Source organism: Myxococcus sp. NMCA1, from assembly GCF_026810205.1.
Taxonomy (GTDB): Bacteria; Myxococcota; Myxococcia; order Myxococcales; family Myxococcaceae; genus Myxococcus; species Myxococcus xanthus_A.
Genome location: NZ_CP113950.1, coordinates 1881896 through 1937685 on the forward strand (window position 1 = coordinate 1881896; position 55790 = coordinate 1937685).

Below are 55790 nucleotides of genomic sequence, written 5' to 3' on the forward strand. Positions count from 1 at the left end.
CGACTTCCTCCTCGAGGAAATCGAAAGCAAGATCGCTCCGCTCGCCCTCGCGTGAGCCGGACCGACGTCCTCGTGCGTCATTACAACGAAGCATTCTCCGCGTACTGGCACCCGGTTGCGTTCTCGCAGGAGCTGGGCGAGCGCCCGCTCGCCGCGCGTCTGCTCGAAACCGACCTGGTGGTGTGGCGCACGGGCCAGGGCGTCGCGGCGTCACAGCGTTATTGCGCACACCGAGGCGCGGACCTCCGTGACGGTCAGCCCACGGCGGATGGCATCCGTTGTGCCTTTCATGGCTGGACCTACGGCGCGGACGGACGCTGTGTGAGAATTCCGTCGCAACCCGGAGTGGCGGTCCCGCCTCGCGCGGCGCTTGCGTCATTTCGTGCCACGGAGCGTTACGGTCTGGTGTGGGTATGTCTGGCCCCAGCGCCGGCCGCGCCGCTGCCCGAGTGGCCGGAACTGGAGGACAACAGCGTGGCCACGGTCGCGTTGCCCCTGCTCGACTGGGATGTGTCCGCCGGCCGCATGGTGGAGGTCATCCTCGACGTGGCCCACTTGTCGTGGGTGCACGACGGCACCTTCGGCAATCCGGCCCAGGAGGAGGTTCCTCCCTATGACGTGGAGGCGCGTCCCGACGGCGTGCGCGCACAGATTGTCTATCCCGCGCTGTCGCCGTCCATCGGTGGGGCGCCGCCCCGGGTGGACCGCACCACGCTCACGTATGAGGTGACGTGGCCCTTCGCCGTGAAGCTGGCCTTCAAGCCCACGCTCTTCTACGTCCACACGGTCTACGCCATCGCCTCGCCCGTGTCGGAAGAAAAGATGCGATGCTTCTACTTCTGCTCGTACCATCTTCGGCTGCGCGCTCACTTTCCGGACATGTTCCTGAAGAGCGAGCAGGCCATCCTCGAACAGGACCGGCGAGTCCTCGAGGGCGTGCGGCCCCGGGCCCACCCCACGAGCTTCGCGGGTGAAATCTTCACCAAGGCGGACCGGCTTCCCGCCGAGTACCGCCGGGGCGTGATTGCCATCCGGCAGGGCCGTGCGCCCGCGGATGGCGGCCCTCTTCCGGAATGAACGTGCCGGGCTCCATGCCCGGGGAGGCAAGACATCGTGAGACTCCTCGTCCTGGCCTTGGCGCTGGGGTTGTGTGCCTGCAAGCCGCGCGCGGAAGCCCCCCAGGAGGCCAGGCCTCCCGCCGCGCCGCGGCAAGACGCCGTGCGCACGCAGGGTGACGCGCCCAAGAGCCCGGAGGCACAGCGGCTGGAGCGAGGCCGCTACCTGGTGGAGAACGTGCTGGCGTGCGGCGCCTGTCACTCGGAGCGGGACTGGACGCGTTACGGGGGGCCGGTCCAGGGCGCCCCGCTGTCGGGCGCGTGCCAGGACGAGCAGTGGGGGCTGCCGGGGCGCGTCTGCTCGCCCAACATCACCTCCGACCCCGAGCACGGCATCGGCAAGTGGACGGACGCGGAGCTGCTGCGGGCCCTGCGCGAGGGCTTTGGCCGTGACGGCCGGGTACTGGTGCCGATGATGCCGTACCTCTTCTACCGCGAGCTGTCGGACGACGACGCGAAGGCGGTCGTCGCGTGGCTTCGTCAGGTGCCCGCGTCGTCCAAGGTCGTGGCTCGTTCGAGCCTGCCCGAGGAGATGATGAACGCGCTCGATGGGCTCGCCTCGGCCCTGCCGGGGCCCGTGCCGCCCCCCGCGGATGACCCTGTCGCCCGGGGCCGCTATCTCACGCAGGTGGCGCAGTGCGCCGCATGTCACGCGGGCATGGATGAGGCGGGCACGCCCTTCGCTGGAGGCCGTCCCATGCCCACGCCCTACGCGCCGGAGGTCGCGTCGAACCTCACACCCCACGCGCAGGGACTGCACACCCTGAGCGAAGAGGCGTTCATCGCCCGCTTCACGGCCTTCCGCGACCTGGCCCCGGCGCCCAGCGCCCAGGGGCAGGTCAACAAGCTCGTCATGCCCTGGGGCTTCTACGCCGGGCTGTCCCAGGAGGACCTGCGGGCCATGTACCGTTACCTCCGGACGGTGCCCGCCGCGGTGCCTGCCCGTGCCGCCGAAGCACCGTGACGCTTTTTGGTTCCAACTCGGGATGCCCGCTAGACTGCGAGACCCTGTTCCCCCGCGTCGTCGCTCCGCCCCCTCATGAAAAAGCCTTTCGCACTTCTCTTATGCCTGTCCTCCTGGGCGCTCGGTTCGGGCTGCAACCTGCTCGACATCTCTGACGCGGAGGGGACGCGTGGTCGTGGCGCGAGGGCCTTCGACCCGTATTCGAGCTCGGCCTCCGGTGCCATCTCCCTCAGCCTCCTGGCCTTCAATGGCTGCGCCATCCTCCCCAATGGCGAGCCGGTGGCGCGAGGAGACGTGAACCTGCCGGAAGGCGCGTATCCAGACGTCTGCACGCGGCTGAATGACGGTGCCCCGCTGGGTCCGCCCATGCCGCCCTTCGCGCGCTTCAACGTCACGCCGGGCACCATCTACTTCCTGCGTGAAATCACGCTGGTGGACACCGTCTTCGGCCAGCACACCGAATTCAACAACCGGCAGGCGCCCGCGACCTGGGCCCGCCGGCAGTCGCGGTTCAAGTCGCTCGACTGGAGCGGGCTGACCATCGGCCAGGAGACCTGGCGGGACCGGGGCAGCGGCGCCTTCCAGCGCGAGACGTACTTCGAGAACGCCGCGTGGATGATTTCCAACAATGACTCCTTCCTGGTGGAGGTGCTGGACTCGGATGGCAACGCGCGCGCGTCGCAGACCTACCTGCGCCGGGACTTCCTCGCGGAGAACGCCACCACCGGCCGCACGCGCGTGAGCTGGGCCGTGGACGGGCTGGCGCGGCCCCGCTTCCCGGATGATCCGGAACCGCAGCCGCCCGGCGTCGACCCCATCTACCAGACGGTGGTGAAGGTCTCGGTGGCCAACGCCACCAACCCGTTCAAGTCCATCACCATGCCTGACATCTCCGGGGACGGCGCCATTCGCGTCACCTGGAGCCTGATGCCCGAAGCGCCCTTCTACTTCCCGGTGACCTTCGTCCCGGAGCAGGAGCGTCCAGCCACCTGCTTCCGGCTGGGGCCGGATGGGCTCGCGACGGACGAGCAGGTGCCCTGTGGTTTCGGACTGGAGCAGGCCGTGCGCATCCGCACGCCGCAGAACGGCCGCTACTACATGCCGGGTGAGACGGTGGACTTCATGGTGTCGCTGCGTGACGGCGACGGCAACGGCCTGCACTCGCGCGACCTGCTACCCACCTACAACGAGTACGTAAACGGCGACTCCAACGGGCTCGCCTACTTCAACGACTTCATGATCTTCACCTACCGGGACACGAGCAGCTCGGAGTCCGGTTTCAAGGTGGTGGGGCCGCTGCAGGACCTCCGCGTGGCCAACGGCACCTACCAACTGCCGTACTTCTCCTATCCCGGCACGAGCGAACCGCGCTTCTTCGTGGAGCCCGGCCTGCCGTCCATCCTCCCTGGCTACGCGGACTCACAGCCGCCCGCCCGCTACGCCGTCGCGCTGCCTCCGGACGCGAAGCCCGGTACCTATGCCATCGTCCTCAAGGGCCACCGCAGCTACATGGGCGAGCGTCTCAACCGGCTGGATCCCTTCTTCTTCCAGGTGGGCCAGGAGCAGAAGACGACCTATCCGGAGCGCATCGGCAACTGCCAGGTGTGCCACAACGGGACCAACTCCCTGTCCAACGTGCACCACGGCATGGCCGTGGACCACGTGGAGCTCTGCAAGACGTGCCACTTCGAGCAGGCCGTGGGGCAGGTGTCGGACATCGTCCACCGCATCCACGCCTCCTCCCGCAAGTACTCGCAGAACCGCGCGGACTGCACCCTGTGCCACCTGACGCGTGAGAGCACGCTGCGGCCCAGCCTCATGTCCTGCAACGGCTGCCACGTGCAGTCGCACGGCACGGAGTACTACGACCTGTACTTCGCGGAGATGCACGTGACGCCGAACGCGTATGGCAACTGCGCCAACGCCTGCCACGCAGAGACGCCGCCCATGCAGCACATCCTTCCGCCCCAGTGAGAACGACCGCCATGAAGACCTCCCTGAGGGCTTTCGCAGTCACCTCCAGCCTTGCCTTGGCGTTCTCCGGTGGATGTTCGGGCAGCGACGGCCCGCCCACGTCCACCCCCGACGACGCATACACGGACTTGCCGGAGGCGAAGACCACCGTGTCGGGCATCGCCTTCGACCCGGAGGCGTTCTTCTTCTCGATGGCGACGTTCCCGGTGATGGACCCGGAGATGCCGCCTCCGCCGCCCTTCCTGTTCGAGAACATTCCCTACGTGTTCCGCTCCGCGCCGGTGGGCGCGCGGGTGAGCGTCGTGCGTGACGGGGTGTCGCTGGACTCCAGCGGGCCGGTGGCGCCCAACGGCCTCTGGCAGGTGCGCGGCGTGCCGTCGGGCAACGAGACGGCGTACAAGCTGAAGGTGGAGCCGCCGCTGGAAGGCCTGGTGATGGGCGCGCCGCAGATGTTCCCCGCGCCCCCCTTCGAACCCATCCCCGAGGCGACCTACTACCCCACGTCGACGCTGCGCCCCTTCACGGCGGGGCCTTCGTCCTGCCTCGTGCAGGTGGCCGGCGTGGTGGGTGACGCGGGCGCGCTGGCCGCGGTGGCGACGCTGCGCACGGACATGGGCATCCCCACCACGCCCGCGGACCTCGTGGACCCCACGCGGACGGGTGGGGTGGCGCTCGTCTGGGTGTACGCGCCGAGCGAGGCGTTCGACCTGTTCAACATCCCCGCGGACAGCATCGCGGCGGAGACGTCGGCGGGCTCGCTCTACGCCATCGAGTGGGCGCCGCCGGGCCTGTTCCCGGGCCAGTCCCCCCTGGGCTACTTCGCCACGCCCGAGGCGACGAGCTCACTGGGCTACTTCGCCGTCGTCCTGCCGCCGGGCACCACCGAGCCGGTGACGGTGAGCTTCGTGGACGAGGGCACCAGCCCTCCGGAGGAAGAGAGCCCCTTCCGCATCCGGCCCTGGAACGTCCCGCCGCTCACGCTGACGCCCGAACCCGGCGTGGGCTTCGCCCGGGTGCTCGCCGTTCCGTCCGTGACGCCGCCGTTCGACCCGGACGCGGAGCCGGTGCCCGAGCCGGACCTGGGCTGGATGTGCCGGTGACGGCCTAGCGCCAGGGCTCCACGTAGAGCTGCCGGAAGCGAATGGAGGGCTGTCCGAAGGACACGGGCAGCGGGCCATGGTCCAGCTTCCGGCAGCCTCGCGTGGCGAAGAGGTTGCTCACGTCCTCGCCCACCGCGTCGATGGCTGCCAGGGCCTCCAGGCCATTGCCGCGCAGGATTCCCGGCGAGACACGGCGCCCCAGGTGGCCGTCGCGAATCTCGCGGGCCTCCACCACGTAGAAGCTGAAGTCGCCCGACAGTAGGTTCATGTGCCGGGGCGTGAGGTGCTGCACCAACAGCCCGTGGGGCACGTCCGCCATCAGCGTCTCCAGCCGGCCCTGGTGAGGCTCCACCCGGGTGTGGCCCATGCGGGCCAGGGGCGGATGCCGGTAGCTGACGCGGCGGCCGTGGCCATTGCAGCCCAGCCCCAGCACCGCGGCGCTTCGGGTGTCCACCAGCGGCGTGCCGACAATTCCCCCGCGCAGCAGCGGGACGGGCCTGGCGGCATGGCCTTCGTCATCCCAGGCGAAGGTGAGCGCGCCGTGCGCATCCGTCGGGTCATCGGACACGGAGACGTGCTCACCCGCGACGCGCTGGCCCCGCCGGTGCGCCAGGTAGGAGCCTCCGCGTGCGACGACATCGCCTTCCAGTGGATGGCCACACACCTCGTGGAAGAAGCACGCGGACGCGGCCCCGGGAGGGAACACGATGGGCAACGCGCCCGTGGGGCAGGGCTGCACGGGCGCGCTCTCTCGCAGCGCTCGCACCATGGCTTCCACCCGCGCGGACAGTGCTGGCAGGTCCGCCAGCAGCTGGTCCGTATCCGGGAAGGCCGAGCACCGCCAGGCGTCCACGCTGGTGCCGCCTTCCGTGTGGAAGGCCTTGAGCTCCAGCAGGGCGTGTCGCTGCCGGTCCTCCGTCTGGCGGTCGTGTCCGTGGAACAGGGCCCCTCGGTCCACCTCGCGCAGCAGAATCTCCAGGTGCGAGGCCCCCGCGGCGCGAGCTGTCTCCACCAAGTGGAGGAGCGCCGCTTCCACGGCTTCGTCCGGTGCGGAGCGCAGGGGGGGCGGAGCGAGCAAGGACTCACCGCGTGCCGCGACCTCCGAGGGCAGTTCGCCGGGGGGCACCTTGTCGCCTGGCAGGTCCGCCCACCGCCACTCCACGCCGCCGGCAAGGCTCCGGCACGAGGCCCAACCCTTTTCGGTCAGAGGCGCCTGGAGGCGGAGCCCCGAGCGGACGTGGACGGAATCGCGCACCTCACGCCGCTCCAAGAACCAGTCCGCCATGCAGGTGTCTCCTCCTGGGAATCCTATCACCAACCGCCAGGGACGCCGCGGTCACCGCGCGCTCCGGCATGAGGCATGATGCGAAGTACTCGTGAGCACGGTGGATCCTCGGATGCCTGGAGTCGATGAGCGCACGTGCGCGGGCGTGGACCTGGTTGCGTTGAGGGACGCCGCTTGTTCGGCGGCCGTGAAGGGCGAGCTCTTCTTGTCCGCGGAGCGACGCCTCAATCTGGAACTCGAAGCGCGCACGGGTGCCTTCACCACGAGCACCGGCGAGTCGCTGTGGGCGAGCGCGCGGGTGCAACGCGTGGACGGCGTGGGCATGAGCTCGCGCCATGTCGGCGCCCCCGGCGAGCTGTCCTCGTTGCTGGAGGGCGCTGCCGCTGCGGCGCCCATGGCTGGCGCGTTGCCGGAGCCGCTGGCGCCGGGGGCGGCCTCTTCCCCTGTGGCGTTGCCAGCGCTCTCACGGGTGCGGGCCCAGGCCTGGGCAGCGCGCGTGTCGAGCACGGTGGTGCCACGGACGGGCATTGTCCAGGCGCTGGTGCTCAGCCAGTCCGAGACATGGACGGCCCACGTGCTCGCAGGTGCATCCCGGGCGCACGTGGAATCGCGCGAGGAAGTCTTCGTGCGCTGCGAGACGGAGCGGGGCGCGGTGGTGGACGCGGTGGCGCTGGGGGCGGGGCAAGGCGCGCACGCCCTGGAGGCACTCCGCTCCCGCCTCGCGGAGGCCTTCGATGCGCTGGAAGGCCCCGTGGACGCGGTGGACCCCGCGCTGCCGCTCGTGTTGCGCCCCGCCGTGGCGGCGCCCCTGGTGGCGGGGCTCGTGTGGATGCTTCGGGGAGACGTGGCCGCGGCGACGCCCGCGCTCGCGCGTGCCCTGGGACGCAAGCTGTTCCCGTCGGTACTTGGGCTCGAGGATGACGCGGCCCATCCGCAAGGCACACGCCGGCGTGCCTTGGACGACGAGGGAATGCCGATGCACCCGGTGCGGCTGGTGGACGAAGGCCGGCTGAGTGGCTTCCTCCACACCGCGTCCACGGCGCCGAGGTTGGGTGGCGTCTCCAACGGACGGGCGCTGCGTTCGATGCTCGCGGGCCCCACGCCCAACGCCCTCAACCCGTTCGTCATGCCCAGGGCCGACCCGCTCCCCGCGCACTACACGGAGCTCATCGCACGCGTGGAGACCTTCACCACCATGCCGCGTCCCGGCACCGTCACGTTGGTGGCGGGTGGTTGGGAGGTTCGCGACGGCCGTCGTGTGCGCCGCATCGCTCCGGTGGAATTGGAGCTCCCCGTGCTGGAAACCTTCCGCGCGCTGCGCGGCGTGGGGACGGACCTGACCTTCTTCCCCACCGCCGAGGGCTGTGGCACGCCGACGCTCGTCTTCCCGCCCCTGCTGTCGGGTGCCCAGGGAGGGCAGGCGGCCAGGTGATGTCCACGCCCCCGGGGGCGGAGCAGTACCAGCCAGGCGACGCCAGGCTGTCTGCCCAGCGGGCAGGACGCGCGCTGGCCCCGAATCCAGTGCATGCTGCGCGCACGACGCTGGGCCGCCGGTACGAGGCCCCAGGGCCCAGGGAGGCGGCGTCACGGGAGGACACGGATGTCGGGTCAGTCGCTGGCGGCGAAGATGCTGGAAGGGGCGCGGGAGTGGGCGAAGCGATTGCCGACCGCGCTCTCCAACGACATGGCGGTGGACGTGAGCCGCAGGCGGGTGCGCCTGTCGCATGCGCGCGTGGAGACCGTGGTGCGCCAGCTGCTCGCCCGGCTGAAGAACTTCGAGCTGCGGGAGTGGTCCGCGCGGGAGAACGTCTATGACGTCCGCTTCTCCGTGCACGGCTGGAAGCTGCGCGTGGAGACGGCGCTGGAGCGCGTGGAGATGGCCTCCGGGCGCTACCGGCTGTGGTTGAAGACGCCGGGCGTGGTGGAGCTGGAGGAGTCCCGCACGGCTTCGTCGCTGATGATGGGCGTGCTCCGCGCGGGGGCGGGCCGGGCCGCGATGCGGGTGTTGGCGGAGCGACTGCTTCCTCCCGGCATTCGTTGGGACGGTCAGGTGTTACAGGTGGAAGGGCCGTTGCCCGAAGAGGGCGTGCTGCCCGCCCGGCTGTTCGACTCGGCCTCCCTGGCCATGACCGCCGAGCATCAGTCCGAGGGCCTGTGGCTGGCCGCCGAGGCCTGGCCCGGGCTCATGGACCTGCTCCAGGTGGTGTTTGGCACGGAACTTCCGCGCACGCCCCCCGGCGCCTAGCGGGCCAGGCCAGGAAGTCAGCCCCCGGCTGCTCCTCGTTCCGGGAGGGCGGGGGGCCAGTGGCGTCCAGGAATGTGCCCTCCAGGGCGCTCCCCAGGGGCCGCGGGCACCCCCAGATTGAAGGAACGTCCGGCGTTGAAGGGGCGTCAGACGATTTTCGGGGCGTGGTACCACGAGTCAAGGGGCTGGAATTCTTCGGTTCTACGCCACGTTTCCTTCACGCGGCGAACAGCCGGTGGAGATTCGGGGCCTTCCACATTCGACATTGGCCCCTCGACAGGCTAGAGGCTGCCTGTCTCGCTCTATGGGACGGGCCGCGGCCTCGCGCCGCACGCAGAAAGAAGAAGAAACATGGCAACTGGCACCGTGAAATGGTTCAACGACGCGAAGGGCTTTGGCTTTATCGCCCAGGACGACGGTGGGGCCGACGTGTTCTGCCACCACACCGCTATCCAGACGGATGGCTTCCGTAGCCTGGCCGAAGGCCAGAAGGTGGAGTTCGAGACCCGGAAGGGCCCCAAGGGCCTTCAGGCCGAGAACGTCCGCGTAGTCGGCTGAGAGCTCAGGCTCAGCACCATCAGCCCGGTCTCCTCACTGCGAGGCCGGGCTTTTGTTTTCAGCGAGGGAGGCTCCATGCAAGGAAGATCCACGAAGCGCCAGAAAGAGCAGGCGCGCAAGCAGCACCAGCAGGAGAAGAACGCGAAGCGCGAGGAGCGCAAGAAGGAGAAGTCCGAGCGCGGGCCGCGCCAGCCGGGTGAGGTCGACCCCGATATCGCGGACATCATTCCCGGTCCCCAGCCGCCGCTGGAGATTTGAGCCCAATATCGTGCCGCCTGGGCTTGCCACGTGGTCAGTGGTGCCCAGGGCAACCTTCCGGGACGGCGCCCACGCCCCCGGGAGGACGCAGTATCCACTTCCCCTCACGTCAACGCAGCCAGCGCTCCTGTGCGGCCTTCACGGCCCGGTGGCGCGCAGCACCTCGGCGCGGGTGATGTGGTCCAGGCGGAAGTGGCGGCGCTCCCCGGTGGTGAGGTCCTCCCCGTCGACGCGTGTCTCGTGCCGGTTCATGATGACGGACATCACCCGCACGTCGCGGACCGTCTCCAGGAAGTTGCTGTCGACGTAGGTGATGCGCAACGGCTGCTGCTCGAACCACGCTCGCTCCAACGCTTCACGGACGGGCTTCTTGCTCGGCAGTGACGGCACGCCGATGAACGCCAACTCCCTCAGCCGGGTGAGCAGCTCGCGCTGGGCGGAGGTGGAGAGCGCCGCGCGCACCTTGTCCAGCGCGGACTCCAGCGTGCCCGCGAAGGGCATCAGCCGCATGTCGATGGCGAAGCGCCCCAGCGCGACGACGAGCGCCGCCTCGCGCGCGGTGAAGTTCACCGGCGGCAGGCTGTAGCTGCGATCCAACGCGTAGCCACCGCCACGGCCGCGCTCGGCGGACACCGGCATCGACGAGGCGCGCAGCGAATCCAGGTCCCGGTAGATGGTTCGCACCGTGACGCCGAACCGCTCGGCGAGGACTTCCGCGGTGACACCGGTACGGCGGCCCCGGAGGTATTCGGCGAGGGCGAAGAGACGCTCGGTGCGCTGCATGGAGATGGAGCATGGAGAGGAAACCTGACATACCACTGTCACACCTCTCCCTCAAGATGACGTGATGTCCCTGGAGCAACGTGCCTTGCATCCCACGCCGCGAGCGGCTTGCATCGCGCGCGTTCGCGGCACTTCCGCCCGGAGGGACTCCATGGAGGACGAGTGGCTCTGGGGCTGGGACCCCACGCCGGGCATCGTCTCCGTGTGGGCGGAGCCCGACGGCCGCGCCTTCGTCTGGCGCCGCGTCCCGAAGACGGGGGAGCTGCTTCGCGAGGACGTGCGCTTCCGTCCGTGGCTGCTGCTCGCGTCCCTGGAGGACCTGGCGCACCTGGGGCCTCGGCTGCGTCCGGAGTCGGATGGCCCCGCGCGCTACCGGGTGACGTGGCAGGAACTCGAAGGGCCTGGAGCGCTGCGCTACCTGGTCCGCGGGGACGACGGCCGCGCGCTCACCAGCGCGGTGCTGGAAGGCGCGTCACGCCGCCTGGGCCAGCCGGTGAGTCACCTGAAGGAGCTGGGCGCGAACACGGTGCTCGCGCTGCCTCCGGAGGAGCAATACCTCACGATGTCGGGCCGCACGTACTTCCGCGACCTCGCCTTCGATGCGCTGCGCCGCATGCAGTTCGACCTGGAGACCACCGGGTTGGACCCGGCGCACCACCGCGTCTTCCTGGTGGCGCTGCGAGGCCCGGACGGTGCGACGGAGACGCTCGAAGCCCAGGGGGATGACGACTCGGCGGAGGCGGACCTGCTCTACCACCTGGCGGAGCGCGTGCGCGCCTGGGACCCCGACGTCATCGAGAACCACAACCTGCACGGCTTCGACCTGCCGTTCCTCGCGCGGCGAGCCAGGCACCTGGGGGTGTCATTGGCGCTGGGCCGCGCGGGGGCACCGGGCTTGCGGCACCGCCCGTCCGCCAGGGGGGCCTCGCTGGGACGGCCCGTGCCCGGCGCGCCTCCGGATGCGATGCGCCGCGCGCGCTACACCGTGCCCGGCCGTGAGTTCATCGACACGCTGGACGCGGTGCTGCGGCATGACTTCTCCACGCGGGATTTGCCGGGCCATGGCCTCAAGGCCGTCGCGAAGCACCTGGGCCTGGCGGGGCCCGAGCGCGAGCACATCCCCGGTGCCCGCGTGTACGACGTCTTCCGCACGGACCCGGCGCGCGTGCGGCGCTATGCGCGTGATGACGTGACGGAGGCGGGCGGCCTCGCGAGGCTGCTCGGGGGCGCGGCCTTCGCGCTCGCGCGCATGGCGCCCCGCCGCTACGAGCGGCTGGCGGACGCGGGGCCGGCCACCGGCGTGTTGGACCCGCTGCTCGTCCGGGCCTATCTCCGGGAGGGCGCGGCGCTGCCCGCGCACCAAGAGGGGGATGGCACGTCGCACAGCGGCGCGGCGCTCCACCTGTTCGCCTCGGGCGTGGCCCGGCGCATCGTGAAGGCGGACGTCGCCAGCCTCTATCCCTCCCTGATGCGCCAGTACCGGATTGGCCCCAAGCGGGACAGGCTGGGCGTGCTGCTGGCGTTGGTGGACCGCCTGGTGGACCAGCGGCTGGCGGCGAAGGGCAGGGCGCGTGCCGCGGCGCCTGGCTCGCAGGAGCGCTTCACGAACGAGGCGCTGTCGGCGGCGATGAAAATCGTCGTCAACTCCGCCTACGGCTATCTGGGCGCGGTGGGGCTCACGCGCTTCTCGGACGTGCACGCGGCCAACGAGGTGACGCGCCAGGGCCGGGCGGTGCTGGGCCTCCTCTGCCGGGAGCTGGCCCGCCGGGGCGTCACGCTGCTGGAGGCGGACACGGACGGCGTGTACTTCGCCGTCCCGGAGGACTGGCGGGAAGCCGATGAGCGCCGGGTCGTCTCGGAGGTCGCCGCGCTGCTCCCGCCCCGGGTGCAGCTGGAGTTCGACGGGCGCTACGCCGCCATGCTGTCGCACGAACCGAAGAACTACGCGCTCCAGCCGTATGACGGACCGCTGGTGCTCCGGGGCGTGGCCTTCCGCTCCAGCCGCGCGGAGCCCTTCGGCGAGGCCTTCCTGCGCCGCGCGCTGCGCTGTCTCCTGGCGGGAGACATCCCGGGCGTGCGTGAGGTGTACGTCGCGACGGTGATGGCCCTGCGCCGCCGGGAGCTGCCCACGCCGGAGGTCTGCGCGCACGTCCGCCTGACGAAGTCGGGCGCCCAGTACCTCGCCCTCCGTCCCCGCAGGCGCGAGCTCCCCTACGAGGCCATGCTGGCCAGCGGCCGGAAGGAATGGCCTTTGGGTGAGCAGGTCCGCGTCTACCGCGCAGTGGGAGGCCGGGCGGGCCTGCTCCCCATTCCGGAGGCGGATGACCCGGGCACGGCGCGGCCCCTGTCGCGGGAGGAGGACCCGCGCGACTACGACGTGGAGTACTACGTGCGGCTCCTGCGTGAGACGTTCGCCGCGCGGCTGGTGCGCGCGCTGACGCCGGAGGACTTCCGGACGGTGTTCGACGACCCCGGCCAGCCCTCCCTCTTCGCGCCCTCGCTCGAGGACGCGAAGCCCATCCTCACGGTGCTGACGGAGCCGGCGGCCGCGCTGGAAGGGGCGTAGCCGCGCGCGGGACGGCTCAGGACATGCCGGCGTGCGTCTGGGCGGAGGACTCGGCCGCGGGGGACTGCTGCGGCGCCAGGGCGGTGCGCTGCAGCCAGCCCGCGAGCCCCAGGAGCACCAGGCCCGACGTGCGCAGCGTGCGGAGCAGCTCCGCGTTCTGCGCCGCGTCTCCGGGCAGCAGGGGCGCCAGCCACCCGCGGGCGTCGTAGAAGAGCCACATGGCGCCGGAGATGCCCATGGCCCACCACACCCAGGCCAGCCGTCCGCCGCGCAGCATGTACGCGACGCCCAGGATGGGGGCCACCAGCAGGATGGTCGTCATGTCGGCCAGCGTCGACGCCAGGCTGATGACGGCGGACATGGTGCTGATGGCGTCCGTGCCCAGGTGGCGGACCTCGGTGGCCAGCACGGGCACGCCCACGGCCAGCGCGGCCACGGCCGTCCCCACCCACAGCGCGTTGGAGCGGAAGCTGGACGGCGGCTGGAGTCCGGACTGCCGGTACGTCATCGCCAGCAGGATGAGCGCGTACGTCGTGCTGATGTTCGCCAGCACGACGACCAGCATGCGGACGGGCAGCAGCGGTGACTGTGTGAAGGGCACGTCCGGCACCGCGTGGAGCCAGTAGCTGCGCAGCGCGGTGCTGACCAGCGACAGGAGCGCGCCCGCGGCCAGGCCGCCCCACACCTTGCGCAGGTAGTCACCCTGGGCGAACGAACGGGCCGCCGCCAGCGTCCCGAGCACGGCCAGCACGCCGCTGCCCCAGCCGGCGATGTCATGCACGAGCGAGAGCGAACGCGGCGCGTCCAGCGCGGAGGCCGCCGCGAAGGCGTGCGCCAACTGGAGCACGAGCACCGCGCCGAACCAGGGCACGATGCTTCCGGCCGCACGGCCCGTCGAATGAGCGCTCATCGCAGCTTCTCCAAGGATGCGGAAATCTCCGCGAGGATGACCTTCGCGTGCAGGGCGCCGATGAAGGTGTTCAGCATGGGCTTGAGGCCTTCGAGCAGCTGCGGAAGGTCTTCTCGCTTGAGCTGCTCGGGGGGCCGCTTGAGGGTCCGCAGGGCGGCGGTCTGGATGGCCATCTTCGCGGTGAACCCGCCGAGGAGCGGTTCCAGGTGTCGCACGAGCGTGTCGTGCCAGCCGGCGAGGGAGGTCTGGGAGGACGAAGGTAGAATCGCGCCACCTCCTGGTGGAAACCTGGAGCGTAGGCAGATTCCAGCCCGCACACGAGGGGCACACCCTGTCTGGCCATGCGGATTCCCTCTCGTTATACAGGTTTTTCTTTGAGAGCATGGAGTTGAGCCGGGCCCGGCGGGCGGGAGCTGTCGTGCTGACTGTTTTTCCCGGAGGTGACGCGCCGGGGTCGACCCCTAGAATGCGCCGGCTCGTTTCGCGAGAACCCATGAACGCCCCACACCTTCGCGATGCCCCGTCGCCCTCCGTGACAGCCGTCCCCCGTCCGCATGCCGTTCGAGCGCCCGCGCCGCGGAGATACTGGGACTGGCTCAAGATGGGGCTGGGGGCCCTGCTGGCCCTGTGGGGGGCGAACATCGGCTTCGTCGGCGCGCTGGGCGTGATGGTGGGCGCCGTGCAAAGCGTCTCGCCGGACGAGGGAAAGACGACCGCGGATGGCGTGGGCATCCTGCTGATAGCGGCGGTGTTCGTCGCCGTGGGCCGCTTCGCGTGGAAGAAGGGGCTGTCTCCCTTCCGGACCGCGCGCCGCCGCGAGCAGTTGCTGGGCTTCATCCGCGCGCAGACGCGCATCCGCGTCAGTGACGTGGCCTCGCAGCTCCGGCTCCCGGAGGAGGAGGTCGCGGCGATGCTCACCACGCTCATCGCCCGTCACGAGGTGGACCTCGTCTACCTCGCCGACTCGCGCGTTTACCTCCACCGCGAAGCTTTGGAGCGGGGGAAGAATGTCGCCCGCCGTTGTCCTTCGTGTGATGCCCCCGTGAGCGCGGAGGCCGTCCAGCCGGGGGACAAGGTGGTTTGCCCCTACTGCGCTGCGCCATTCCTCGTGACATAGGACAACAGATCTTCCCTTGCGGTGCGTTCGGGTTGCCGGGACCCTGAATCTTTGGCAATCGGGAGGCGCACAGCGCCGTAGTGGCTCCGTCATTCGACGAGATGCCAGGTCATCCAGGGGAGGTCCGATGAGGAAAGTATTCGGAGCGGTAGCACTGGCCGCGTTCACCGGCTGCGCGACCACGCAGGAAGCCCAGAAGCCGGAGACACCGCCCGCCGTCGAAGCGGCGAAGGTGGAAGCTCCCGCCGAACAGCCGAAGCTTCAGGTTCCCGTGGATTACTACAAGCTCGACAACGGCTTGAAGGTGGTCCTCTCGCGCGACAGCTCGGCGCCCAAGGCCGTCGTCGCCGTCTATTACAACATCGGCTTCCGCATCGAGCCGAAGGACCGCACCGGGTTCGCGCACCTGTTCGAGCACATGATGTTCCAGGGCTCGACGAACCTCGGGAAGATGGAGTTCATCCGCCTCATCCAGAAGAACGGCGGCGTGCTCAACGGCTCCACCCGCTTCGACTTCACCAACTACTTCGAGGTCGTCCCCTCCAACACGCTGGAGCCCATCCTCTGGGCCGAGGCCGACCGCATGCGCGGGCTCGACGTGACGGAGGAGAACCTGAAGAACCAGCAGGGCGTGGTGATGAACGAGGTGAAGGTCAACGTCCTCAACCAGCCCTATGGCGGCTTCCCGTGGCTGGACATGCCGCAGGTGGCGAACAGCAACTGGTACAACGCCCACAACTTCTACGGCGACTTGAAGGACCTGGAGGCCGCCTCGCTGGAGGACGTGCGCGCCTTCTTCAAGACGTACTACGCGCCCAGCAACGCCGCGCTGGTCATCGTCGGTGACTTCGAGCCGGAGCAGGTGAAGGGCTGGATTCAAAAGTACTTCGGGCCGCTGCCCAGCGTGGCGCAGCCGTCGAAGCCGGACATCTCCGAGCCCCGCCAGACGAAGGAGAAGCGCCACGACAAGCAGGACAAGCTGGCCCAGCGTCCGGCGCTCGCGGTGGGCTACCACATGCCCGACGTGGGGACGCCCGAGTACTTCGCCATGGCGCTGGTCGACGAGGTCCTCCTGCGCGGCAACGACAGCGCGCTCTACCAGCAGCTCGTGCAGAAGAAGGGCCTGACGGGTGAGGTCTCCGGCGGGGTGAACCAGCTGGGCAACCACTGGAACTACAACGGCCCCATGCAGTGGACCGCGTACTTGTTCCATGACGCGGACACGACGACGGAGACCCTCCTCGCGGAGATCGACGGCGTGGTGGCGCAGCTGCAGAGCCAGCCCATCGACGCGGCGACGCTGGAGCGGGCGCGGGTGAAGGCGCGCTCGCGGCTGTATGGCCAGCTGGAGGGCTTCCTCGGCTTCGGCCGGGCGGACCTGCTGGCGTCCTTCGCGCTCTTCTTCGATGACCCGGCGCGCATCAACCGGCTGGAGACGGAGCTGATGAAGGTGACGCCGGAGCTCATCCAGAAGACGGCGAAGGAGTATCTGCGCCGTGAGAACCGCACCGTGTTGACGGTGACGCCCGCCGCGGCGACCGCCACCAAGACGCAGGCCCCCTGAGGACACGCACCCATGACCACGCACTCAATTCGCACCCGCCTTGTCGCGCCCGCGCTGATGGTGCTCGGGATGCTGTCCACGCCTGCCTTCGCGGCCGCTCCCGCCCCGGCGCCCACCAAGGAAGCGCCTCCGGCCGCCGCCGCGCCCAAGCCCTTCAAGGTCCCCGTCCGCACGGAGTTCAAGCTCGACAACGGGCTGGAAGTCTCGCTGCTGCCCTACGGCGACATGCCGAAGGTCGCCATCCAGCTGGCCATCGACACCGGCAACATCCACGAGAAGGCCACGGAGACGTGGCTGGCGGACCTGACCGGCAAGCTGCTGTCGGAGGGCACCACCACCCGTTCCGCGGAGCAGATTGCCCAGGCGGCCGCGCAGCTGGGTGGTTCGCTCAACATCGGCACGACGATGGACCAGACCTTCGTCGGCCTGGAGGTCCTCTCCGAGTCGGCGCCGGACGCCGTGGCCCTCATCGCGGACGTCATCCAGAACCCGGCCTTCCCGCCGGCGGAGGTCGAGCGCGTCAAGGGAGACCTCGTGCGGGAGATGGCCATCTACAAGAGCCGGCCGGGCACGCTCGCCGACGAGCGGCTGCTCCAGTCGCTCTACGGTGACCACCCGTATGGCCGCTACTTCCCGCCGGAGGCGCAGCTCAAGGGCTACACGCCGGAGGCCGTCCGCGCGCACTACGACGCCAACATCGGCGCGGCCCGGGCGCGGCTGTACGTCGTCGGCCGGTTCGAGTCGGCGTCGGTGGAGAAGGCCATCCGGGCCGCGTTCACCGGCTGGAAGGCCGGCCCGGCGCGGCTCCAGAACGTGCCCAAGCAGAAGGTGGCGAAGGCGGTCCAGTTCATCGACCGCCCCGGCTCGGTGCAGTCCACGGTGCGCGTGGCGGTGAAGGGCCTGCCGCCCTCCAGCCCGGACTACGTCAAACAGACGGTGCTGAACACGCTGCTCGGCGGCTACTTCAGCTCGCGCATCACCGCGAACATCCGCGAGGCGAAGGGCTACACGTATTCGCCCTACAGCGACGTGTCCACGCACCTGGAGGATGCCTACTGGGTGCAGAACGCGGACGTGACGACGGCCGTCACGGGCGAGTCGCTGAAGGAAATCCTCAAGGAGGTGGCCACCCTGCGCAAGACGCCGCCGCCCGCCGACGAGCTGAGCGCAGTCCAGAGCTACCTGGCGGGCTCCTTCCTGCTCCAGAACTCGTCGCGCGGCGGCATCATCAACCAGCTCCGCTTCGTGGACCTGCACGGCCTGCCGGATTCGTATCTGCAGAACTACGTGCAGTCGGTGATGGCCGTCACGCCGGAGCAGGTGCAGCAACTGGCCGCGAAGATGCTGGCGCGTGAGGCGATGACCTTCATCGTCGTGGGCGACCAGAAGGTGGTGGCGCCGCAGCTGAAGGTCGTGTCCCCCGCGCTGAAGTAAGTCCCGGGAGGGCGGGGGCCACACCTGGGCCTCCGCCTTCTTCCCCTGTTGTCCCTACCCGGGGCGGGCCGTGACGCCGTCCGGGTAGAGTGACTCGGGGGCGAGCTGGCACGTGTGCCGGACGTAGTGCTCGAACCAGTCCAGAAACGTCGTGAAGGTGGCGCCGTGGGCCGTCTGCCGTTCGGCCCAGACGAACTGCCCCGAGTCCTGGAACTGGGCCCACGTCAGGTCGCCCATGTGGTTGAGGACGATGGCGGGCGCCGTCAACGCACCTCCGCTCGCCGCGACACACCACTGCGCATCCCGGGGCAGCACGTCACAAGCCGCGAGCGCGTAGAGGTGCGTGGTGGACAGGAGGCGGTTGCCCTGCGCCACGTCCGCGGGAATGCGGACCCAGCGCGTCTCTTCCAGCACCTCGTCCGGTGAGTACACCCGGAAGTTGGCGGGCAGGGGCGTCCAGGCGCCGCCATCATCCCAGTCGCGGAACTCGACGCGCGCGAAGGCGCAGCGCCGCCAGAATTCGCGGAGCCCCGCGGGCAGCACGGGCCTTCCGTTGGACGACGGGATGCCGAGCAGCTCCGGCACCAGGTCGATGTCTTCGTCCGGTACGGGAGGGCCCAGGACGAGCCTTCCGCCAAACCCCTTCGCCCAGGCTTCCACGCTCTCCAGCAACTCCCGGTAACGCGATTGCAGCGCTTGCTCGTGCATGGGCCGCAGCCTAGGTCTGGAGCATTGAGAGTCCAGGTGCACCGTGCCTTGATGCGCGGCCATGTCCCTGCTCGATGATTTGCTCAAGAAAGGCTCGCTCCACACGCCCTGTGGCACCATGGCGAAGCGGGCCGCGCTCAAGGCGAAGCTGACGAACTCCGGTGCCACGGAGGTGGTGTCCGGAGACCTGAAGCTCTCCGAGGGTGATGACCGCGTCCTGGAAGCGTCACGCGTCGTGGTGAAGGGGAACCTCGTCCTGGAGGACCAGTCCCGGCTGCTCGTCGCGGGTGACCTGGAGGTGGAGGGCAGCATCATCCACGAGGGCTTCGACTATGCGCTGCTCTTCACGGGCGGCGCGCTCTCCGCGAAGAACCTGCTCTTCCACGGCGAGCTGGTGTCGCTGGGCCCCATCACCGTGCAGGAGGTGGCGTGGACCTACTACAACGACTACTCGACCTACGCGGATGCCCTGAAGGCGAGAATCGTCGTGGCGGATGACCGCTTCGATGCCGTGGATGACGTGCGGGCGGACCACCGCCTGGACGGACACAGCAGTGTCATCGGTCCGGAGCTGGCGAAGCTGCTGAGCGCGGACGTGGTGAGCCAGGACGGAAGCTGGTCCTACGAAGATGTCGCGAAGCGGCTTCTTCGCAAGCGGCCGCTGCTGCGTTGAGCGCCATGGACTGCGCGTGGCAACGCACTACCGTGCGCGCACCAGGGCTCGTCCTGGTCCGTGGTTGGAGTTCGCATGGCGAAGACGTCGAGTGAGAGCTCGGTGTCGTCGCCTACAACCACGACGAGACCTTCGGGCTTCCTCGGTTGCTGGGCACGAATCACGCCAAGCACTTCCGGGACTTCTCGACGCACATCGTCACCGTCATCGACGATTTCAGATGCGCTCGTGAGCGCCCCTTCGTGAAGGGGGCGCCCTTGGACTCCGCGTCGCCGTGACTCAGAGGCAGTTGCCCAGGCCTTCGTAGAGGGTGGTCTGGGTGCGCGGCAGCGTGGCGTAGAGCGGCGACGTGCCCGCGAGCGCCATCAGGAACTGCTGAATCGTGGTGCGCGGGGCGACAGGCACCTGGCAGGCCCAGGTCCGCGCATCCACCGTCACCGCGCCCGTCGCCGGGTCGACTTCCTCGTTGCTGGCGGCGAACACCCAGACGCACTGGCCAATCCGGCCCGTCAGGGCATTCACGGAACAGCGGAAGCGCAGTAACTCGATGTTGCTGTATTCGCCCTCGCAGAACGTGTCGCCACAGATGTCATCGAAGTTCTGCTTCAGGGAGGCCCGGAGCTGGTACCACGCCTCGATGTCCGCCTCCGACGTCAGGTAGGCGGAGACGTCCACATACGAGTTGGCGACGGTGGTCCCGGACGCCAGGGCGGACATTGGTGCAAGGAAAGACAGACTCAGGGCGGCAATGGAAAACGGGGAGGAGAGGGTCATGCGGCCTATTTAGCCCTTCCTCCACGTTCGCGAATCCACTCCCCATGGGCCGACACGGAGTTTTGACTGCAATCTGATAGGAATTCTCCATTCCTGGCACCCCGGCCGAAGCCCAGACTTTGTAGGCCTGGGCCTCGGCCGGGGGAGGGCCGCCTCAGTCCTTCTTCAGCTGGAGGAGCTCCCAGCCGCCGTCCGGATGGAGATTCATCGGGTTCGCGGTGCCGACGTAGAGCGCCTTCTTGTCGCTCACCAGCGTGCGAACGCCGTAATTCGTGTCATTGCCCAGGCCCCTCAGGGACTCCGCCACCGCGCTCTTGTTGCGGTTCCCGAAGCGGAAGAGGTCCGCCCCTGGCTTCGGCAGCGCGATGTTGAGCAGCCGGAGGTAGTCATGGTGGGCCCGGCGCGCGTCCTCGACGGAGCTGACGTCGGCGGCGAGCTCGGGCGGGGCCATGGGCGGCAGGGGGCCGTTGCCAATGGCCTCTTGCAGTCCCACGAGCGCCAGCTGGCTCCAGTCGAACGTGCCCAGGTACAAGTCATTGTTGTAGACGTTGAACGCCCAGGTGTAGGCGTTGAAGAAGTTCCCCAGGCCGGAGGAGCCCCAGCGCGGGTCGGGGTTCTTCAGGCGGTTGCGGTGGGCCGCGTCGAATTCGATGGTGTAGCCCTTCGCGTAGCGCGAATAGGTGGGCAAGTACTTCTCGCCGTAAATCACGCGCACCTTCTCGTCCTCGTTGCCCAGCTCGTCGCTCTGGAAGACGGACGTGGAGCGGTGGGTTCCCAGCGCGGTGTTCAGCAGCTCGAGCCAGCCGAGGCTGCCGTCGCCGTCCGCGTCCAGGTCCACCAGGCCCGCGGCATGCGCGCCCAGCGCCACCGACGTGGCCAGGAAGGGGACGTGCATCGTGCCCCAGTAGAGCCGGCCTTCAAATGACGCCACCGCGCCGCCGCCCGTGACGGCCGCGGCCAGCAGGTCCGGCTCGTAGTCGCGGATGTCCCAGACCTTGTCCCACTTGCGGGCGTCCCTGTCATTCAGCCCGTGGTGCTCCAGGCGGGGGCTGCGCCACACGCCGGCGAAGCGCGCCGTCTGCGGCGACCGGGCGCTGCCGGTGTTGAAGGTGGGCCACGTCGTCACGTAGATGCGGCCGGCGTGCTCCACCAGGTTGGCCACCTCCGCGTCCGTCTTGCCCACGACCTCGAAGTTGAAGAGGACCGCGGGGTTGCTGGACTTCCAGCCACGCCACCGGAGGACGGCGCCGCCCGGCGAGTTGCCCTGCACGTCGCTGTACGCCACGCCCGTGTAGAGCGCCCCGCGGACGTTCACCCACTCGCGGATGTTGTTGTACTGCGGGATGTTCTTCGCCCCGAGGAAGCCTCCCGTCTCCGAATCGAACGCGAACAGGTTGATGCCCGAGATGACGCTGGGACCCGCCAGGAAGACGACGCCGTTCTCCGCGCCCGCGGAGCGCAGGCCCAAGGTGGTGCGCCGCAGCAGCTCCGCCCAACCCGGAAGGCTTTCGTTGAGGGAGGTGAGCTCGTGGTTGCGGAGGTCGTAGCGCTGCAGGTTCGGCGGGCGGAAGTCACCCGTGCCGGATTGGCTGTCGCCGAACTCGCATACCCAGTAGGGGTTCTGCTCGGGCGTGGTGAAGCCGAGGAAGCCCTGCTGCACCAGGCACAGCGTGTTGGCCACCGTTCCGAAATACAGGGACTTGTCCGCCTTGGCCAACCCCCAGACGTAGGCCTGGTTGCGCTTGGGCTGCGTGCCCGGCTCGCAGGGCGGCTGGCTGATGGGGCCGCCAATGGAGGAGAAGCACTCGTCCACCTCCGCCTTCGCCAGCAGCTTCCGCTCCAACTCGGGACGGGTCCAGATACCCTTGTCACCGTTGATGATGAAGCGCTCGTAGGTCCAGAACTTCACCAGGCTCAGGGGGGACAGGCCGCCCGCGCCCGTCATGGGGTACATGTCCAGCTCCCACGCGGCGTCCTTCTCCATCGGAACCCTGGGCAGGTCCGCCCCCAGGGGCTCCGCCTGCGAGTCCGCACCTGCCTGCTCGAGCTCCATGTCCTCGGGCTGTGGCGCGGCGCCGCACCCCGTGACGACCCACATGCCCACTGCGCCCGCCATTGCCTTCCACCCGTAACGCATCACTGTCTGCCCCCATGTGCCGCCACGGCCTGCCCTGGACCTCGTGATGCCCGCTGTAGGCAGTCACGCATCCATCGTGGGCGGCCATGAGCAATCGGAGTGCCGCTCCAAAGGTGTCGGTGGGAAGATTCGCGTCCCCGTCGCGGGGGCAGGCGAGCACGGCGCTCGCGCCCCCGGGAACAGGTGCGATGGTGTCTGGTCAATGCCCGCGCCGCGTGCCGGCAGTGGTCGTCGCTTCTCACCGGGGGCGTTTTGACACCCCAGGGAGGGCATTTCTCGTGGAGTCATGGGACGCGCTGCGTGCACAGCGCGGTCCCTTGCCTTCATCTGGTCATGGCAGGAAGGCGCCCTTCACCGCGTCGAGCAGCGGATTGGCGCCGGTCTGCGGATTGGTGCATCCCTGGTTGATGGTCCAGATGATGGTGCCTCCGTAGCCGTTGTCATGGGCGAAGGCGCCCTTGGCGGCAATGGCTTGCGGTGAGTCATACGAAATCCACCGCACCGTGCCGTCCTCCACGGGGACGTCGAAGGTGACGTAGCTGGCCTTCGCCGCTTCGTCCCAGTGGTAGACGCCCGTCGCCGACAGCTGGAGAATCTTGCTGTATGTGAAGGAATTGTCGCTGCCCACGTAGTCGGACCAGTCCGTGTACGGCTGATACGGGCCGGTGATGTTCCGCCACGCCATGCCATAGAACGGGATGCCCATGCCCAGCTTGCTCTTGGGGATGCCCGCGTTGGCCCAGGCGCTGAGGCTGGCGGACACAGACGTGGGGTGGTTGCCCGACTCTCCCGTGAGCGCGGAGGTGTACCAGGACAACCAGCCGCCCCAGGGGCCCGTCATCTCGTAGGTCATCACGTTCATCTGGTCCAGGTGGGGGACCAGGTTGGTGAACCACGGGTCCGCATCCTCGGGGAAGTTGCTGTTGACCCATCCGATGGGCATGGTGAGCAGCATCTGCGGCCGGGCCGCGCGCAGCGCCTGTATCAGCGCGAGCAACGCCGGCTTGTCCACCTGTTCCACCGGCTCCCAGTTGAGGTCCAGGCCGTCATAGCCAAAGGTATCCACCGCGTTGAGCAGGTTCTGGACGAACCGGGCGCGATTCGCGTTGGACGCCGCGCCCACCCAGCCGTCGTGCTCACCTGCGCCGCCCACCATGATGATGGCCTTGCGTCCGGCCGCGTGCGCCCGCGTGGACAGCGTCCGCGCGATGGCCGGGCCGTTCGAGTTGTCGAACTGGGTGTTCACCGTCCCATCCGGATTGGGAGTGACGCGGCCGACGAGGATGTGCGTGAGCGCGGAGAAGTCCACCTTCTCCGGCGGGTACAGGTCCGAGTTCCAGCCGGTGTAGTAGCCCGACACCCACTTGCCGCTCGGCGGCGGCGCGCTCTGGACGGTGACGGTGGCCACCGCCGACTTCGTGGGGGCGGCCTGGCTCGTCGCCACCACGCGGTACGTCCCCGCGGTGGACGGGGCGGTGTACAGGCCCGCCTGGGTGATGGTGCCTCCTGCCGCGCCCTCCTGCACGGACCACGTCACCGCCGTGTTGGTGCTGCCCGTCACCGTGGCCGTGAAGGCCTGCGTCCCCCCGGCCGGAACCGTGGCGGAGGAGGGGTTGATGGCCACTCCCACCGGCGGAGGCGGCTCGGCCATGCGCACGCCCAGCTCGTCGAAGTAGAGCGTGGGCAGGCTCAATCCCTGGCCTTCCTGGAGCACCAGGCCCGTCAGTCGTGCCCCCTGCGGCGCCAGGACGGAGATGGGAACGGTGCACGTCGTCCAGGTATTGGCGCGGATACGGCCTCCGGTGCAGTAGGGCCCCAGCTCGGTACCGGGCGTGATGCCGCCGTTCACCACGGCCCGGGCCAGCACCACCGCGTTGTTGCCGGACGTCCCGCCATGCACGCTCAGGGTGAGCGTCATCCCCGCGTTCGAGGTGAGCGGCGATGTATTGAAATACAGCGCCTCTCTGGAGCGCATCGTCACGGAGATGGAGTAGCGCCCCGCCGCGACGGGGGATGTGTTGGTGAGGGAGTGGGGGGCCCAGGAGTAGTCCTGCCACGGTGCTTCCATGGCGTCGCGGTAGATCCAATTCGTCGTGACGGAGACCCGCTCGGGGGGAACGCCTTCATCCCGGTCAACCACTGCCGCGGGAGGCCTTGCTTCCGCCTGGGCGGCCCAAGCCGCGCTGCCGCCAGAAGCCAGGACCAAGGCCGTCCATGAAACCCACCATACGACCAACCGGTTCATTCGCTTCTCCTGTCGAGGCCCGTTGGAATTCCTCGCTCATACACGGCGAGCCGTGCTACACGGCTCCATTGCCTGGCTGAGATTGACGGGCCTCGGGCAACCTGGGTGAGGAGCCCTTCATGGCAAAGCCCTCCCCAAGGTCGCCTCAATGACTTTCAATGCAACAGTCGAAATGTGTTTGTCTGGGGGATGTCTCGGACTCTGCATCCGAGCGCCAAGGGGCGCCTTCCGGGACCAGGGAGGCGGTGACATTCCCTCAGTCGGCCCGGCGCAGCCACTGCTTTCGAACAGGGTCAGGCGCGGTCGCCTCGTTCCGGGATGTATTGATGGTGAGTTGTATTTGTATGTCTATTGCTGCCGGCGGCCCGGGTGGCCAGAGCGTGGGCGAGCCGTCTGGCCACCCGGGCATCACGTCAGTGTTGCGGCTCCATCCGTGGGGCGACGGCGAGCGGTGGCGCCGATTTCAGGGGGATGAAGACCAGTTGCGTCTGGCCTTGTGTCCAGCTCGAATTATAGACGAAGACGGTGACGCTGCCCGGCGTGGTGGCCCGGAAGTAGAAGCGGCCCTGGGCCTGGGGGTTCGCCAGGTCGAGCGTCGTCACCGCGGGACCCGCGCAAGCGGAGTCCGCGTAGAACTGGATGCCGGGGGAGGCAGGGCCCGCTGAAGTGATGTTGAAGGTCGTCGTGGAGGCGACGGCCAGGTTTCCGCTCGAATCCTGGGTCTGGACGATGAGCGGGCCGGAGCAGAGTCCCACGGGGACCTGCCGCGGCGGCGTGAGGAAGGCAAGACTCGCGGCGGGACCCGCGAGCACATCCACGGCGAAGGTGGAGCCGGGGAGGGTGGCCGGGTCATACCCCGCGCCGGTGATGATGTTGGAGTGAATGACATTGGCCGTACCCAGGTCCGAGATACCGGCCTGGTAGACGTAGCCATTCGTCACACCGTCGAAGTGGATCAGGTTGTCCACGACCTGGATGCGCGTCTGCACCGCCGGAGGGTTTTCATTCTCGTCGCCCTGGGACAGGTAGACGCCGATGTCGTTGTTGAACAGTTGGTTGCCTTGAATGATGATGTTCGAGGACAACGGGCCTCCGTACAGCGCCCCCCCGTAGACGAGGATGCCGTTTGCCACGCCGTCGCCGGTGTAGGAATGCCCGGAGATGCTGTTGTTGACGATCTGGCCGGTGGCGCCCAACCCGACCTGGACTCCTGACTGGGCGATATTGCCAATGGGCCCCGAACCCACGAACCGGTTCGCGGTGATGTTCACCGAGACGTTGCCAGTCGCCACGACTCCGGCCTTCTGGTAGCCCAGCAGGAGGCTGTTCTGCACACCGACGAACTGAATCGGGCCCAGGGAGTCCTGATTGCGAATCAAGACGCCAACACCCTCCTGGCAGCCTCCGGTTCCGTCTCCCTGCCGGATGTTGAAGATCTGAGTGCTGATGACGGAGCCGGAAGCATTGTCGAACCGAATCCCGGCGAGTGTGTCGTCGCCCGCGTCGCAGACGTTTGAAAGATTCATCATCATGAGCCTGAGATTGACGTAGAACGCGCTGCTGCCGCAGTTGCGCGCGATGGGACCGGTGAAGTGGCTTCCTGGCGGGTCCAGCGCGATAACGAAGTGCCCCGCCCCATCCAGGACGTACCCATCCGGAATGAGCAGGGTGGAGTAGGTGGCGCAGGTGCCCGCCAGCGTCAGAACGTTTCCGTTCTGGATGACAGGGCAGGGAATGTACCCGCATGTGGCGTCCTGGAAGCCCTCTTGGGGAGACGCCGTGCTCAGCGCTGCTGTGTGGATGTCCTCAGTCGGGCTGCTGTGGACCTCTTCGTGACTGGGTTCCTCGCCCGAGCACCCCACGACTGCCAGTGCAAGGGTTCCAACCAGGAGGCTTCCGAAACATCGCCATCGATTTCGACTCATACAGTTTCCTCTCTCCGAGCGGGTGCTCGGTGAGAAGGAATCGATAGTGTGAAGTTGTGCAGCGCAATATGGACTCCACGGATGGCGGTGGTGCTGGATGTGGACAGTCCCCCCTGCTCGGGTCCTGGTGAGATGTCCAGATGGGGGTGGATGTGATTGGGGGGCAACGGAATGCGGGGAGGAGAAGGTAGGATGATGCCCCGTGCGCCGGGCCAGGGCGTGGCGCTGGGGGCGTGGCGCTGGGGGCGTGTCTCTCGGCCAGGCCGCATGGGCATGGGGGACAGGAGCCCGGCAACGCTTGACGCGGTGGCGCCAGTGTCCACGTCGCGCAGTCAACGGGAAGGATGCCCTGGAGGGGGGCTCGCCGGAAGGTCCGCTGACGCGTTGCATGGAAGGCAGGTTCCTCGCGCCACCGGGAGGCACCCGGTAATGTTTCGAATTCCTGTCCCGCCTGGAGGATGCCGTGATGAGTCCCTTGGACACGCTGAGCCCCTGGCGCCTCGCGGGCCTCTTGATGCTGGTGGCCACGACGGGGTGTCTCCCTGAGGACCCGTTGCCCATCCACCTGGAGCCCTCCGCGTCGGCGCGGGTGATGGTGGTGCTGCCGCGCACGCTGGCGTCCGGGTCCGTCACGGAGGTCCGCGCCACGCTCACGCCCGTGGAGGGGGAAGAGGCGGGCGCGGTGCTGTCTGGCGGCGACGGTCTGTGGCAGGGGCTGGTGCGACGGATTGCCTCTGGACGGGAGGCTGAGGCGAGTGCCACCGTCCGAGGCGATGGCGGTGAGGTCCTGGCGCACATCGATGTCCCGAACGTGGGCCTGGACGCACACCGGACGGCGCTGGTCGTCCTGCTTCCGCGAGCCACCGTTTCCGGCGTGCCCGGAGCGCCCTTCATCGACGCGGTGCTGGGCTCGTTGGCGGAGGTCCGGCCCGAAGGGGAGGTGGCGCTGCGCGCGGTGGCGGAGGCCGCGTCCGGGAATGGGGCGCTCACGTATGCCTGGCGGGCCTCGGCTGGAAGCTTCAGTGACGCCAGCGCCGTGGCGCCCGTCTGGACGGCGCCGGATGTGTCCGGCTTCGTCACGTTGACGCTCCAGGTGACGAACGCGGTGGGCCTGGGGGCCACGCTGGACTTCCCCGTGCGGGTGGCCCGGGACCATGGCTTCGGCGCGGACGGCGCGGCCGCCTTCAATCGCTGGCCGCTGATGGTGGAGCTGGGCTCCCTCCCTTCCGGCGAGGTCCAGTACGGCGACGCCCTCCAACTCCTGGCGGAAGGCCGGGACGAGGACGGAGACACGCTCACCTACGCGTGGACGGCCACCTGCGAAGGCACCTTTGACGACGCGAGCGCGCGGTCGCCTCGCTTCAAGCCGGCCACGCCGCCCTCGGGGGCCTGTGGTGCGTGCCAGTTCCACGTCACGATGCGGGATGACCGTGGCGGTGAGCACGTCGGCTCGGTGGACGTGTGTGTGGTGCAGCGGCTGCCGCCCATCATCGTCTCCACGGCTCAGTCGCGGACGGAGGCACTGGGCGCGGAGCCCGTTCTGCTCCAGGCGGTGGCGGAGGACCCTCGCGGCGAGGCCCTCACCTTCCAGTGGTCCGCGAACACCGGCCTCCTGGGAACCGCCACTCAGGACGGGACGCGGGGCGAGGTGCCCTGGTCCGCGCTGTCCTGTATCCCGGCGGACGTGGAGCCTTCCGTGCGGCTCACCGTCACGAATGTCTCGGGGATGAGCGCGACGCACGTGTTCCGGATTCGTTGGGACGACCGGCGCTGTGGGGCGTTTCCTCCCTGCTCCGCCCGGTGGGAGAACGTCCGCGTGACGCTGACGGCGGACTGCACGACGGAGGGCACGCTGTACATCCCGGATGGAGTCACCTTCGACGGCGCCGGACACGTGGTGACGGCGGTGGACCCCGAAGGCGGCCGCTTCCAGGGGGCGGTGCTCCGCAACCGGGGAGACACGGCCCACGTCCACGACGTGACGGTGGAGGCGCGCGGCCTGTCGGAGCTGGCGTGTGACGCGGGCGAGGCTGGCCTCGCGGGCATCCGTTTCATGGGGGCGAGTGGCTCCGTCACCGACAGCGAGGTGCGCGCGCTGCATCAGGATGAGGGCCGGGGCGCCTGCCAGGAGGGCGTGGCCATCGAGGTGCGAAACGCCCAGGACGCGTCCCGCGTGGACCAGGTGGAGGTCCTGCGCAACCACGTCGTGGGCTACCAGAAGGCGGGCATCGTGGCCTCGGGCCGGGTGGACGTGGCCGTGGAGGACAACGTGGTGGAGGGCGGCGCTCCGTCGGCCATCATCGCCAGGAATGGCATCCAGCTGAGCTTCGGTGCCACGGGACAGGTGCTGGGCAACCGCGTCACCGGCAACGTCTATACGGGGACCGGCTATGTGGCGGCCGGCATCCTCGTCGCGGGTGGGGCCTACTACGGCGGCCTGGTGTGCGAGGACGTCCTCATCCAGGGCAACACACTGGAGGCGAACGACATTGGCATCGACCTGTCGCAGGCGGAGGCGGACGGCGGGCCGCTGGCGCAATCCTCACGGCTGCTCGTGGTGGAGAACACGTTGAGCCACCACGTGGTGGCGAACGGCATGCCGTACCAGGCGGCCATCTCGGACCTGGGCGGGGCCAACGTCATCAGCCGCAACCGCATCAGTGGCGCGGGCTATGCCAGGGAGACCCTGCCGGGCGCTACCTTCGACGTGGACGTGGTGGCGGACGCGGCGGCGCAGGTGGCCTTCCTGACACCCCAGCAAGACGTGGCGGCGGGCGCGTGCTCCGAGGCGTTGGTGGTGCAGAGCCAGGACGCCATGGGCAATCTGTCCGCCCTGGCTTCGTCCCTGCTGGTGGTGGAGGCGGAGGGGAACGTTGGAGGAGTGACCTTCTTCCGGAACGCGGCGTGTACGCAGGCCCTGGTGCCTCTGAATGGCAGCGGCGCCATGGACCTGGAGGGACCGCAGCAGGAAGCGGTGTTCTATTTCCGCGCGGAACAGGCAGGGGCCCTGGAGGTGCGGGTGCGAGGCGACGGGGTGAGTGCCTCCCAGATGCACGTGGTGCGTTAGACGGGACGGAGTGCGTCGAGGCATTGAATAAGCCATTGCCGTGGCCGTCGCGTTGCTCGTGGCCCCGGGCCTGTCTGGCTTCTGTCTCTGTCGTAGACTCCGTGGGATGGAAGGGGCCAAAATCACTTCTATTTCCACTGGTTCGTCATGACTCCGATTCCCTTCGGGCCTGCGTACACCCTCCAGACAGCACGAACCCTGCTCCGCTGCTGGTCACCCGCTGACGCCGCGCGTGCGCTCCGCGCCATCGACGCCAGCCGCGACCACCTGCGCCCCTGGTTGGACTGGGCGCGGCACTACCCCATCAGCGTGGAGCAGCAGGCCGCCGTCCTGCGGCGCTTTCGCGGGAGCTTCGACCTGGGACAGGACTTCACCTATGCCGTGTTCGACCGGGGTGGGACGGAGGTCCTGGGCGGCTGCGGGCTGCATCCCCGCGTGGGCGAGGGGGGCCGGGAGATAGGGTATTGGATTGCGGCCCAGCACACCGGTCAGGGGCTCGCGACCGAAGTAGCGGCGGCGCTCGTCCGGGTCGCGTTCGAGCTGGATGGCCTGCGCCGGGTGGAGATTCACTGCGACCCGCTCAACGTGCCGAGCGTCGCGGTGGCCCGCAAGCTGGGCTTCACCCACGAAGGCACCCTGCGACAGCGCCTCCAGGCCGCTGACGGCTCGTGGCGCGACATCATGCTCTGGACCCTCCTGGCGGAGGACTACCGGTCGAGCCCCGCCGCCGCGAGCAACCTGGAAGCGTTCGACGTGCTGGGGCAGAAGCTGCTGTAGGCCCTCTGCTCAGGGGGCCGGCGTCGTGTCGGCGCCCGAGCTGCTCGGGACCGGCGCGTCAGGGGCCTTGTCCTCGCGCTCCGGCTCTCCTTCCAGCGGTTCATTCGCGGGCTGGCGAATCAAGACGCCCACCCTCGCGTTCCGGGGCGAGCCCAGGTCGACAGCGCCTCCTGGGATACCCAGTTGCACGTAGCCGCAGCCGAACAGCGCGAAGAGCGGAATGATGGCCAGACGGCGCATGGGCGGACCTCCGTGAGCGACGGGCGTATTCAACCGCGTGCCGTGTGTGGGATTCCAGGGCCGCGGTGAGGGCGTGTCGAGCGGCACACGGGGCCCACGCCGGGTGGTGACTGCGAACACCAGGCAGGTGCGAGAGTCACCAGGACGCCGCCCTCCAGGATTGAGGCCACGTGGCCGCCATCAGCGCCCTCACCGAGCGATTTCAATGAGTTGTGCGGAGGCCGGTCGGAAGGTGGGAGATGGCACGGCGCCTGCTTAATGTGGCTGCATCCACCCCAAGCCGAGGACCCCTCGCCATGGCGCTCTCCCCCGTTTCCCGTTCGTGCGTCTCCAGCCCCACCCTCCAGCGCGCTTCCGGAATGGAGCGACCCGCGACGCCACGGCAGTCCATGACGGGGGCGGGGCAGATGGACCCGTTGCGGCAGCTGTTCCAGCTGGACGGCTTCGATGGCCCGAAGGGGGCGGCGAAGGGGCAGGGCGTGGAGGCGCTGGCGCAGAATCTCTCCCGGTTGGCCCAACTGTTGACGGAGGCCACCCGCGTGCTGGGCGGTGAGGGCGCCCAGCGTCCGCAGGGCAGCGCTCACCCGGTCTCCGAGGCGAAGGGCCCGGGCAGCGCGCCCGCCAACCGGGCTGTGGACCGCTTCGAGCCAGCGCCGGCCGCTCCGGCTGCCCCCGCCGCTCCGGCCGGCTCGCAGGCGAAGGCCGTCGCGGGCCCCACGGGCGCGCCGGGCGTGTCGAAGGACGGCAACACCATCACCTTCACCAACGACGGCAACACGCCGATGACCATCAAGTTCACACCCAACGCGGGGGAGAAGGAGCTGGACTCCGTCACCCTGGCGCCGGGCAAGACGCAGACGCTTCAGTTCCCGGAGAACTGGTCCGGCAACTTCCGGAGCACGTCCGGTGACGGCAGCGCGGCCACGCTGGGCGAGGTCAAGTTCGACGGGAGCTTCGGAAAGACGTACTACGACGTGAGCTACATCGAGGGCCACAACGCCTCGATGACGATGCAGCCCGAGGAGGGCGGCCGGGTGTCGGGCACGCACGATGACCTGCTGTCCGCCGCGCCGGATTCCATCAAGGCGCGCAACGCGGACGGCTCCGTGTATGGCATCAAGAAGAGCACCACGTCCAACGTCCAGGACGCTGGCGTCGTGGACTTCTACCGGAAGCATGTGGGCGCCGATGAGGGCTACGTCATCCCCACGGACGATGCGAGCACGCTGGGGAGCAGCGACAAGAACCTGGTCGTCCGCATGAAGAACCTCATCTGAGCCGCCCCCGCCGGCCCGAGGATTCGCGCAGGTACCAGGGCGCGTTGATGACGACGACGCGGGGCCCGCCGCGAACCAGGAGCATCATCTTCAACAGCGTGGCGGTGTGGCTGGGGAGGATGAAGTGGTGCCAGCGGCGCTCGACGAGCTCCGGCACCAGCACCGCGATGAACCGGCCCGGATGCTCCGCGGCGAGCTTCCGGACGTAGCCCAGCAACGGGTCCATGACCTGGCGATAGGTCGGCACGAGCACGTCCAGTCGTGGCACGGGCCGTCCGGCCTTCCGAAGGGGGGCGGCCACCTGCCACTCCCAGCGCCGCGCCAATTGCTCCGGTGCGTCCGGTTGTCCTAGGACCTGCACGGCGTACACATCCGGGGACATGGACAGGGCCAGCCGCAAGCCCTTCTGCGCCACCCGGTCCAGGCGCCGGAGGGGCACCACCACCACGGGCGCGGCGAGCGCCTGCACCGGGATGGGGTGGAGTGTCTCGGTGGCGGCGCGGACGCGCTCGGCGTGGCGCCGCGAGGTCCGGAGCAGCGCATAGGACAGGGGAATGAAGACGACGGTCAGCCAGGCGCCCTCCTCGAACTTGGCCGCCGCCACCACGCACAGCGCCACGGCGGTGCAGGCCGCGCCCACGCCATTCACCCACTGGAACCGCCGCGTGCCGTGCCCGCCCAGGCGCCGCCAGTGCATGACCATGCCGAGCTGGGACAACGTGAAGGCAGACAGGGCCCCCACCGCGAACAGCGGGATGAGGTGGTCCGTCACGCCGTTGAACACCACCAGCAGCACGGCGGCCATCAGGGTCAGGGTGACGATGCCCGTGGAGTACACGAGGCGCTGGCCCACGTGGGCGAACGCCGGAGGCAGGTTGCTGTCGAGCGCCAGCGCGCGGCACAGGCGGGGGAAGTCCGCGAAGCTCGTGTTGGCGGACAGGCAGAGCACGCAGACGATGGCCGCCAGCGTCACGTAGTAGAAGGCACCGCGCCCGGTGACCGCGGCCACGATTTGGGACAGCACGCTCTGGTAGCCGGCCTGGCCCGGCGCGGTCGCGCCGATGTCATAGGCATGGCTCAGCCACGCCACGCCGCCGAGCAGCATCACCAGGATGCTCACGATGCACATCAACGTCCGGCGCGCGTTGCGCACGCGGGACTCGCGGAAGATGGGCACGCCGTTGCTGACGGCCTCGATGCCCGTCATCGCCGTGCAGCCGCTCGCGAAGGCGTGCATCAGCAGCCAGAGGCTCGCCGTGGCCGTGCTCTCCGGGAGCCTGGGTGGGGCGACGACGGGGACGGGACTTCCAACGGACGTGAGCACCTTCCAGACGCCCGTGAGCAGGGTGATGCCCAGGCAGCCGACGAACAGGTAGGTGGGCAGCAGGAAGGCCATGCCCGCGGCGCGGATGCCTCGCAGGTTCACCACCATGATGAGGCCAAGCAGCACCAGGCACAGGAGCAGGGTGTGGGGGAACAGGCTGGGGATGGCGGAGACGAGCGCGCCCACGCCGGCTGAGATGGCCACCGCGACGTTGAGCACGTAGTCCAGTCCCAGTGCGGCGGCCGCGAGCAGCGCGGGCCTCACGCCCAGGTTGGCGCGGGCCACGGAGAACGAGCCGCCGCCGTCGGGATACGCGGCGATGGTCTGCCGGTAGGAGAACTGCACCACGAGCAGCAGCGCCACGATGATGCTGGTGATCAGGCCGATGTACCGCGGCCCGGCGCTGCCCAGCACGAGCAGGACGGTGAGCGCGGCCTCGGGCCCGTAGGCGGCGGAGGCCAGCGCGTCCAGCCCGAGCACGGGGATACCGGTCAGCGGACCTATCTTCTCCTCTTCCGCCTGCTCGTTCGAGATGGGCCTGCCGAACAGGAGCTGCCGCAGGGACATGCCTGAAAGGTAGTGCCGCGCGCCCGAGGGGGCTCCGACAGGCGACGGGTCATGCGCCCGCGGAGGTGATGGGCCGCCCCGGCCTCCGCCCCGCGGTGACGGGTCGCTATCGCATGGGCGACATCCGTCACTGCTTCGCGGACATCTCCCTGGCGCGTGAGCTGCTGGGGTACGCACCCCGGGTTTCCTTCCACGACGGGCTCGCGGAGCTGTCGTCGTGGCTAGTGGCTAGAAGACCAGGTGGCGACGGACCGCGTGGCGGAGGCGCGCGCGGAACTCGAGGCGCGAGGGCTGACCGTATGAGCGCGGCGGAACCTTGGAAGGTGGATGGGGGCAGGACGGTCATCTTCGGTGGGGCCGGCTTCATCGGCTCCAACCTGGCGGACCACTACCTGTCCGAGGGGCGGACCGTGCGCGTCGTCGACAACCTGACGCGCCCCGGCGCGGTGCACAACCTGCGTTGGCTCCAGGCTCGGCATGGCGCCCGGCTGGAGGTGATGACGGCGGACGTACGGGATGCCTATGCGGTGAAGCAATCCGTCGTCGGCGCCAGCCAGGTCTTCCACTTCGCGGCCCAGGTGGCTGTCACCACCAGCCTGGAGACGCCCGTCACCGACTTCGAGGTCAACGCGGGCGGCACCCTGAACGTGCTGGAGGCGCTGCGTGCCATGGAGCGGCCCGCCTCGCTCGTCTTCACCTCCACCAACAAGGTCTACGGCTGCATGCCGGGCGTGGAGCTCGTCCAGAAGCCCAGCCGCTACGAGCCTCGGGACGCGGGCCTGCGCGGTCACGGCGTGGGGGAGGCCTGCCCGCTGGACTTCGAGAGCCCCTATGGCTGCTCCATGGGCGCGGCGGACCAGTACGTGCTCGACTACGCGCGGGCCTACGGGCTGCGGACGGTGGTGTTCCGGATGAGTTGCATCTACGGCCCCCGGCAGTTCGGCACCGAGGACCAGGGCTGGGTGGCGCACTTCCTCTTGCGCATGCTCGAAGGCCGGCCCCTCACGCTCTACGGGGATGGCAAGCAGGTGCGGGACATCCTCGACGTGGGCGACCTGGTGCGGGCGCTCGGCCTGGCGCAGCAGCACATCGGACGGCTCAAGGGGCAGGCCTTCAACATCGGCGGCGGCCCGTCGCGGACGGTGAGCCTGCTGGAGTTGCTGGGCCTCATCTCACAGCGCACCGGCCTGCGGCCCGCGCTCCAGTTCGAGGATTGGCGGACGGGGGACCGGCGCTACTACGTCTCCGACACCCGCAAGTTCCAGGCAGCCACGGGGTGGGCGCCCCAGGTGGGAGTCGCCGAGGGCGTGGACCGGCTCCACGACTGGCTGCGGACCCTGATGCTCGGGCGGCCGGTGGCGTCCGGGCAGGGAGGGGCGCGTGAGGTCCACGCAGGTTAGACGACGCGCCGTCCGCTTCCTCGTCACGGAATGGAACGAGCTCCGCCGCCCGGACCTCAAGCGGCTCCGCGCCTTGATGCGCCGCCCCATCATCTTCGATGGTCGCAACGTGCTCGACCCTCGGTTCGCCCGGAGCGATGGCTTCACCTACATTGGCATCGGGCGCGACTGACGCACGGCTCCGGGTGACTCTGGCGGGCTTGGGGTGTTATCCCCACGCATCGCCCCGATGAGCACCGACGCCCCGACTGCCGCCGCGCTCCCCGATGTCTTTCAAAAGCGTCTCGATGGACTGCTCATCGTGGCGCTCGTCGTCTGGGGATTGACTCAGCTCGCGCCCCACCTGGCGCATCCGGCCATCTACATCTGGGACGAGGCGATGCATCAGGCCGCCGCGCGCGGCACGCACGACGCCTTCTTCACGCCGCACATCTACAAGGACCCGGTCTTTCCCGCGGACCCGCGCCATTGGTGGGCCGCGCACGTGTGGATGCACAAGCCCACCGGGCCCTTCTGGTTCGGCGCGCTGATGATGCACGTGGTGGGCGTGACGCCGCTGGCGTTGCGGCTGGCCTCGCTCCTGGGGCACCTGGCCGCGGCGGTGTCCATCTATCTCATCGCGCGCAGGCCGGCCGGGCGCTTCTGGGCCGTGTTGGGCGCGGCGGGCTTCCTCGCCATGCCCTTTGGCTGGCAGCTCGTCCAGGGGCGCATCTTCGGCGATGTGACGGATTGCACCCTGACGGGCTGCAACGCCGTCGCGGTGGCACTCCTGTTCCACGCCACGCGCCAGGGCTCCTGGCGGTGGGGGCTGGCGGCAGGGGCGGCCGTGGGGCTGGGCTTCCTTTGCAAGACGGGGCTCGCGCTGACGCCCCTGGGCATCGCGGCCACGCTGTGGGCGCTCGGCCGGCTGCGCTTCTGTCCGGGGCCGAGGTTCAGCACGGTGGTGGCCATGGTGGGCATCGCCGTGCTCCTGGCGGCGCCATGGAGCTTCTACTCCGCATGGCGCTGGCCGGAGTTGCATGACTTGGAGGCGCGGGTGACGCGCGCCCACCTCTTCGCCGACCCGACGGTGGACGTGGGGCCCTGGCACCGGCCGGTGGATGCCCTCCTGAACGAGGTCAACACCCAGAGCCTGGCGCCGCTGCCCGCTGCGTTGCCGCTGCTCGCCTTCGTGTGGCTGCTGGTGCGCGCGGTGCGTCGGCGAGAGCTCGAGGTGGTGGGGCTCGCGTTGTGGGTGGGGGCCACCTGGCTCGTATTGTCACTGAGCGTGGTGAAGGTCCCCGCCATTGCCTGGGGCGCGGTGCCCGCCGTCCTGGCCGCGTTGGCCATCGCGGGCGCGGATGCCAGACGACACCCCGCGCTCGCGGCGGCGCTCCTGGCGGCGGCCGCCACGCCGTGGTTCGTCAAGCACCTGCCGGTGCTCGGTGATGTCCGCGCCGTGCTCCCCACGGTGCTGGCGCAGACGCGAGCCCGTCCCGGGCTCGCCGAGGGCCTGGTCGTGGCCGCGGCGGCGGCGCTGCTCGTCGCGCTCGTGTGCTGGCGCCTGCCGCGAAAGCTGTCCTGGGCGCCCCTGGGGCTGGGGCTCCTGGCCTCGGGCGTGCTCGCGTGGCTGCTGGCCGTCACCTTTCCGGAGGCGAAGGCAGACTATCAATCCAAACACCTGGACGACCTGTACGTCACCTACTCCCGCGAAGTGGGGCGCGCGCTCGAACAGCAGACGCCAGCGCGCAGTGTCCTCTTCCTCGCGCAGGACTCGGACGTGCCCAACTCCATGGAGTACCTGAGCCTCATGTTCTGGAGCAACCGCATGGCGTACCGGCGGCCGCCAGACATCGTGAGTGCTCGCAAGCGCGGCTATCACCCCTACCTCGTCTCACCGCTCGCGGAGCGCTACGCCCCCGTCCCCGGTGTGCCCCCGGATGCCGCGCTGCGAGCCTATGACCTGGAGGCGCCCCGGTCCGAACCCGCGCCACTGCCTGATGGGGTCATGCCACTGGTCTTCCGTGAGAAGGACATGGAGGTGCTTGGCGTCGCGGCGGGCCACGCGGGTGGGGGCCGTGACCGGTATGCCTTCTACGTCCGCGCCCATGGTGCTCTTCGCGCGCTGCGCGTCGTCTTCCACGGGCCGGGCGGGAGCGTGGAGCGCATGCTGGCGCCCGGCGCCGCGCTGCGACAGCCTGCCACGCTGCGGCGCGCCAGCTGGTTCATCGTGCCCGTGCTGGGGCCTCCCAGCGCCGACGTGACGCATCTGGAGCTGGGCGCCAACGGCCAGCGGGTGACGTTCTCCCGCCCGGGCGTCTGAGGAAAAAGCGTCGCAACGCCCCGTGGGGCCAATGCCTGTCGGGTGCAGGGAACTTCACTGCCGAGGCATCTCGCGGGACATGGGAAGCGTTTGCCCAGGTCAACAGGGTGTGCGGACGGTCGCGGGTGGGGCAATTACCCTCCTCGCAGAGCCCTGATGTTGCTTCATGTCCACCGGTGCAGTCCCCACTGTGGGATGTGATTTTCCATTCGACGAGAGGAAGGGCGTAACACCTACCTCCCATGGGGAATCCTTGTGTCAGGGGCTTGTCGCCCCGCGTCTTCCCAGACATGGCACAAACGGTGAAATCCGCCACGTCCGAGCCTGGTGCTCATGAACGAGGTCGGAACAATGCGGATGAAGCAGAAGCAGCAGTGGGTTGCAGCGGTATGTGCGGTGGTGGTGGGCGGGAGCGGAGTCGCGAATGCCCACGACCTGATTTGCGAAAAGAAGGTCAATGGCCAGTCGGTGGTGGTGGCGGACGATTATCCCTTCACCGCGAACTACAGCTTCAAGGTCACCAACGTCCATCCGACGTTGCCGTCCATCTTGTTGACGGCGACCGATGACGTGCTGTCGAGCGAGGGCTTCACGTTCTCACCGCCGCCGCCGGTGAGCATTCCCGTCAACGGCTCACTGACGTCGAACTTCGCGCTGCAAATCGGCAGCTATGACGAGTGCGTGACCATTGCCGCGCAGGATGGCGTGGCGGACAATCACATCGACAACACGTTCAGGGTGACGTTCGACCTGGGCTCGGCCATGTGTTCGGCGCGCCTGACGTGCGAGCGGGAAGAGCCGCCTCCCGTCGAGTGCACCGGCCCGACGCGGACGCTCGGTTTCTACAAGAACCGCATCCTGACGCTCACGCAGTGCCTGGCGCAGGGGCCCATCAACCTGGGCGCCATCGGGACCATCGTCACGCTGCCCGCCGCGGAAGGCATCCTGTGGGGCAGCCCGGCCATGTACCCGGCGGGAGGGATGCGCAGCCAACTGGACCGGCTCCGCTTCCTGCTCGCGCGCCAGACGCTGGTGGGCATCTGCAACCAGCGCCTGTTCGGCGCGACGCCCAACCCGGCGTCGCTCCTCACGGCTGCGGTTGCCGCCCTGAACACCACCCAGTGCGATGTCATCTCGGGCCTCATCGACCCCGTGGACGCCTTCAACAACGGTTGCGACTCGCTCCCGCTCCCGACCGGCTTCATCCCTGGTCCGTCGACGCCCCAGGCCGCGGAGGCGATCGCCGTCGACCCGACCTCCAACTCCGGCCAGAGCTGCTCGCCCTGAGCCGGTCCCAATTCGTTTCAAGACTCCCTTCAAGATTCAAGGAAAGACACGCCATGAAGAAAATCATGTTGTCGACGTGCGTTTGCGCGGCCCTCGCCCTGACGGCCTGCGGTGGGGGCAGTGAACGGCTCGACTCCGTCCAGGACGAGCCGCCCGCTCCGTCTGGCCCCGTCCAGACAGAGGATGGGCAGCGCTTCGAGCTGCGGCTCCGCGGCTCCGCGGCAGAAGGCTACGACAAGCTGGAGCTTCCCATCGGTGCCGTCCGCGTCACCGCGGATGGGGTCCCGCTCAAGGTGGAGTTGGCGAAAGACCGCGTGGATGTGGCCCAGGCCGACCACGCGCACCTGGTGGCCTACTTCTACGTGCCGGAAGGCGTGGAGCGCGTCCGCGTGACGTTCCAACTGGAGGGGCTGGGCGGCTATGCCCGGGCGGAGGGCTCCGGCTTCGTCGACGCCAGCGTCGCCCCGGTCACCTTCGAGGCGCCCGTGCACGAGCTGGCGCTGCGTGGCCGCGCGGTGGTGCAGCTCGACGTGGCGCGCTCCCTCGTGGACCTGGGGAGCCACCGCCTGCTGCTCCCCAACGGCGTGGTCAACTACTGAGTCACGACACCCCACCCAGCCACCCCACCTGCCGAATCGCTTGACTGGCCGCGTCTCACGCCACATATGAAGTGGCATGAGACGCGACAGTCGGCTCTCCGTCGCCTTGCATGTCCTCCTTCACATGGAGGACATGGGCCCCGTGGTGACGTCAGAGGCGATGGGGCGACTGCTGAAGGCCAATCCCGTGGTGGTCCGGCGGACCATGGCCGGACTTCGGGATGCAGGCATCCTCACCTCGGTGAAGGGGCACGGGGGAGGGTGGTCGCTGGCGCGCACGCTCGACACGGTGACGCTGGGGGACGTGTACGAAGCGCTCGGAACGCCGACGCTCTTCAGTATCGGCCCCCATGATGAAAGTCCGGGCTGTCTCGTGGAGCAGACCGTCAATGATGCGCTGGGAAAGGCGCTGGACCAGGCCGCGGCGCTGCTCATGCAACACCTTCGCAGCACGTCCGTGGCGGACCTGGGACGCGGCGTTCGCCGCCGTCACGCTCGTGCCGTGAAGCGGCGCGTCAAGCCTCATGCCTGACGCGCCTGGCGCTATTGTGCGCCCCCACCGTACCGTCACCTCTGGAGCACACCCATGGCTGACATCACGCATCGAACCGTCAAGACGAATGGCATCAACCTGCACATCGCGGAGGCGGGTTCAGGGCCGCTCGTGTTGCTCCTGCATGGTTGGCCGGAGTCCTGGTACTCGTGGCGCCATCAGCTTCCGGCGCTGGCGGCGGCGGGGTACCACGTGGTGGCTCCAGACGTCCGTGGCTACGGCCAGAGCGACAAGCCGGAGGCCATCGAGGCGTACAGCATGAAGCAGCTGGTGGGTGATGCGGTTGGCTTGCTGGATGCGCAGGGGGAGAAGACGGCCATCGTCATCGGCCACGACTGGGGTTCGGCGATCGCCTGGAACTGTGCCGCCCTGCATCCCGACCGCTTCCGTGCGGTGGTGGGAATGAGCGTTCCCCATCTGGGGCGCGCGCCCATGCCGCCCATGCAGTTGTTCCAGCACATGTTCGGTGAGAAGTGGTTCTACATCCTCTACTTCCAGGAGCCCGGCGTGGCCGAGGCCGAGTTCGAGGCGGACGTCCCGAGGACGGTCCGGACGATTCTCACGGGCACCCCCGGCTTCGATGTGACGAATCCCGCCGTGCTGGCGAAGAAGAAGGGGGGAGGCTTCCTCGCGGGGCTCGACGTGCCGGAGACGTTGCCCGACTGGCTCACCGAGGCGGACGTCGCGTACTTCGCGAAGGAGCTCGCCGGCAGTGGATTCCGGGGCGGGCTCAATCGCTATCGCAATATGGACCGGGACTGGCACGAACTGCCTGAGCTGGCGACGGCGGACATCTCGCAGCCAGCGCTCTACATCGTTGGAGAGAAGGACCCGGTGCGTGCCTTTTCGCCCGTCGACCCGATGAAGTCCCTGGTGCCGAACCTGGCCGACATCCACGTCGTTCCCGGCGCGGGGCATTGGGTTCAGCAGGAGCGCGCCGCCGAGGTGAATGCCGCGCTGCTGGCCTTCCTGAAGAAGCTGCCGGCCTGAGCCGCGCGCCCTCCGAGGGCATCGACCCGGCGCGGATTCGCCGCAGCTCGGGCAGCTTCGACAACGAGGATGCCGCGACGCGGCTCGCGCGCCGGAAGCGCAACTGGATTGCCAACGTGGAGATTCTGGAGTCGCCGCGTCCCTGAGCGTCACGGCCGGGCGGCCGGGGTAAGGTGCCGCCCATGCGCAGCGCGTCTGGCAGTGCGACGAAGTTCCTCGCGGCGGTGGGGGCCGCGGGGGCGGTGGGGTACCTCCTCGCGCTGGACGTGGTCCGTGCGGACGTCCGGGTGGCAGCCAAGGCGCTGCCCATGCTCTGTCTGCTCCTGTGGCAGTGGCCGCCGCGCGGACGCTACGGGCGGTGGATATTCGCCGGACTGGCGCTGTCGCTGCTGGGAGACGTGCTGCTGGACGTGGGCCCGGGGCTGTTCCTCCCGGGCCTGGGGGCCTTCCTGCTGGCGCACGTGTGCTACGTCGCCGCGTACGTCACGGTGTCGCGCCAGCCGCGGTGGGGCAGGGCGCTGCCCTTCGTGTTCCTGGCGGCGGGGGCCAGCGTCTATCTCTGGCCCCACCTGGGCGAGATGGCGCTCCCGGTGACGGCTTATGTCGCCGTCATCTGCACGATGACGTGGCGGGCGTGGGCCATGCTGGGGAGCCCGGGGCTTTCGCGTCGCGCGCAGGGGTTCGCGCTCGCGGGGGCGCTGCTCTTTGCCGTCAGTGACGGACTGCTGGCGCTCAAGCTCTTCGTGCGCCCGCTGCCGGGCTCGGGCTACGGCATCATGCTGTGTTACTGGGCCGCGCAGTGGTGCATCGCTGTATCCGCGCGCGAGCCCCGTCAGTCTGGCGCGTCGCGAACCCTTCATGCCGGAGGGTTGGGCTCCAGCGCCTGACGTGCGCGTTGGTACACGTCGAGGTCCCTGTCGCTGAACAGCACCACGGTGACGCGCTGGAGGGTCGGCATGCGCTGCAGCGCGGCCAGAATCTCGCGCAAGGCGATTCGCGCGGCCCGCTCAATGGGGTACCCATAGGCGCCCGTGGAGATGGACGGGAAGGCGACGGTGCCAAGGCCGTGCTGTTCCATCAGGGAGAAGGCCCGCCGGTAGCAGCGCGCGAGCACGGTCTCCTCTCCGCTGCTTCCTCCTTGCCACACGGGTCCCACGGCATGGATGACATGCCTGGCCGGAAGGGCATGGCCTCCGGTGATGCGAGCTTCTCCCGGAGGGCAACGGCCTAGGGTTCGGCATTCGGCCAGAAGCCCGGGGCCCGCCGCGCGGTGGATGGCCCCGTCGACACCGCCGCCTCCCAACAGTGCGGAGTTGGCCGCGTTCACAATCGCATCCGCTTGGACCTGGGTGATGTCTCCACGCATCAGCACCAATCGCTCATCGCTCATGTCATCCCCTCTTTCTGGTTCAACTCCTGGCACACGTTCGTTGTCGGGTCAGCGGGACGACGGTCTATCCTGCGCCCATGTCCAACCCACTCCGAGACACGCTCCTGGGGCAGCTCGACATCGCCTGGGCGCTCACCCTCTATCACCTGGATGGCTTGACCACGGAGGACTGCCTGCGTCGGCCCGCGTCCGTGGGCCTCCATGTCCAGCAGGGCCCGGATGGAAAGTGGCATGCCGAGTGGCCCGAACATGAAGGTTATGACCTGGGGCCGGCGAGCGTGGCCTGGCTCACGTGGCACCTGGGGTTCTGGTGGTCCATGGTTCACAACCACTCGTTCGGGGATGCCACCCTGACGCGGGAGCAGGTGGAGTGGCCGGGCACCGCGGACGCCGTGCGCGACTTGATTTCGCGGCGGTACACGGAGTGGCGCGCCGCCATCGAGCAACTCAGCGACGACGATCTCCGCTCCACGGAGCGCACGCGTTGGCCGCTGCAAGGCAAGCCCTTCGGGGACATCGTGGCCTGGGCCAGCCTGGAGTTGATGAAGAACGCGGCGGAGATTGGCTACGCGCGCTTCGTCCTGGCCGTTGCGCCCCGGCCGCCAGGGTAACGCGTCGCATGACGCGCGGGGAATGGCGGCACCGTACTTCTCCGCGTTGCACCGTGACGCCGACGCGCCCACCCCTTGAGGCGGGGCGCCCGCTACGGCTTCTGGGCGTCCACGACCTCGACGTTGCGGAAGTCCTCGCAGGGTTGCTTGATGCCCAGCACGTACTTCATCGAGCTCAGCTCCAGCTTCAGCTTGGCCCAGAGCTTGCGCGGCAGGCTCGGGCGCACGGGCTCGGGCGCCGCGAGGACGAACGCGTTCAGGTCCAGGTAGTGCGTCGCCGTGCGCCCCATGCCCTCGAAGTCGTGCTCCAGCCCCTGGGTGAGCTGACGGAGCTCCGGCGCGAGCCCCTGGTGCACGGCGTCGGTCATCAGGACATACTCCGTGACGGGGACGTCGTTCTTCAGCATCCGGTGCACCAGGATGACGTCCACGCCCGCCAGCTCGGTGAGGTGCTTCACGCGCTGGAAGGCGACCTCGCCGGCGTGGGCCACGAACTTGAGCGTCAGGGCGCTGACCTGCATGCAGCCGTCGCACTTGCACATGCGGTCGACGATGAACTGCTCTCGCCGTGAAACGAAGGCGCGGCGGATGTCCGCGACCTGCCGGGCGAATGCGGGAAAGTCGTCGCCCACGGCATAGAAGAACGCCGCGTCTCCTTCGAGCTTGGCGAGCTTGAGCGGACCCGAGGCATCAATGACGGCCTCGAGCAGCTGCGCCACCGTCTCCTGCGCGTGCGCGAGGCTGAAGCGATGGTGACTCATGAAGCGGGTGTACCCGCCGATATCCGCGATGAGCAGAAGCGCCTTCTCTATCGCCATGCGGCGGCCACCCTAATACTACCCGGTCACATGCGTGACGGCCCCCGAGGAGGTGCGCGGGCGCTGATATGGCGCAGGCAGAGGGGGCAGTGGCCGATGCGGCGCAGCAGCAGGTACTGAAGGCGGCGGCGCACCTCGGGCAGCGTCCAGCGTGTTCTCCTCCGGGGGGAAAAGCGCTCGGCGGAGCGCGAGAAATCCGTGGGCGACCATGCAGAGGGTGGCGTGGTGGTGGAAGCCTCGCCACCCTCGCCCCTCGAAGTGGTCAAGCCCCACCTCGCCTTTGAGTTCCTGGTAGTCGCGCTCCACTCTCCAGCGCAGCTTGGACAAGCGCACCAACTCCTTGAGCGGCGTGTTCGCGGGCAGCGAGCAGAGCGAGTACTTCGACGGCGCCTTCTCCTCCTGGGGCCACTCGATGAGCAGCCACACCTCTTCACTCGGCGCAGCTCGCTGGACGTGCCGCTCCGCCGTCCGCACGCGCACGGCGGCGAAGCGGGAGGACTGCTCGCCCCGACTGCCCTCACGCCAAGAGACTGTCTGGAATTCCTCCTTGGGAAGTTGACGCGCCAACTCCTCGATGGCCCAGGGCTGCACGCCCTCGGCCACGTAGCGCGTGCGCGGGCGCCCGTTCTGGCCCGGCTCCCTCTCGGGCTTGCGCGGCTTGGCGCCGGGCGGCCACACCTTGTGCGAGCCCTGCACGCCCATCAGGTAATGCAGCCCCCGCTCGCGCACGCCGTCGCGGAACTCTCGCGCGTCGCCGTACCCGGCATCGGCCAGGACGAGGTGCCGGCGCACGCCCCACGCCAGGGCGTCATCCAGCTGGCTCAGCGCTATCCGCCACTTCTTCTGAAACTTCACTCCAGACGGGACACCCGCGGCCTTGCAGCGCTTCCTGCTGCGCGTCCACTCCTCAGGTAGGTACAGCTGCATGGCGATGCAGCCGCTGCCCTTCTCTCCAGCAACATGCAGGCTGACAGCCACCTGGCAGTTCTCCGTCCGCCCCAGGGTGCCCGAGTACTGGCGCGCCACCCCCACCGAATGCACGCCCTTCTTTGGGAAGCCCGTGTCGTCAATGACGAGGGCCTCCAGGCCCGGCAGCTCGCGCTCGAATTTCCGCGCCAGGCGTCGTCGCATTTCGGAGTCGTCCCAAGCCGCGCCGGACACGCACTGCTGAAGCCGCTGACGCATGGCTTCTGTCTGCTCGGGCGCTCCGACGAGCCGGGCCGCCATGGGCTCGATGCTCTTGCGTTCTCCGTCGAGCAGCAGTCCGGTGAGGTAGCCGCCGAGCGCGCGACGTCTCTCGGTCCGGCCCATTCCCTCCGTCATCGAGTCCAGGAACTCGCTCAGCTCCCGGTCAAGCTTGCGTAACTGGGCAGGCGTCATGCTCCGTCAACACGGGGCGACCGCGCCCGATTCATCTGACCGGGTAGTACTAACACGGCGTCCGGAAGCTGGCGCGAGCAAGACTGGAACGCTCACCGACGGGACGGAGCCCTTCACCGACGGCTCCGTGTCTTCGCAGATGCGCCCACGAAGCCGGCCACGTCACCCCCTAGCCTTCGTTCCGTGCCAGGTCCACCCCCCCCCCCGGCGCTGAAGGGTTTGAGGCCATGCCGTCGGTTAGGCTCCAGCCCATGCTTCGCCGGCTGGCTTCCGCCCCCTCCTTCTGGTCCGTGCAGCTCGGGGGATGGGGGCTCTATGCGCTTCTGCTCATCGTCACCTTCCTCCCCATTTCAGCCGCCGACGGCGAGATGCGCCTCGTTCTGGCGAAGGGGGCCCGTGCGGCCTACGGCCTGCTCATCACCAGCCTGATGCGGCTGTGCTACCGGCCGCTCTTCCCCGGAACGTTCCGGCGCCAGGCGGTCTGGTCCATGGTGGCGAGCGCGGCCTTTGGATGTCTCTGGATGGGCCTGGGGGAGCTCTGGGCGAGCTGGTACTACTCGGAGACCTACCGCTGGATGGAGCATCGCCGCAGCTTCCCCCGGTATGCGCTCGACTATGCCGTCACGCTGCTGGGGTGGAGCGGGCTGTACTTCGGCATCAAGCACGCCCGTGCGTGGCGGCTGGAGCGGGAACGGGCGCTCCGGGCGGACACGCTCGCGCAGGAGGCCCGGCTCGCGTCCTTGCGTCACCAGATGCATCCGCACTTCCTGTTCAACGCGCTCACCTCCGTGCGCGCCCTGATTGCGGAGGACCCCGCGCGCGCCCGGCGGATGGTGACGGAGATGGCGGACTTCCTGCGCTTCTCCCTGCAGAAGGGGGATGCACCTCAGGTCCCGCTGGAGGAGGAGCTCGCCATGGTGCGCAGCTACCTGAGCATCGAATCCGTTCGGTTCGAGGAGAAGCTGGACGTGCGCCTGTCGGTGATGCCCGGCACCGAGCAGCTCTCCATCCCCGCGTTCCTCATCCAACCGCTCGTGGACAACGCGGTGAAGCACGGCATGGCCTCGGGGGAGCTGCCCGTCCGCGTGCGGGTCGACGTAGCCCGGGAACAGGACGTCCTCCGCATCCGGGTGGCCAACTCCGGCCGATGGGCGCCACCGGCGAACGCGCCGGAGCCACAGGGCACGGGCACGGGCCTGCGCAACGTGCGCGAGCGGCTGGCGCAGCTCTTCCAGGAGCGCGCGCACCTGTCGTCCGAGGAGAAGGACGGCTGGGTCCACATCACCATTGAAATCCCGGCCGTGGCATGGTCGCCCATCATCACCGAGGAGTCCCATGACGTTCCCGTTGCGCGCCTTGCTGGTGGATGACGAACGGCTGGCGAGAGCGGAGCTGCGAGAGCTGCTGGCGCCCCACGCACAGGTGACGGTGGTGGGGGAAGCGGATGGGGTGGCCTCCGCGCTCGCGCAAATCGAGGCGCTGCGGCCGTCGCTGCTGTTCCTGGACGTGCAGATGCCGGGGGAGGGGGGCTTCGAGCTCCTGTCCCGGCTGCCCGAGTGTCCCTTCGACGTGATTTTCGTGACGGCCCATGACGCGCATGCGCTGCGGGCCTTCGAGGTCAACGCGCTGGACTATCTGCTCAAGCCCGTCCATCCGGAGCGGCTCGCGCGGACGCTGGCGCGGCTCACGGTCCGGGAACAGGGAAGGCCCGCGCCCGCCCCGGGCCCCGTTCGCCAGAAGCTCGTCGAGGGCGACATGCTGTTCCTGGAGAACGGCGCGAAGTCCCGGTTCGTGCGGGTGGACCAGCTTGTCTGCCTGTGCGGGGCGGGGGACTACGCGGAGGTCGTCACGGCGGATGGCCTGCGTACGCTCTCGCCGCGTCCCTTGAAGGAGTGGGAGCTGCGGCTTCCCGCGCGCACCTTCGCGCGCATCCACCGCTCCGCGTTGGTCAACCTGACCTTCGTCGAGCGCGTGGACCGGGGCCTGGGGGGAAGCGGGGACGTGTTCCTGCGCGGCGTCCCGGAACCGCTGCCGCTCAGCCGGAGCCACGCGGCCGTGCTCCGCGAGCGGTTTGGATAGCCGCGCCCGCCCGACTCCGGGACGGGGCGGGTGTCGTGTTCCCAGCTATCGCTTTCAGCAATGCGGGTTTCTGGCAGGGGTGTGTTGCCAGGAATTGCCATTCAATTCTATCTCCCGCTCGCTCATCTAGACCGAACTGGTGCACGAGGGCTTCTCCGCAGGAGTCTGGGTGCGTGTGTCTTCACTTGTCGCACGTACAGTCGCACAACCAAAGGGAGCCGGTCGATGAACGTCATCAAGACGCCTGAGGTACCCACGAAGGAAGGCAGGGTGCAGGGCCTGGTCGAGGGGAAGATTTCTGTCTTCAGGGGCATCCCCTACGCGAAGCCTCCCACGGGAGCGCTGCGCTGGAAGGCGCCCGAGCGCGCCACTCCATGGCCCGGTGTCCACGAGGCCTTCAACTTCGGCTTCTCCGCACACCAGTCCCGTCAGGCCTGCATCGAGACCGGCGGTGGTGACCCCGGTGAGATGCACGAGGATTGTCTCTTCCTCAATGTGTGGACGCCCAAGCTGGATGCGGGCGCGAAGCTGCCGGTGGTGTTCTGGATTCACGGCGGCGCCTTCGTCATCGGCTCGGGCCGCCTGCCTCTCTATGAAGGGATTCATCTGGCGTCGCGCGACGTGGTGCTGGTGACCTTCAACTACCGCCTGGGGCACCTGGGCTTCTTCATGCATCCGGCGCTGGAGAAGGAGAATCCGGGTGGGCCGGCGAACTTCGGCCTGCTGGACCAGATGCTGGCGCTGGAATGGGTGCGCGACAACATCGCGCAGTTCGGCGGCGACCCTGGCAACGTCACCGTGATGGGGCAATCGGCGGGCGCCAAGAGCGTCCTGTCGCTCTTCACGTCGCCGCAGGTCCGGGAGAAGAACCTCTTCCGCCGGGGCGTGGCCATGAGCGCGTACGTGCTCCAGGAGAAGCCCCTGGCGGACGCACGGCTGGCCGGCATGGCCTTCGCGTGGAGGAACGGGCTGGACCGGCTCCTGGCCACCATGAAGGACCTGCGCGAGCTGAGTCCGGAGAAGTTCTGGATGCTCCCCGCGGACACCGCGAACGCGCCCAGCCCCATCTACGGAGACTCTGTCCTTCCCGAGCCCATTCGCGAAACCTTCGCGCGTGGAGAGCAGCTCTCCCTGCCGCTCATCATCGGCAGCACGAGTGACGACTCCAGCGTGGTGTCCGCGTTCGGAATCGACCCCGCGACCATCCTCGAACGCCTGGGGGCCTTCGCCGAGTCCATTCGCCAGCTCTACCCCGACGTGGACGATGACCGGGAGATTGGCCGGCGGATGTGCCGCGACTTCGTCTTCACGGTCATTCCTCGATTGCTGGCCACGCGCCACGCGGAGCGAGGCGCCGCCGTGTGGCGCTACTACTTCGAGTACCGCGCGAAGTTGCTCGTCCCCCGGCAGCGGCTGGGGGTGCCTCATGGGGGCGAGGTGTCCTACTTCCTGGAGACGGCCGCGGACGTACCGCCCGCCGGAGAGTTGTTCACGGAGGAGGACCGGACCTTCATGCGTCACCTGGTGGATTCACTGGTCCAGTTCGCGCGCACGGGCGCGCCCGGACCCGTGGCCCAGGTGCGCTGGGAGGGGCACACGGAGACGCAAGACAGGCTGCTGAGACTGGATGTTTCACCGCAGGGGGTGACGGACTTCGAGCGCGACATCCTGCAAGCCGCCGAAAACCTCATGCCCTTCCTGGACAGCCTCGCCAAGCCGCCTCCGCCGAAGCTGCCACGCGCCACATCGTCCGCGGCCACCGCGAGCAGCAACACGCGGCAGGAAAACCGCCCATAGTCAGGGGTGTGACAGACCCGGTGGTGTGTGGCATCACACCGCCGGGCTGCTTCATGTCGCCGTCGTCACTTCGGCCCGCGGCTCCAATGACAAGTCATCAACGCTCCATCCCATTCCAAAGTGTGACGGAGATGTAATGAAACAGGCATGTCGCAAAACGTGAGCGCCTCCGAAAGCGGCAGCGCTTCAACCGGGGCTGGGGCTGGTAGATGGGGAAGATCGTGTGTTACGGTTTTTGAGTCGTGAGGCGGTTAATCTCATTTTGCCGCTTCACGTCTTCCCCCAGATACCCGAGGTCTCCATGATGTCAGTGAAGGTCATGCGGCGGTGGTCGACGGTTGGCGCGATGTCGTTGCTGGTCGGTTGCGGTCCGGAGATGGTCGAGGAGCAGGCGGAATCGGTGGCGCCGGCGACCATCGAGCAGGACATCGTCGGTGGCACCACCACGACCATCAATGCGAATCCGTGGCAGGTGTCCCTGCGGCGGGGCGGTCACTGGTGCGGCGGCTCCATCCTCAACAAGGATTGGATTCTGACCGCGGCACACTGCGTGGATGGCTACACCGTCGGCAGCATCGTGGCGGGCTCCACCTCGAGCACGAGCACGAGCTCGGGCCAGACGCGCAACGTGGCGCAGGTCATCATTCATGAGGACTACGGCTCTGCCGGCAACGACGTTGCCCTGCTCCGGCTGTCCACGTCGCTGGACCTCAATGGCACCACCGTCGCGGCCATTCCCCGCATCTCGGCGGCGGATGCCTCGAGCGGCGCCACCAACCCGGGTGTGGTCGCGCGCGTGACGGGCTGGGGCGCGACCTCCTCCGGCGGTTCGGGGTCCTCCACCCTGCGCACGGTGGACGTCAACGTGATTTCGAATACGGAAGCGCAGCAGAGCTACCCCAATGAGTACATTGGCCCGGATCAGATTGGCGCCAAGGCACCGGGCAAGGACTCGTGCCAGGGCGACAGTGGTGGTCCGCTCACCGTCTCGCACGGCGGCGTCCGCAAGCTCGCGGGTGTCGTGAGCTGGGGCTACGGCTGCGCCGACTCGCGCTACCCGGGCATGTACGCGCGCGTGTCGCACTTCGAGAGCTGGATTGACTCCAAGATCGATGGGACGACCCCGCCGCCCGGTACCACGCTGCTCTCCCAGACGAACCTGTCTGGCGCCTCCAGCAGCTGGAATCACTACCCCATCAGCATCCCTGCCGGCACCACGTTGCTCACGGTGACGCAGTCGGGGGGCACGGGTGACGCGGACCTGTATGTGCGCAGCGGCTCGCAGCCCACCACCAGCTCCTACAACTGCCGGCCCTACCAGTCCGGCAACGAGGAGACCTGCACCTTCTCCAACCCCCAGGCTGGCACCTGGTACGTGTCCGTGCGCGGCTATTCGTCCTACTCGGGCGTGTCCGTGACGGCCACGGTTCCGTAATCACGCGCCAGTTCTCCGCTTGAGAGGCCCCCTGTCACTCGTGGGTGACAGGGGGCTTCGCGTTCCTGGGGTGCATCAAGCCCGGCTCACTCCACCCAGTGCTGCTCCGTCAGCACGCGGTAGCCCGTCACCGTGTCGATGAAGAAGGTGACCTGGATGCCGGCCCAGGGGCCCTTGCTGTAGCTGATGTAGCACCCCTTGAACGTGCCACCGGCGGTGCTCACCTGGAGCTCCGCCAGGCCGTCGGTGATGAGCGCGTCCGGCAGCGGCTCGTTGCGGTCCGCGTAGTCGACCGTGCTGGCGACCTGGTTGACGACCTCGGTGCCCGTGGCCAGCTGCGGACGGACCTCCCAACGCTCGTTGGGGAAGAGGCTGGGGTCGATGCCGAAGCACTGCGCGCTCTTGAACTGGTCGTTGCCGTGGGCGCCGGCAATCACGTCCTCCACGTTGAAGTTCTGGCTCAGTCGGGAGGTCCACAGGCTCTCCTCCTGCGCGTTCACCGCGGCGATGAGCGCCGTCAGGGCGTAGCCCTGCGTGGCCGCGTTGCGGAGGTTGCGCAGGCTGACCGCGCCGATGCCAGTCACCTCGGAGATGGCCTGCACGGACGTGAGGGGCCGCAGGTTGAGGAGGTTCGTCGCGCCGTTCCACGCGTACGGCAGGACGGCGTACAGCGCGTCGCTGTTGATGGTGTTGACCAGGGACACCACCGCCGCTGCGTCATCAGTGGAGAGCGCGAGCTCGTCCAGGATGCCGGCGCAGGTGCTGGTGATGTAGCCCAGCGCGCGGGCGCCACCCTCGATTTGAGTCAGGCGCACCGGACCGACACCCCGGACCCCGGACACCTGCGCCAACGTGGAGAAGGGCGCCGTCGCGCGGTGGCCGACGAGGTTCTGGGCGACGTCACTGGGGAGGTAGGCGTCCAGCGTGGACACAGACGCCGTGTTGACGAAGGTGAGCAGGCCCTGACACTCCGGGGCCACGTCCACGTCCGTGGTGGTGAGCGGCGCGTCCTGGTGCTCCGTGGACTGAGAAGACGGCTCGGACTCGGAGCCGGTGGGACCACATCCGACCATCAGGCTCGCGGAGAGAAGGGCTGGAACAAGACGACGCATCGAGGATGCCTCCTGGGGGTACGGCGGGGGACGAGGCTCCATACACCAGACCCCTGACTCGCCCAGCATCCTTGAAATGATGAGAAGGTCGTGTTCACAAGAAAGTCATCATCGCGCTTGTCCATTGCCGAGGTTGCGCCCATGCCCGCCGAGCCGTTGCCCGATGTCCGCACCTTGCTGTCGCGGCTCCCCGCCTGGCACTTCCGGTTGCCGGAGTACCGCGCCGCGCCCGTGGAGGGGCGCGCCGTGACGTGTGACGCGGTGCTGTATGGCACCCTGGGATATGCGGACGAGACGTTGTTCCTCTACGGCTACAACGTGGGGGAGGACGAGCACTGCTTCCTGTACGACACGCCGTGGGACGAGACGCACCGGGCCTACGCCGGAGGGCAACCTCCCGAATGGTATGACGGCCTCCAGATGCCGCGTGCGTTCCAGGTGCGTCATGCGGTGGCGGAGCCCTCCCGGCACGAGATTCTGGACCCGCTGCTGAAGGTGATGATGGAGCGGGCGCTCCGGTACCTGGGGACGCGTCCCGCCATTCCCAGGCTGCTTGCCGCGGGCGCCACGGAGGTTCTGGGCGACATCCAGGAGTGGGACGCGAGGCTGCGCTTCCTCCGGCGCGGGCGGTATCTCTTGAGCGCGGGCGCGCCGGAGGCCTCGGGTTGGACGCCCGTCGAGGCCCGCTTCGGCGGACTGGCGGGGAGCGGGAACACCACCTATGCGCACTACCACTATGACGTGGGGGCGACGGGCTACGTGTTCGCCGTGAAGTGCCAGCCGCCCCTGGCTCGGATGACGCCGAGCGACCATGCGCCCCAAACCTCCCGGAAGGAGCGCCGCGCCCACCTGGCGCTGGCGCGCCGCCAGGAGGAGGGCTTCCGGTTGCTCACCCCCGGTCAGCCGCTCCAGGTGCGCTTCAATCCGGCTGACCCGGGGGAGCATGCGCTGGGGACGCTCGACCTCGCGCCATCCACGGCGGCGTATCAGCTGGAGCCCGTGGTGCTTCCGCGGTCGAAGTAGGCGCGCATGGGCTTCGCCGTGGGCGGCTCTTGGAGCCAGCAGCGCAGCCCGTTCGGCGTCGGCGTCCTGAATCTCGATATCCTGCGCTTCGGCTCCTCGTTCTGACGAGGTGGCCCGCGCGTGCGGCGGCTAACGCGCCGTGTTGCCCACGCTCGCGCGGGCCCTGTCGCACTCCTCGCAGCCCGCGCCCGCCGGGCAGAGGAAGACGAGCGGGTCGGCCCGAAGGTGCTCGACCACGACGTTCACGATGTCGCGCGCGTCGGCGAGCTTCGCGTCGGCGCGCCCCACCTTGCCTTCGCGCAGCAGTCCGCGGGCACGAAGCCAGCCGTCGGCACGCTGGAAGCCCTGACAGCAGTGGTCCGTCTCGGCGATCTCCACCGTCCGCGCAACGCCATCCACTTCGACGACACACGGGTGGGTGACGGAGTACGGGACGGGGGCCAGGGCCTCCGCGAGGTGGATGGTCGTGTTCTCGCCCTGGGTGACGCCGAGCAGGAGCACCTGGCCGCCCAGGTCATGTGCCCGGCCCACCGGGCTGTCGGGGCCATGGGGGGGCGAGAGCGGCTGCGGGCGGCAGATTTCCCGAGCATGGGGGCCCACGGCCGCGAAGGACCCGCCTGGGTGGGTGCTGCGCAGGACGCCGGGCTGGCGCCAGAAGAGCTCGGCGGTGATGCCCATTCCTTCGGTGGGCGTGGTCCTCGGGTCGAACACGCCCTCGCCATCCGTCATCGTGGGCATGACCAGGGTTCCCTCGCTCCCCAATGCCTCACGCAGTGCGTGGATGAGCTCGAGCGGGCCGCCTTCGACCGGACGCACGGCCTTGAAGGACGTGTGCACCACGAGGACACCACCCTCCCGCACGCCGAGGTCGCGGAGTTGCTGCACCCATTGCTGGCTGCTGACTTCGCTCATGGGCCGGGTTATGCCGCGTCCACCAGCCCGCTCGCAATGTCATGGTGCTGGAGAGAGGCGACGCGCGTGTCGAACCGGTCCGAAGACGTCGAGCGATTCATGCAGGAACTCGAACACGCGCGGAGGGACGAAGTCGAAACCCTGCGCACCGCCATCCTGTCTGCCCATCCGGGCATTACGGAGCGCATCAAGTGGAACGCGCCAAGCTTCTGCTTCCAGGGCGATGACCGGGTGACATTCAAGCTGAAGCCCAAGGACTGCGTTCAGCTCATCTTCCACCGGGGCGCGAAGGTGAAGGCGGCGCAAGGCTTCTCCTTCGAGGACACCAGTGGCCTGTTGCAGTGGGCCGCCCCGGACCGCGCCGTCGTCACGCTTCGCGACCTGGCGGAGGTAAAGGCGAAGAAGAAGGCGCTGTGCCAGGTCGTGGTCCAGTGGATGGAAGCGACCTCTCAGTGAGCGTGCTGGTGTCGAGGGCCAACCGACACGGGGCTTCCAGTCAGCGCCCGGAAGCCCCGCCGCGCTCCTCTTTTCAATCCGCCGGGCTGGGCGTGAGTCCGCGCATCGTCTGCTCGTCCCGCCCCAGGTCGAAGCGGCTGATGATGGGGTAGTGGTCGGACGTGGTGTACCCGTAGCTGGGAATGGCCGGGCGGAGTACGACGGTCGAGTTGGGGATGTGGTCCGCCCAGAGTTCGTTGGTGACGAGCTGGTGGTCGACGAACGAGACGCGGCTCGCCATGCTGCTCGCGCCCGCTAGCGACAATGCCTGGGTGCTGAAGGTGTAGCTGGCCGGGGCGTTGACGAAGCCGCGGTAGGGCGTGTCGTACCGGGTTCCGGTCTCCGGGTTGGTGGCGAACGACACGTCCACGTCGTCATTCCAATCCCCCACCACGATGGCGCGCTGCGTGGGCAGCCGGAGGTCCAGGTAGCTCTTGAGGTGTCCGGAAGCGGAGGCCCTGCGCGCGTAGTCCGACGCGGTGGCGGCGGCCTTCATGTGGAGGACGAAGGCCGTCACGTCCATGCTTTCGTCCCCGCGCTGGATGCGCAGGTCCACCCGCAACGGAGGCCGCCCGCCGAAGTCGTAGCGATGCTCCGTGAGCACGACTTCCGCCCGCATCACCCGCACGACGTCCGACTTGTAGAGGACGCCCACCTTCTGGTCATTGGCGGAGTAGTAGCCGGTGCCAGCCGTCACGCGCCGGGTGTCGTCCGCGAGGAATCCGTCGTAGCCCGGCAGCCGGGCCTTGAGTTCGTTGAACTGCGCCGAGCTGACGATTTCCACCACCCCCCAGAAGTCCACGCCTGCGTCGGCGATGACCGCCTGGACGTTGGCCAGTTGCAGGGGTTCATTGTTGGGGCCGTTCGCCACGTCTCCAAACCACTCGATGTTCCAGTTGCCCACGGACAGCGGGAATGCAGGCGGCGGTCCTCCATCCGGATTCGCGCCCGGGCCACGCACTTCCAGCTCCAGTTGCCTATCAGCCGTGGCGCCGTGGGCGTCCTGGACGCGAAGGGTGAGGGGATGGGTGCCGCGCTCCTGGGGAAGCCCGTTGAGCACGCCCGCGGACGAAAGGGAGACACCCGGCGGGAGCGAACCCTCCGCCACGGACCATTGCAGCGGAGGCCGCCCACCCGTGGAGGCGAGGACGTGCTCGTAGTTGACGCCCACGTCCGCGGCGGGAAGCGCGTTGCTGGAGATTACGGGCCGGGGCCACACCTTCAGCGCGTACGTGTGCGAATCTTCAGCCCCGTGGGCATCCCGCACGCTGACGGTGAGCGCGTAATCACCGGGCTCGGTGCCGGGGCCCGTCAGCCGCCCTTCGCCCGTGTAGAAGGAGAAGCCCGGAGGCGGCGTCACCAGGTAGTGCAGCGGCGGCGTGCCGCCCGACGCCGTGAAGACGGTTTCGTAGGCGACGCCGACGGTGGTGGGTGACAGCTCGACGGGCGGCAGTTTCGGCCCGCCGTTCATGTCGCCTCGCCCCTCGGCGCAGGCGGACAGCAACGTGAGCAGGGTGAGCAATCCCAGCCATGGGAGGAATGGCTGGCGTGTGGTGTCGAAGGTGTTGCTGCGACTCATCCGGTTCCCCGTATCGTGTGTGCGCCACTCCTGCCGGCGCGGCTTGTTTCGGGAACAGGCTCATTCACCCGCAGGGTGCGTGGTTTCACCCAGGGCGCATGCTTTGGTCACGAATGCATCACGGCCCGTCCAGGAGCCAGTCGCGGACCGCGAGCAACCGGGCAGAACCCGGCGTCGTCCGCCGACACCGCGCGCGAAGTGTTGCACGTGCTGCGCGAGAAGTAGCCGGGGCCTTGCTCAAGTACGAACAGCACGCACGAGCCCGAGCCGGCGAAGCCCTCGGATGACCCACCACCCCAGGTCCAGCTCGTGCGCCTTCTGGCCCATGCGCGCGGAGCCTGGGAAGGCGTGGTGGTTGTTGTGGAAGCCCTCGCCGAACGACAGCACGCCAAGCACCCAGATGTTCGTACCGCTCTCCGACGCGCCCGGGAGGGCGTAGCG

The 55790-nt window shown here is 68.7% G+C and carries 50 protein-coding genes (2 of these 50 running past the window's edge); 32 read left to right on the forward strand and 18 right to left on the reverse strand.

Features of this window, described 5'->3' with window-relative positions:
• The 5 genes from OZ403_RS07995 to OZ403_RS08015 form a co-directional block, all read left to right on the forward strand.
• A protein-coding gene (locus tag OZ403_RS07995) for a Xan family putative trans-acting RiPP leader peptide (protein WP_140788747.1) crosses the window boundary here: on the forward strand, positions 1-55 show its 3' end. The gene continues 128 nt to the left of window position 1, outside the view; only the last 55 of its 183 coding nucleotides appear in the window; its start codon lies off the left edge, out of view; it ends in the stop codon at positions 53-55.
• Between the two features lie 17 nt (positions 56-72).
• Complete coding sequence (locus tag OZ403_RS08000) at positions 73-1077, forward strand: Rieske 2Fe-2S domain-containing protein (protein WP_268783835.1); 1005 nt, start codon at positions 73-75, stop codon at positions 1075-1077.
• Between the two features lie 36 nt (positions 1078-1113).
• Positions 1114-2079 carry a c-type cytochrome gene (locus OZ403_RS08005; protein WP_268783836.1) on the forward strand — a complete coding sequence of 322 codons (966 nt, stop codon included), beginning with the start codon at positions 1114-1116 and terminating at the stop codon, positions 2077-2079.
• A 75-nt stretch (positions 2080-2154) separates the two neighbouring features.
• Positions 2155-4053: a hypothetical protein gene (locus OZ403_RS08010; protein WP_140853371.1), complete on the forward strand. Its 1899-nt coding sequence runs from the start codon at positions 2155-2157 to the stop codon at positions 4051-4053.
• Between the two features lie 11 nt (positions 4054-4064).
• Positions 4065-5153: a hypothetical protein gene (locus OZ403_RS08015; RefSeq protein WP_140788755.1), complete on the forward strand. Its 1089-nt coding sequence runs from the start codon at positions 4065-4067 to the stop codon at positions 5151-5153.
• Positions 5154-5157: 4 nt separating this feature from the next.
• Here OZ403_RS08015 and OZ403_RS08020 read toward each other — a convergent pair whose 3' ends face one another.
• On the reverse strand, positions 5158-6438 hold the full coding sequence (locus tag OZ403_RS08020) for a TldD/PmbA family protein (RefSeq protein ID WP_268783837.1): 1281 nt from the start codon (positions 6436-6438) through the stop codon (positions 5158-5160).
• Between the two features lie 112 nt (positions 6439-6550).
• Here OZ403_RS08020 and OZ403_RS08025 point away from each other — a divergent pair, with 112 nt between their 5' ends.
• The 4 genes from OZ403_RS08025 to OZ403_RS08040 all read left to right on the forward strand — a co-directional run bounded on the left by OZ403_RS08025 (position 6551) and on the right by OZ403_RS08040 (position 9499).
• Positions 6551-7870 carry a metallopeptidase TldD-related protein gene (locus OZ403_RS08025; protein ID WP_140853374.1) on the forward strand — a complete coding sequence of 440 codons (1320 nt, stop codon included), beginning with the start codon at positions 6551-6553 and terminating at the stop codon, positions 7868-7870.
• A 168-nt stretch (positions 7871-8038) separates the two neighbouring features.
• Complete coding sequence (locus tag OZ403_RS08030) at positions 8039-8683, forward strand: hypothetical protein (RefSeq protein ID WP_140797589.1); 645 nt, start codon at positions 8039-8041, stop codon at positions 8681-8683.
• A 351-nt stretch (positions 8684-9034) separates the two neighbouring features.
• Positions 9035-9241, forward strand: coding sequence for a cold-shock protein (locus tag OZ403_RS08035; RefSeq protein WP_140788763.1), 207 nt, complete (start codon positions 9035-9037; stop codon positions 9239-9241).
• A gap of 75 nt (positions 9242-9316) precedes the next feature.
• Positions 9317-9499: a hypothetical protein gene (locus OZ403_RS08040; RefSeq protein WP_140788765.1), complete on the forward strand. Its 183-nt coding sequence runs from the start codon at positions 9317-9319 to the stop codon at positions 9497-9499.
• 138 nt (positions 9500-9637) lie between these two features.
• Here the strand turns inward: OZ403_RS08040 and OZ403_RS08045 are convergent, their stop codons facing one another.
• Positions 9638-10282 carry a helix-turn-helix transcriptional regulator gene (locus OZ403_RS08045; protein WP_140796373.1) on the reverse strand — a complete coding sequence of 215 codons (645 nt, stop codon included), beginning with the start codon at positions 10280-10282 and terminating at the stop codon, positions 9638-9640.
• 151 nt (positions 10283-10433) lie between these two features.
• Here OZ403_RS08045 and OZ403_RS08050 point away from each other — a divergent pair, with 151 nt between their 5' ends.
• A complete protein-coding gene (locus OZ403_RS08050; protein WP_268783838.1) occupies positions 10434-12848 on the forward strand; it encodes a DNA polymerase domain-containing protein in 2415 nt (804 codons plus the stop codon).
• Between the two features lie 16 nt (positions 12849-12864).
• On the opposite strand, the gene OZ403_RS08055 is transcribed toward OZ403_RS08050, so the two are convergent.
• Complete coding sequence (locus OZ403_RS08055; RefSeq protein ID WP_140853377.1) at positions 12865-13758, reverse strand: hypothetical protein; 894 nt, start codon at positions 13756-13758, stop codon at positions 12865-12867.
• Positions 13755-13973: a hypothetical protein gene (locus OZ403_RS08060; RefSeq protein WP_002639318.1), complete on the reverse strand. Its 219-nt coding sequence runs from the start codon at positions 13971-13973 to the stop codon at positions 13755-13757. Before OZ403_RS08060 ends, OZ403_RS08055 begins: the two co-directional genes overlap by 4 nt.
• Before the next feature lie 278 nt (positions 13974-14251).
• Between OZ403_RS08060 and OZ403_RS08065 the strand changes: the two genes are divergently transcribed.
• The 3 genes from OZ403_RS08065 (at position 14252) to OZ403_RS08075 (ending at position 17873) form a co-directional block, all read left to right on the forward strand.
• A complete protein-coding gene (locus tag OZ403_RS08065) occupies positions 14252-14875 on the forward strand; it encodes a hypothetical protein (RefSeq protein ID WP_237080225.1) in 624 nt (207 codons plus the stop codon).
• 127 nt (positions 14876-15002) lie between these two features.
• The gene (locus OZ403_RS08070; RefSeq protein ID WP_268783839.1) at positions 15003-16439 is read left to right on the forward strand and encodes a M16 family metallopeptidase; all 1437 of its coding nucleotides are present in this window, start codon (positions 15003-15005) and stop codon (positions 16437-16439) included.
• Between the two features lie 12 nt (positions 16440-16451).
• Positions 16452-17873: a M16 family metallopeptidase gene (locus OZ403_RS08075; RefSeq protein WP_140788773.1), complete on the forward strand. Its 1422-nt coding sequence runs from the start codon at positions 16452-16454 to the stop codon at positions 17871-17873.
• A 54-nt stretch (positions 17874-17927) separates the two neighbouring features.
• Here the strand turns inward: OZ403_RS08075 and OZ403_RS08080 are convergent, their stop codons facing one another.
• Positions 17928-18581: a hypothetical protein gene (locus tag OZ403_RS08080; RefSeq protein ID WP_268783840.1), complete on the reverse strand. Its 654-nt coding sequence runs from the start codon at positions 18579-18581 to the stop codon at positions 17928-17930.
• 61 nt (positions 18582-18642) lie between these two features.
• On the opposite strand from OZ403_RS08080, the gene OZ403_RS08085 reads away from it, so the two are divergent.
• Entirely contained in the window at positions 18643-19254 is a 612-nt protein-coding gene (locus OZ403_RS08085) for a hypothetical protein (RefSeq protein WP_140788777.1), read from the forward strand.
• A gap of 279 nt (positions 19255-19533) precedes the next feature.
• Here the strand turns inward: OZ403_RS08085 and OZ403_RS08090 are convergent, their stop codons facing one another.
• The 4 genes from OZ403_RS08090 to OZ403_RS08105 form a co-directional block, all read right to left on the reverse strand.
• A complete protein-coding gene (locus tag OZ403_RS08090) occupies positions 19534-20028 on the reverse strand; it encodes a hypothetical protein (protein WP_442929763.1) in 495 nt (164 codons plus the stop codon).
• 154 nt (positions 20029-20182) lie between these two features.
• On the reverse strand, positions 20183-22144 hold the full coding sequence (locus OZ403_RS08095; protein WP_140797594.1) for a hypothetical protein: 1962 nt from the start codon (positions 22142-22144) through the stop codon (positions 20183-20185).
• Between the two features lie 352 nt (positions 22145-22496).
• Complete coding sequence (locus OZ403_RS08100; protein ID WP_268783842.1) at positions 22497-24410, reverse strand: glycosyl hydrolase family 18 protein; 1914 nt, start codon at positions 24408-24410, stop codon at positions 22497-22499.
• A gap of 413 nt (positions 24411-24823) precedes the next feature.
• Positions 24824-26272, reverse strand: coding sequence for a right-handed parallel beta-helix repeat-containing protein (locus OZ403_RS08105; RefSeq protein WP_268783843.1), 1449 nt, complete (start codon positions 26270-26272; stop codon positions 24824-24826).
• 529 nt (positions 26273-26801) lie between these two features.
• Between OZ403_RS08105 and OZ403_RS08110 the strand changes: the two genes are divergently transcribed.
• Together OZ403_RS08110 and OZ403_RS08115 are read left to right on the forward strand one after the other, a co-directional pair.
• Complete coding sequence (locus OZ403_RS08110; protein WP_268783844.1) at positions 26802-29402, forward strand: right-handed parallel beta-helix repeat-containing protein; 2601 nt, start codon at positions 26802-26804, stop codon at positions 29400-29402.
• Positions 29403-29549: 147 nt separating this feature from the next.
• Positions 29550-30179 carry a GNAT family N-acetyltransferase gene (locus tag OZ403_RS08115; protein WP_268783845.1) on the forward strand — a complete coding sequence of 210 codons (630 nt, stop codon included), beginning with the start codon at positions 29550-29552 and terminating at the stop codon, positions 30177-30179.
• A 9-nt stretch (positions 30180-30188) separates the two neighbouring features.
• Here the strand turns inward: OZ403_RS08115 and OZ403_RS08120 are convergent, their stop codons facing one another.
• Positions 30189-30419: a hypothetical protein gene (locus OZ403_RS08120; protein WP_140873750.1), complete on the reverse strand. Its 231-nt coding sequence runs from the start codon at positions 30417-30419 to the stop codon at positions 30189-30191.
• A gap of 296 nt (positions 30420-30715) precedes the next feature.
• On the opposite strand from OZ403_RS08120, the gene OZ403_RS08125 reads away from it, so the two are divergent.
• Complete coding sequence (locus tag OZ403_RS08125) at positions 30716-31696, forward strand: hypothetical protein (RefSeq protein WP_162520981.1); 981 nt, start codon at positions 30716-30718, stop codon at positions 31694-31696.
• Here OZ403_RS08125 and OZ403_RS08130 read toward each other — a convergent pair.
• Positions 31689-33587: an APC family permease gene (locus tag OZ403_RS08130; RefSeq protein WP_268783847.1), complete on the reverse strand. Its 1899-nt coding sequence runs from the start codon at positions 33585-33587 to the stop codon at positions 31689-31691. The two genes, OZ403_RS08125 and OZ403_RS08130, sit on opposite strands and share 8 nt — an antisense overlap.
• 299 nt (positions 33588-33886) lie before the next feature.
• Here OZ403_RS08130 and OZ403_RS08135 point away from each other — a divergent pair, with 299 nt between their 5' ends.
• The 8 genes from OZ403_RS08135 to OZ403_RS08170 all read left to right on the forward strand — a co-directional run bounded on the left by OZ403_RS08135 (position 33887) and on the right by OZ403_RS08170 (position 41605).
• Positions 33887-34987, forward strand: a complete 1101-nt coding sequence (locus tag OZ403_RS08135; protein WP_140797596.1) for an NAD-dependent epimerase/dehydratase family protein — start codon at positions 33887-33889, stop codon at positions 34985-34987.
• A complete protein-coding gene (locus tag OZ403_RS08140) occupies positions 34968-35159 on the forward strand; it encodes a UDP-glucose/GDP-mannose dehydrogenase family protein (RefSeq protein ID WP_257792135.1) in 192 nt (63 codons plus the stop codon). Before OZ403_RS08135 ends, OZ403_RS08140 begins: the two co-directional genes overlap by 20 nt.
• Before the next feature lie 57 nt (positions 35160-35216).
• Positions 35217-37289 (forward strand): ArnT family glycosyltransferase, encoded by a 2073-nt coding sequence (locus OZ403_RS08145; protein WP_268783848.1) that lies wholly within the window; start codon positions 35217-35219, stop codon positions 37287-37289.
• 351 nt (positions 37290-37640) lie between these two features.
• Positions 37641-38576 carry a hypothetical protein gene (locus OZ403_RS08150; RefSeq protein WP_328285512.1) on the forward strand — a complete coding sequence of 312 codons (936 nt, stop codon included), beginning with the start codon at positions 37641-37643 and terminating at the stop codon, positions 38574-38576.
• Between the two features lie 53 nt (positions 38577-38629).
• The gene (locus tag OZ403_RS08155) at positions 38630-39175 is read left to right on the forward strand and encodes a hypothetical protein (RefSeq protein ID WP_268783850.1); all 546 of its coding nucleotides are present in this window, start codon (positions 38630-38632) and stop codon (positions 39173-39175) included.
• A gap of 76 nt (positions 39176-39251) precedes the next feature.
• Entirely contained in the window at positions 39252-39707 is a 456-nt protein-coding gene (locus OZ403_RS08160) for an Rrf2 family transcriptional regulator (RefSeq protein ID WP_268783851.1), read from the forward strand.
• A 54-nt stretch (positions 39708-39761) separates the two neighbouring features.
• On the forward strand, positions 39762-40718 hold the full coding sequence (locus OZ403_RS08165) for an alpha/beta fold hydrolase (protein WP_268783852.1): 957 nt from the start codon (positions 39762-39764) through the stop codon (positions 40716-40718).
• Between the two features lie 182 nt (positions 40719-40900).
• Positions 40901-41605: a lysoplasmalogenase gene (locus OZ403_RS08170; protein WP_268783853.1), complete on the forward strand. Its 705-nt coding sequence runs from the start codon at positions 40901-40903 to the stop codon at positions 41603-41605.
• Here the strand turns inward: OZ403_RS08170 and OZ403_RS08175 are convergent.
• Positions 41575-42108, reverse strand: a complete 534-nt coding sequence (locus tag OZ403_RS08175) for an O-acetyl-ADP-ribose deacetylase (protein ID WP_140788801.1) — start codon at positions 42106-42108, stop codon at positions 41575-41577. The two genes, OZ403_RS08170 and OZ403_RS08175, sit on opposite strands and share 31 nt — an antisense overlap.
• A 77-nt stretch (positions 42109-42185) precedes the next feature.
• Between OZ403_RS08175 and OZ403_RS08180 the strand changes: the two genes are divergently transcribed.
• Positions 42186-42719, forward strand: coding sequence for a DinB family protein (locus OZ403_RS08180; protein ID WP_140788804.1), 534 nt, complete (start codon positions 42186-42188; stop codon positions 42717-42719).
• A 92-nt stretch (positions 42720-42811) separates the two neighbouring features.
• Here OZ403_RS08180 and OZ403_RS08185 read toward each other — a convergent pair whose 3' ends face one another.
• Both OZ403_RS08185 and OZ403_RS08190 read right to left on the reverse strand, forming a co-directional pair.
• Positions 42812-43537, reverse strand: coding sequence for a DUF2652 domain-containing protein (locus OZ403_RS08185; RefSeq protein WP_140788806.1), 726 nt, complete (start codon positions 43535-43537; stop codon positions 42812-42814).
• An 18-nt stretch (positions 43538-43555) separates the two neighbouring features.
• On the reverse strand, positions 43556-44917 hold the full coding sequence (locus OZ403_RS08190) for an IS701 family transposase (RefSeq protein ID WP_268782815.1): 1362 nt from the start codon (positions 44915-44917) through the stop codon (positions 43556-43558).
• A 227-nt stretch (positions 44918-45144) separates the two neighbouring features.
• On the opposite strand from OZ403_RS08190, the gene OZ403_RS08195 reads away from it, so the two are divergent.
• The 4 genes from OZ403_RS08195 to OZ403_RS08210 all read left to right on the forward strand — a co-directional run bounded on the left by OZ403_RS08195 (position 45145) and on the right by OZ403_RS08210 (position 50228).
• Positions 45145-46287, forward strand: a complete 1143-nt coding sequence (locus OZ403_RS08195) for a sensor histidine kinase (RefSeq protein ID WP_268783854.1) — start codon at positions 45145-45147, stop codon at positions 46285-46287.
• Positions 46253-46996 (forward strand): LytR/AlgR family response regulator transcription factor, encoded by a 744-nt coding sequence (locus OZ403_RS08200; protein ID WP_268783855.1) that lies wholly within the window; start codon positions 46253-46255, stop codon positions 46994-46996. Before OZ403_RS08195 ends, OZ403_RS08200 begins: the two co-directional genes overlap by 35 nt.
• A 225-nt stretch (positions 46997-47221) precedes the next feature.
• A complete protein-coding gene (locus OZ403_RS08205) occupies positions 47222-48793 on the forward strand; it encodes a carboxylesterase/lipase family protein (protein WP_268783856.1) in 1572 nt (523 codons plus the stop codon).
• Positions 48794-49094: 301 nt separating this feature from the next.
• Positions 49095-50228 (forward strand): trypsin-like serine protease, encoded by a 1134-nt coding sequence (locus tag OZ403_RS08210; protein ID WP_140788812.1) that lies wholly within the window; start codon positions 49095-49097, stop codon positions 50226-50228.
• Between the two features lie 86 nt (positions 50229-50314).
• On the opposite strand, the gene OZ403_RS08215 is transcribed toward OZ403_RS08210, so the two are convergent.
• Entirely contained in the window at positions 50315-51340 is a 1026-nt protein-coding gene (locus OZ403_RS08215) for a hypothetical protein (protein WP_268783857.1), read from the reverse strand.
• A 141-nt stretch (positions 51341-51481) separates the two neighbouring features.
• Here OZ403_RS08215 and OZ403_RS08220 point away from each other — a divergent pair, with 141 nt between their 5' ends.
• On the forward strand, positions 51482-52363 hold the full coding sequence (locus OZ403_RS08220) for a hypothetical protein (protein WP_140797604.1): 882 nt from the start codon (positions 51482-51484) through the stop codon (positions 52361-52363).
• Positions 52364-52492: 129 nt separating this feature from the next.
• Here the strand turns inward: OZ403_RS08220 and OZ403_RS08225 are convergent, their stop codons facing one another.
• Positions 52493-53275 carry an AAC(3) family N-acetyltransferase gene (locus OZ403_RS08225; RefSeq protein ID WP_140797605.1) on the reverse strand — a complete coding sequence of 261 codons (783 nt, stop codon included), beginning with the start codon at positions 53273-53275 and terminating at the stop codon, positions 52493-52495.
• A 66-nt stretch (positions 53276-53341) separates the two neighbouring features.
• Between OZ403_RS08225 and OZ403_RS08230 the strand changes: the two genes are divergently transcribed.
• The gene (locus tag OZ403_RS08230) at positions 53342-53731 is read left to right on the forward strand and encodes a DUF1801 domain-containing protein (protein ID WP_237078128.1); all 390 of its coding nucleotides are present in this window, start codon (positions 53342-53344) and stop codon (positions 53729-53731) included.
• Positions 53732-53804: 73 nt separating this feature from the next.
• Here the strand turns inward: OZ403_RS08230 and OZ403_RS08235 are convergent, their stop codons facing one another.
• Entirely contained in the window at positions 53805-55349 is a 1545-nt protein-coding gene (locus OZ403_RS08235) for a putative Ig domain-containing protein (protein WP_161605130.1), read from the reverse strand.
• A 237-nt stretch (positions 55350-55586) separates the two neighbouring features.
• A protein-coding gene (locus tag OZ403_RS08240; RefSeq protein ID WP_268783858.1) for an acyl-CoA desaturase crosses the window boundary here: on the reverse strand, positions 55587-55790 show its 3' end. It continues 699 nt past the right edge of the window; only the last 204 of its 903 coding nucleotides appear in the window; the start codon falls outside the window, past its right edge; its stop codon occupies positions 55587-55589.

Excerpts from the sequence above, each read along its gene's own strand:
- OZ403_RS08010 (WP_140853371.1), top strand. The coding sequence starts at position 2,155 with ATGAAAAAGCCTTTCGCACTTCTCTTATGCCTGTCCTCCTGGGCGCTC.
- OZ403_RS08015 (WP_140788755.1), top strand. The coding sequence starts at position 4,065 with ATGAAGACCTCCCTGAGGGCTTTCGCAGTCACCTCCAGCCTTGCCTTG.
- OZ403_RS08020 (WP_268783837.1), bottom strand. The coding sequence starts at position 6,438 with ATGGCGGACTGGTTCTTGGAGCGGCGTGAGGTGCGCGATTCCGTCCAC.
- OZ403_RS08025 (WP_140853374.1), top strand. The coding sequence starts at position 6,551 with ATGCCTGGAGTCGATGAGCGCACGTGCGCGGGCGTGGACCTGGTTGCG.
- OZ403_RS08030 (WP_140797589.1), top strand. The coding sequence starts at position 8,039 with ATGTCGGGTCAGTCGCTGGCGGCGAAGATGCTGGAAGGGGCGCGGGAG.
- OZ403_RS08035 (WP_140788763.1), top strand. The coding sequence starts at position 9,035 with ATGGCAACTGGCACCGTGAAATGGTTCAACGACGCGAAGGGCTTTGGC.
- OZ403_RS08040 (WP_140788765.1), top strand. The coding sequence starts at position 9,317 with ATGCAAGGAAGATCCACGAAGCGCCAGAAAGAGCAGGCGCGCAAGCAG.
- OZ403_RS08045 (WP_140796373.1), bottom strand. The coding sequence starts at position 10,282 with ATGCAGCGCACCGAGCGTCTCTTCGCCCTCGCCGAATACCTCCGGGGC.
- OZ403_RS08050 (WP_268783838.1), top strand. The coding sequence starts at position 10,434 with ATGGAGGACGAGTGGCTCTGGGGCTGGGACCCCACGCCGGGCATCGTC.
- OZ403_RS08055 (WP_140853377.1), bottom strand. The coding sequence starts at position 13,758 with ATGAGCGCTCATTCGACGGGCCGTGCGGCCGGAAGCATCGTGCCCTGG.
- OZ403_RS08065 (WP_237080225.1), top strand. The coding sequence starts at position 14,252 with ATGAACGCCCCACACCTTCGCGATGCCCCGTCGCCCTCCGTGACAGCC.
- OZ403_RS08070 (WP_268783839.1), top strand. The coding sequence starts at position 15,003 with ATGAGGAAAGTATTCGGAGCGGTAGCACTGGCCGCGTTCACCGGCTGC.
- OZ403_RS08075 (WP_140788773.1), top strand. The coding sequence starts at position 16,452 with ATGACCACGCACTCAATTCGCACCCGCCTTGTCGCGCCCGCGCTGATG.
- OZ403_RS08080 (WP_268783840.1), bottom strand. The coding sequence starts at position 18,581 with ATGCACGAGCAAGCGCTGCAATCGCGTTACCGGGAGTTGCTGGAGAGC.
- OZ403_RS08085 (WP_140788777.1), top strand. The coding sequence starts at position 18,643 with ATGTCCCTGCTCGATGATTTGCTCAAGAAAGGCTCGCTCCACACGCCC.
- OZ403_RS08090 (WP_442929763.1), bottom strand. The coding sequence starts at position 20,028 with ATGACCCTCTCCTCCCCGTTTTCCATTGCCGCCCTGAGTCTGTCTTTC.
- OZ403_RS08095 (WP_140797594.1), bottom strand. The coding sequence starts at position 22,144 with ATGGCGGGCGCAGTGGGCATGTGGGTCGTCACGGGGTGCGGCGCCGCG.
- OZ403_RS08100 (WP_268783842.1), bottom strand. The coding sequence starts at position 24,410 with ATGAACCGGTTGGTCGTATGGTGGGTTTCATGGACGGCCTTGGTCCTG.
- OZ403_RS08110 (WP_268783844.1), top strand. The coding sequence starts at position 26,802 with ATGAGTCCCTTGGACACGCTGAGCCCCTGGCGCCTCGCGGGCCTCTTG.
- OZ403_RS08115 (WP_268783845.1), top strand. The coding sequence starts at position 29,550 with ATGACTCCGATTCCCTTCGGGCCTGCGTACACCCTCCAGACAGCACGA.
- OZ403_RS08120 (WP_140873750.1), bottom strand. The coding sequence starts at position 30,419 with ATGCGCCGTCTGGCCATCATTCCGCTCTTCGCGCTGTTCGGCTGCGGC.
- OZ403_RS08125 (WP_162520981.1), top strand. The coding sequence starts at position 30,716 with ATGGCGCTCTCCCCCGTTTCCCGTTCGTGCGTCTCCAGCCCCACCCTC.
- OZ403_RS08130 (WP_268783847.1), bottom strand. The coding sequence starts at position 33,587 with ATGTCCCTGCGGCAGCTCCTGTTCGGCAGGCCCATCTCGAACGAGCAG.
- OZ403_RS08135 (WP_140797596.1), top strand. The coding sequence starts at position 33,887 with ATGAGCGCGGCGGAACCTTGGAAGGTGGATGGGGGCAGGACGGTCATC.
- OZ403_RS08145 (WP_268783848.1), top strand. The coding sequence starts at position 35,217 with ATGAGCACCGACGCCCCGACTGCCGCCGCGCTCCCCGATGTCTTTCAA.
- OZ403_RS08150 (WP_328285512.1), top strand. The coding sequence starts at position 37,641 with ATGCGGATGAAGCAGAAGCAGCAGTGGGTTGCAGCGGTATGTGCGGTG.
- OZ403_RS08155 (WP_268783850.1), top strand. The coding sequence starts at position 38,630 with ATGAAGAAAATCATGTTGTCGACGTGCGTTTGCGCGGCCCTCGCCCTG.
- OZ403_RS08160 (WP_268783851.1), top strand. The coding sequence starts at position 39,252 with ATGAGACGCGACAGTCGGCTCTCCGTCGCCTTGCATGTCCTCCTTCAC.
- OZ403_RS08165 (WP_268783852.1), top strand. The coding sequence starts at position 39,762 with ATGGCTGACATCACGCATCGAACCGTCAAGACGAATGGCATCAACCTG.
- OZ403_RS08170 (WP_268783853.1), top strand. The coding sequence starts at position 40,901 with ATGCGCAGCGCGTCTGGCAGTGCGACGAAGTTCCTCGCGGCGGTGGGG.
- OZ403_RS08175 (WP_140788801.1), bottom strand. The coding sequence starts at position 42,108 with ATGAGCGATGAGCGATTGGTGCTGATGCGTGGAGACATCACCCAGGTC.
- OZ403_RS08180 (WP_140788804.1), top strand. The coding sequence starts at position 42,186 with ATGTCCAACCCACTCCGAGACACGCTCCTGGGGCAGCTCGACATCGCC.
- OZ403_RS08185 (WP_140788806.1), bottom strand. The coding sequence starts at position 43,537 with ATGGCGATAGAGAAGGCGCTTCTGCTCATCGCGGATATCGGCGGGTAC.
- OZ403_RS08190 (WP_268782815.1), bottom strand. The coding sequence starts at position 44,917 with ATGACGCCTGCCCAGTTACGCAAGCTTGACCGGGAGCTGAGCGAGTTC.
- OZ403_RS08195 (WP_268783854.1), top strand. The coding sequence starts at position 45,145 with ATGCCGTCGGTTAGGCTCCAGCCCATGCTTCGCCGGCTGGCTTCCGCC.
- OZ403_RS08200 (WP_268783855.1), top strand. The coding sequence starts at position 46,253 with ATGACGTTCCCGTTGCGCGCCTTGCTGGTGGATGACGAACGGCTGGCG.
- OZ403_RS08205 (WP_268783856.1), top strand. The coding sequence starts at position 47,222 with ATGAACGTCATCAAGACGCCTGAGGTACCCACGAAGGAAGGCAGGGTG.
- OZ403_RS08210 (WP_140788812.1), top strand. The coding sequence starts at position 49,095 with ATGATGTCAGTGAAGGTCATGCGGCGGTGGTCGACGGTTGGCGCGATG.
- OZ403_RS08215 (WP_268783857.1), bottom strand. The coding sequence starts at position 51,340 with ATGCGTCGTCTTGTTCCAGCCCTTCTCTCCGCGAGCCTGATGGTCGGA.
- OZ403_RS08220 (WP_140797604.1), top strand. The coding sequence starts at position 51,482 with ATGCCCGCCGAGCCGTTGCCCGATGTCCGCACCTTGCTGTCGCGGCTC.
- OZ403_RS08225 (WP_140797605.1), bottom strand. The coding sequence starts at position 53,275 with ATGAGCGAAGTCAGCAGCCAGCAATGGGTGCAGCAACTCCGCGACCTC.
- OZ403_RS08235 (WP_161605130.1), bottom strand. The coding sequence starts at position 55,349 with ATGAGTCGCAGCAACACCTTCGACACCACACGCCAGCCATTCCTCCCA.